Here is a 57,671-nt window from a genome sequence, read left to right on the forward strand (position 1 = left end):
ATTGGGGATTGACGCGCAAAGCGTTTCGCCAGTTGGGGTTGAGCATGCCGCTGTTGCTTCCGCGGGAGTCTTTTACCGTCGTGGAGGGGACGCTGCAAAAATATATGGAGAAATACGGTCTCTCCTGGAACGATGTGAAGAACCGCGAAGGCTTCCGCCAAAAACGCGAGGCATGGCTCGCCGCTCAGGATCGGCTTCAGGTCGATGCCCGGTTTGCGGAAATCAAAGCCGCTTTTGGGGAGTTGTATGAACCCCTGATCGGACAGCTGACGGAGATTCAAAGCGGATTGTCGAAGCTTGGGGCCGCCAATCGGGATAAAATCCTGGAGCAAATCGAATATTTGCGAGGCAAGGCCAGAGAGGCATTGGAGAAAAGCAACGAAACAGGGCTTCGCCACTTCGACCGGATCGAGCTGTCGCTATTCCCCTTGAACAAACCGCAGGAGAGGGTTTACAATATCTTTTATTATTTGAACCGGTTCGGCATGGACTGGATCGACGGTCTAATGGATATTCCTTACGCCATGACGGGACAACACCGAATTATTTATTTATAGGAGGATGTGTGACATGAGCTCAGAAGCGATTCAGAACAGCATCATCACCGACTTGAAGCTTGCGCCGGAGGGACATTTGAAAATCGATTGGGTGGAAGCTCATATGCCGGTATTGAACCGGGTGCGCAAGCAGTTTGAGGCCGAGCAGCCGTTCAAAGGGCTGAAGGTGACGATTTCGCTCCATCTGGAAGCGAAAACCGCTTACTTGGCCAAAGTCGTGCAAGCAGGGGGCGCCGAGGTGACGATTACCGGCAGCAATCCGCTGTCGACGCAGGATGATGTTTGCGCGGCGTTGGTGGAGGACGGCGTGACGGTATTTGCCAAGTACAATCCGGATCCGGAAGAATATAAAGCGCTGCTGATCAAGGCGCTGGAAACAAAACCCGACCTGATCATCGACGATGGCGGCGATCTGGTATCGATTTTGCATTCCGAACGGCCGGATTTGCTGGAAAACGTGCGTGGCGGCGCCGAAGAAACGACCACCGGGATTTTGCGCCTCAAAGCGATGGATAAAGAGGGGCAGCTCAAATTCCCGATGGTTGCGGTGAACGATGCGTATTGCAAATATTTGTTCGATAACCGTTATGGAACGGGCCAATCGGTTTGGGACGGCATCAACCGCACGACCAACCTGGTCGTTGCCGGCAAAACCGTGATCGTCATCGGTTACGGCTGGTGCGGCAAAGGCGTGGCGATGCGGGCGAAAGGCCTCGGCGCCAACGTCGTCGTGACCGAAGTAGATGCGATCAAAGCGGTCGAAGCTTACATGGATGGTTTCCAAGTGATGCCGATGCTGGAAGCGGCCAAAATCGGCGACTTCTTCGTCACGGTAACCGGGAACCGCGATGTTATTCGCGGCGAGCATTACGATGTCATGAAGGATGGGGCGATCCTGTCCAATGCCGGGCACTTCGACGTGGAAGTGAACAAGCCGGAGCTGAAGGAGCGCTCCGTTTCGGTGCGGACGGTGCGCCGCAATATCGAGGAATATCAGTTGAAGGACGGCCGCAAAGTGTATCTGCTCGCGGAAGGCCGCCTGGTGAACCTGGCTGCCGGCGACGGGCATCCGGCGGAGATCATGGACATGACGTTTGCGCTGCAGGCGATGTCGCTGAAATATGTCAATGACCGTTACAACGAGATCGGCAAAACGGTCGTGAACGTACCGTACGAGCTGGACGAGCAGGTTGCCCGGTTCAAGCTGGAGAGCCTGGGCCTGAGCATCGACGCGTTGTCCTCCGAGCAGCGGGCTTATCTTGATAGCTGGCAGGAGCATTAAGGTACGAAGTTACGTGGCGGTGAGCTCGAAATAAATAGATGAAGAAGGAAAGGTATCCGTAAGCGGCTTTGCTGCTTGGGTACCTTTTTTTAGTGGATGGGATTATAGAAGGTACGGGGTGGTTGCCCTGTTATTGCCGACCGAGTGCAAAATCGTCCTCCCCCGATTCAAAAAAAATTATGAACAATAGAAGGATTTTCACCCCCAATGCAGAATAGTTACATATCACAGTGGTGTAAAGTGGTGTAAAGTGGGGGAAAGAGGTAAGGAGTGAGTCACCAATGTTTATGGGGGAATTCCAACATAGCATTGACGATAAAGGCCGGATTATCATACCGGCTAAGTTTCGTGATCTCCTCGGCAGCTCTTTCGTAGTCACCCGCGGGCTGGACCAGTGTCTTTTCGTATATCCGATGCAGGAGTGGGAAGTGCTGGAACAAAAACTCAAAGCATTGCCGCTGATGAAGTCTGACGCGCGGGCGTTTACCCGCTTTTTTTTCTCCGGGGCGACGGAATGCGAGTGGGATAAACAGGGAAGGGTAAACCTGCCAGGCAATTTACGGCAGTATGCAAAGCTGGAGAAGGATTGCGTTGTTCTGGGCGTGTCGAACCGGGTGGAAATTTGGAGCCGGAATACGTGGGAGCAATACTTCCAGCAGTCGGAAGATACGTTTAACGAGATAGCCGAAAAGCTAGTAGACTTTAATTTCGACCTTTAGATTGAGCATGTATTGAAACGAAAGTCCCAAAGCAGGCTTTTGATCACGGCTAACAAATATGAATTCAGGTTTGGAGGCGTAAGTCTTGTTCCATCACATCACGGTACTCAAAGAAGAAGCGACAGAAGGGCTGCGCATCAAGCCGGACGGCATTTATGTGGATTGTACGCTGGGTGGCGGCGGGCACAGCTCGGTGATTTTGTCGAAGCTAGGTCCCGGAGGAAGGCTGATCGCTTTCGACCAGGACGACTGGGCGTTGGACAATGCCAAGGAGCGGCTCTCGTCTTATGCGGACAAATTAACGTTGGTAAAAAGCAATTTTCGCTACATCGAGCAAAAACTGCTGGAGATCGAGGGCATCCCGCAGCATAACGGGTTTCCCCAAGTCGACGGCGTGCTGTTCGATCTAGGCGTCTCCTCTCCCCAATTCGATGAGGGGGAACGGGGGTTCAGCTATAATGCAGACGCTCCGCTCGACATGCGGATGGATCAATCGGCACCGCTGACGGCGCGGGAGATCGTCAATGCGTGGCCCGAACGCGAAATTGCTCGGATTTTGTTCCAATACGGCGAGGAGAAATTCTCCAGGCGCATTGCCAGGGTCATCGCGGAACGTCGCGAGCAGGAGTCCATCGAGACGACGGGACAACTCGTGGAGCTGATCAAGGAAGGGATTCCGGCGGCCGCAAGGCGGACGGGCGGGCATCCGGCCAAACGCAGCTTCCAAGCGCTCCGCATCGCCGTCAATGACGAGCTGGGCGCGTTCGAGGAAGGACTGCACGCGGCGATACGTTGCTTGGCGCCGGAAGGCCGGGTTTCGGTGATCACTTTTCACTCGTTGGAAGACCGGATCTGCAAACAGATTTTTGCAAGCTATGTGGAGAAATGCACCTGTCCTCCGGATTTTCCGATGTGCGTATGCGGAGGCAAAGGATCGCTCAAATTGTTAAACCGGAAACCGCTGGTTCCGTCGGATCAGGAACTGGCCGAAAATCCCCGGGCTCGCTCGGCGAAATTGCGCGTGGCGGAGAAACTGGAATCTGTAGTGGAGGAATCGTAAATGGCTTATACGCGGGGGAATTTGGCAGTTAAAGAAAAGCAAGCGGAACGCAGCTATCCGTCACAGCGCTACCGGGAAACGACGAAGGTGGTTACCCGCCGTGCGCCGTTGCCGGTTCGCGAGAAGTTGCTGTACATGCTGACGGTTATGTTTTGCGTGGCGGTGATGAGCGGGCTTTTATGGCAAAATGTGTCACTTTACAACATCAAGCGGCAAATGTTTAATTTGAATACGGACATTCAAACGATCAATGCCGAGGTCAAGGAACTAAACATCCAGAAAGAAAAGCTGGAGGAAGAAGTTCCGAAGAAGGCGGCGGAGCTTGGTTATGTGCAGCCCGAGGTGGAAGGTTTCCACGTTCAAATGCCTGAGGGGTCCCAAACGGACGTCGGCGGGCTGGATGCAGGAAGCGGCACGGCAGATGCAGCGGATGGCGTAGCAACGGCCAAGAAATAATGATGCTAAAGAGGTTTTGCCATGATTAAGAGAATAAGACTTCGAACACTGCTGATAGGGGGATGCATTACCCTCTTTTTTGCTGTCTTGATGGGAAGAGTGTTTTGGCTGCAAGTGGTACAGGCGGACTTTTGGCAGGCGCATGCCGAAGAGTTATGGTCCACGAAAAAAACGCTGCCCGCTACCCGCGGCGTCATCACCGACCGGAACGGCGACGTACTGGCGGTAGACGCCCCGGCTTATACGGTGGCCGTCAATCCCGAAGTCATTAATAAAAACGGCCTTGAGGACGAAGTGGTCGAAGGGCTTGGCAAAGTGCTCGGCAAGAATGAAAACGAGCTCAGGGACATTGTGGGCGCAAAAAAGGAAGACGGTACGTATTATACGCAGCGCGAGGTGCGCAACGAAGGCTGGAAAATCGATCAGGATCTGCGGGATCAGGTGCAGTCGTTCATGAACGATTTGAAGGAAGAGCATGAGGACTTGCAAGACGTAGGCATCTACCTGATTAAGGACCAGAAGCGTTACTATCCGAAACACAGTCTGGCTGCCCATGTGCTTGGTTACACCGACCGCGAGGGAATAGCCAAATCGGGGCTTGAGGCTTATTATGACGAAGAGCTTAAAGGGGTAGACGGCTCCCTCGAATACAAACGCGACGGCCGCGGGATCGAAATCCCGAAAGCAAGCGAAATCTACACGCCGGTGAAAAACGGCAAAAACCTGCAGCTGACGATCGATGATACGATTCAGCGTTACATCGAAGTAGCGATGAAGGAAGCGTACGATCAGCTTCAGCCGATCAGCATGACGGTTATTGCGGCCGATCCGAATACGATGGAAATCCTCGGCATGGCCAATATGCCTACATATGACCCCAATGCGTATTGGGAGGACGTCGATCAGAAAAATTTCTACAATCATGCGACCAAGTCGGTTTACGAACCGGGTTCCACATTTAAAATCGTGACCTTGGCCGGTGCCGTTCAGGAAGGATTGTTTAACCCGAACGCCACGTACCAATCCGGCAACATTCAGGTGCCGGGACAAACGATCCACGATTTGAAAAAAGCCGGTTGGGGACAAATCAGTTATCTGGAAGGGGTTAAGCGGTCCAGTAACGTCGCCTTCGTCAAATTAGGCTATGAAATGCTGGGGCCGGAACGCCTCAAGTCGTACGTCGATAATTTCGGCTTTGGCCAAAAGACCGGCATCGAGCTGCCGGGCGAATCGAAAGGGATCGTGGATCCGGTGCAGCAGGCTGACTTCGCGGCGATGGCCTACGGACACGGCAAGCTGCTCGTCACCCCGCTGCAGCAAATCGTGGCGGTATCGGCGATCGCCAACGGCGGCAAGCTGATGGAGCCGCACATCGTCAAATCGATCACGGATCCGCAAACCGGGGAAACGGTCAAAACGGAACCCAAGGTGGTCCGGCAGGTCATCGCCCCCGAGAAGGCCAAGGAAGTCGGGAGCTATCTGGAACAGGTCGTCTCCGACCAGGAAATCGGCACCGGGCGCCACGCCTATATCGACGGCTACCGGATCGCCGGTAAAACGGGGACCGCGGTGAAGGTCGTGAACGGGGAATACGATTATACGAAACAAGTCGTTTCGTTTATCGGATACGCGCCGGTCGACGATCCGAAGATCGCGATTATCGTATTGATCGACGAACCGAAGGATTCCGAATTGGGCGGCGGCACCGCGGCAGCGCCGGTATTCAAAAAAATCATTAGCCAAACCCTGCAGTACATGGGCGTATCGAAGAAAATCGAAGGCGATGCGGCCAAAAGCGCAACCAAAACCGCCAGCACGGGGCCGAAAGTGCCTGAAGTCGGCGGCCTCCCCGTACAGCAAGCGAAGGACAAGCTGGCTGCCAGCGGGATTTCCTACGCTACCTTGGGCAAAGGGACGGAGATCCTTTCCCAGTTCCCGAAAGCCGGCAGCACGCTCAAAACCGGACAGTTCGTCTATCTCCTGACGGAAAGCGGCGCCGATATGAACGTGCCGAATCTGCAGGGAGAATCGCTGCGCGATGCCATGGAGCTATTGTCCGTCATGCAGATTCCGGTCACGGCGGAAGGCGAAGGATACGTCGTCTCGCAGAAGGTAGTAGAAGAGAACGGAGGGCGGCGGGTCGTATTAACGTTGGAGCCGATGGTCAATGACGACTCCGCATCCGGCGACGAGGTTCCCGAAGACGATGCGGCGGGCGGCAAAGAAAGCGATAGCGCCGGCAACAACGAGGGCGGCGAGTCGCCATAGCTTTGTTCTAACCCCTGGTTGTCCTGAATAATCATGAGATGAAAACAATCATGCGTCAGGATGGGTTAGGGGGGCGACCTGTGAAAATTTCTAAATTTACCGTCAGACGAAGACTGTTCTGGCTGTTGATGGTGTTGTGTTTGCTGTTTGCGGCTCTTGCCGTTCGTCTTGCCTACGTGCAAATCGGAAAAGGGGCCGAATTGTCCGCCAAAGCGGAGGATTCGTGGCGCCGAAACATCCCATATTCGGCAAAACGCGGCGAAATCAGCGACCGTAACGGCAATGTGCTCGCTTATAATGTTACGACGCCTACCGTCATGGCGATTCCGGTGCAGATCAAAGAACCGGAGCGGACAGCCAAGAGCTTGGCGCCATTGCTTGATATGAGCGAGGAAACCGTTTTGAAGTCGATTACCAAGAGACAATCCATAGTCAGGCTGCAACCCGGCGGACGCAAAATTACGATGGAAAAAGCGCAGCAAATTCGTGATTTGGCTCTTCCGGGTATTGTTGTCGCTGAGGATAATAAGCGGTATTATCCGTACGGCGGACTGGCCGCCCACATTTTGGGCTTCACCGGGGGATACAATCAAGGCCTCACCGGCGTGGAAAGCAAATATGACAGCCAGCTCAGCGGGATGAACGGCAGCGTTTCCTATTTATCGGATGCCGGCGGCCGGTTGATGCCGGGTTCTTCGGAGAAATACGCTCCTCCGAGGGACGGCTTGAATATGACGCTCACCATCGACAAGACGATCCAAAGCATCATCGAACGCGAACTGGACCAGGCTATGGACCGGCTGCAGGCCGATTCGGCGTTAACGATCGCCATGGACCCGAAGAGCGGCGAAATCCTGGGGATGGCCGGAAGGCCGGGATTCGAGCCGGGGGCTTACCAAGAGTACGATGCCGAGGTGTATAACCGCAATCTGCCGATTTGGATGACCTACGAGCCCGGCTCCACGTTCAAAATCATTACGCTGGCGGCGGCGTTGGAGGAGAAAAAGGTCGATTTGCTGAATGACCGTTTTTTTGATCCGGGTTACGTGAAGGTGGGCGGAGCGACGCTTCGCTGCTGGAAAAAAGGCGGCCACGGCAGCCAAACGTTCCTGCAGGTCGTGGAAAACTCTTGCAACCCCGGCTTCGTGGCGTTAGGCCAGCGGTTGGGGAAGGAAACGCTGTTCCAGTACATCAAAAACTTCGGCTTCGGCAGCAAAACGGGCATCGATTTAAGCGGGGAGGAGAACGGAATCCTGTTCAAACTGCCTCAGGTGGGACCCGTTGAATTGGCGACCACCTCGTTCGGCCAAGGCGTATCGGTTACGCCGATCCAGCAAATCACCGCGGTGTCGGCGGCGATCAACGGCGGCAAACTGTATAAGCCTTACGTCGCCAAGTCTTGGACCAATCCGGAGACCGGCGAGGTCGTGTCGGAAACGACGCCGCAGGTCGTGCGGCAGGTCATCTCGGAGGAAACCTCCAGGCAGGTGCGCTCGGCGCTGGAAAGCGTGGTGGCGAACGGCACCGGCGGCAACGCGTTCATCGACGGGTACCGGGTCGGCGGCAAAACCGGGACGGCGCAGAAGGTCGTTAACGGGCGATATTCGCCAAACGAGCACATCGTCTCCTTTATCGGCTTTGCCCCGGCGGACGACCCGCAAATCATCGTCTATACCGCCGTGGATAACCCGCAGGGCATCCAGTTCGGCGGCGTGGTGGCGGCTCCGATCGTTCGCAACATTTTGGAGGATGCGCTGGAATATATGAAGATTCCCCCCCGCCAAGAGCAGGTGGCGAAGAAATATAAATACGGCGAAACGCCGATCGTCACGGTCCCGGATCTGATCGGGCATACGGCGCAGGAAATTTACGAAGACCTGAACATGAACTTCAATCTGGCGAGATCCGGGGCGGGCAACGTGGTCATCAATCAGGCGCCCAAAGCCGGAGCGCGGGTAGAGAAAGGATCGACGATCCGGATTTATATGGGCAGTGAAGCCGATGCGGAACAATTGCACGATCATAATACGATCACAAGTGAATAATTTTCCTGAACTGAGCAATATTTGGTGATAATATAGAGTGAGTGTGTTGCTCTATATTTTTGCGACAAGTGGCAGCCGGGTGAAATGTTCTTACGATCGCTGTTGTTCCCGGATTTCTTTGATTTTCTTTATTCATACAAGGTAGAAATCCAGTCACAAAGGCGAACGCTCCGCTTCTTCAGAATCATTTCACCCTCTTGCCTTTCCCGCATTTCATTAGTCCAACTTATAGAGAACGTAGTTGAAAGACGGAGGGGTAACTTTATGCGGCTTAAGGAACTGGCAACTTATTTGATGGCTTCAAGGATTCAGGGCGACGGGGAAACGTCGTGCACCGGTTTAGCGATCGATTCGCGCAAGGTAGAGCCGGGCGATCTGTTTATCTGCCTGCCCGGGCATACGGTGGATGGACATGACTATGCCCGTCAAGCCGCGGAACAAGGAGCGTCCGCCCTCGTGGTGGAACGTTGGCTGGGCGGAATCGAATTGCCCCAGTTGAAGGTCAAGGACAGCCGTCTGGCCATGGCGGTGCTCGGCGGGGTGTTTTTCGATTCGCCGAGCTCCCGGCTGAAGGTCATCGGCGTAACCGGCACGAACGGCAAGACGACCACCACGTATTTGATCGAAAAGATCCTGCAGGATCAAGGCCGGGAAACCGGGCTCATCGGTACGATTCAACGCCGCTTCGCCGGGCAGACCTATCCGATGTCCGGGACCACTCCGGAATCGCTGGAGCTGCAGAATTACCTGCATGACATGGCTGAAGGCGGCGGGGAATACTGCGTGATGGAAGTGTCCTCCCATGCGCTGGATCAAGGCCGGGTCAAAGGAACCCGCTTCCGCACCGCGGTATTTACCAATCTTACGCAGGATCATCTGGATTATCACAAAACGATGGAGGACTATCGCGGAGCCAAAGCGCTGTTCTTCTCCCGGCTGGGCAATACGTACCCGGCGGCCGGCGATGAGCGCAGCTACGCCGTGCTGAATGCGGACGATCCGGCCAGCGCTTTCTTCGCCAAACAAACCGCGGCCGAAACGGTCACGTACGGCGTGGAGCATGAGGCCGATGTCCGGGCCTCCGGCATATCCGTAACCGCCAAAGGTACGTCCTTCCATGTGGACACGTTCCGGGGCAGCGCGGATATCTCTTTGCGCATGGTAGGCAAATTCAATGTATATAATGCGCTTGCGGCGATCACGGCGGCTTTGCTGGAGGGAATCCCGCTTGACCGGATCAAGGCGAGCCTCGAGTCGGTCAAAGGCGTTGAGGGCCGGGTGGAAGCGGTAGACGAAGGGCAGGCCTTTGCCGTTATCGTCGATTACGCCCATACCCCGGACGGATTGGAGAACGTGCTGCGTACCGTGAGTGAATTCGCTCAAGGCCGGGTCATTTGCGTGTTCGGCTGCGGCGGGGATCGGGACCGCACGAAGCGGCCGATCATGGGGCGGATCGCCGCGAAGTATTCGCAGCATGTGATCGTGACCTCCGATAATCCGCGAACGGAAAATCCCGAGGCGATCCTGCTCGACATTGAACGGGGGCTGATCGATGACGGGGTGCCGAAGGAGCGCTACGAGCTGGTCGTCGACCGCCGGGAAGCAATTCAAAAGGCTATTGAAATGGCAAGCCGTGAGGATGTAGTATTGATTGCGGGGAAAGGTCATGAAACCTATCAATTGATCGGCTCCCAGGTGCTCGATTTTGACGATCGGATCGTAGCAAAAGAAGCGATAAGGGGTTTGGCAAAGTGATTAGAAGAAATTTAGCGGAAATTGCTGCGATGTGCGGCGGACAAGTAAGGAAAACGGGGGATTCCGACATCGCGGTACAAGGCGTGGTTACCGATTCCCGGCAAATTACGCGGGACTGCCTGTTTGTTCCTTTGGCAGGCGAGCGGTTTGACGGCCATGATTTCGCCGGGGACTGCCTGAAGGCAGGAGCTGGCGCTACGTTATGGGAAAAGTCGAAAGGAACGCCGCCTGGTCCGGCCGTGCTCGTGGAGGATACGCTGGAGGCATTGCAGGCGCTGGCCAAGTCGTATCTGGCCGATACCGGCGCCAAAGTCGTCGGGATTACGGGCAGCAACGGCAAAACGACGACCAAGGACCTGGTATTCGCGCTTTTGTCCACGACCTATAAAGTGCATAAAACCAAAGGGAATTTCAATAATCATATCGGCCTTCCGTTGACGATCCTGGCGATGCCGGAGGATACGGAGATCGCCGTGCTCGAGATGGGCATGAGCGGCCGCTATGAAATCGAGTTGCTTTCGAAGTTGGCCGAGCCGGAAACGGCGATCGTGACCAATATCGGCGAGTCGCATTTGCTGCAACTCGGTTCCCGGGAAGAAATTGCCCGGGCCAAATTGGAGATCCTCGCGGGGATGAAGCCCGGGGGATTGTTCGTATACAATGGGGACGAACCGTTGATTTCCGGGGTTTTGGCGGAATCCGGGACAACCAAGCCGGAAGGATTGAACACGGCGACGTTTGGCCTTGGCCCCGGCAATGACGAATATCCGTCCGGCATCATGTTCCTGGACGATCGTACGCTGTTCACGCCGCATGCCGGCGGAAGCGAGCCGTTTACGCTGCCGCTGCTTGGAGAGCATAACGTCGTGAACGCGTTGGCCGCCATCACCGTCGCCCGCCATTACGGGGTCGGCGAAGCGGCGATCCGGGAAGGGTTCAGCCGGGTCGAGTTGACCGGCATGCGGATCGAGGTGGTTACCGGCCGCAGCGGGATTACGATTCTCAACGATGCGTACAACGCCAGCCCTACCTCCATGAAGGCGGCCATCGGCGTGCTCGGCAACATGAAGGGTTTCCGCCGCAAAATCGCCGTACTCGGCGATATGCTGGAGCTTGGAGCATCCGAGGAAGATTATCACCGCGGCATCGGAGCCTCCTTGGCGCCGGGCAACGTCGACGTGCTGTTCACCTACGGCACCTTGGCCCGGAGCATCGCCGAAGGCGCCAAAGAACATATGGACTCCGGGAACATTTATGCATATACTGATAAGTCTGAGTTGATCCGCAAGCTGGTTTCCCTGCTTCATCCGCAGGATGTCGTCCTGGTCAAGGCTTCCCGGGGCATGAGGCTCGAGGAAGTCGTCGAAGCGGTCAAAAATAGCGAGCTTGCACACTAATACCGGCGAAAGGGGGTGATCCCATGGATTTTGGACTTATCTTGCTAACGATCGGCGTATCCTTCATTTTGGCGGTAATCTCGGCCCCGCTCATTATCCCGCTCCTGAGAAGGCTCAAATTCGGACAGCAAATTCGCGGAGAAGGACCGCAAAGCCATCAGAAAAAAGCGGGCACGCCACAGATGGGCGGCATCATTATTATCCTGGCGTTTACGCTCTCGTTTTTCAAATTTTCGGTCGTGAACACCGATTTTTACGTGCTGCTGATCGCCACGCTGGGCTTTGGCTTGGTCGGTTTCCTCGATGATTACATCAAAATTATATTTAAACGGTCTTTGGGACTAACGCCCAGACAAAAGCTGGTCGGACAGCTGCTGTTCGCCGGCATCATGTGCGCGCTGCTCATTTCCGAAGGGCACAACACGGCCATCGGCATTCCGGGAACCCAGGTATCCTTCGATTGGGGACCGTGGTTTTATTATCCCTTTATCGTCATTATGATGCTGGCCGTGACCAACGCCGTCAACTTTACCGACGGTCTTGACGGACTGCTGTCCGGCGTCAGCGCGATTGCGTTTGGAGCTTACGCGGTCATTGCGATGCAGGTCACTTCGCTTCCGGCTGCGGTTTGCGCGTCGGCGATGATCGGGGCCGTGCTTGGTTTTCTCGTGTTTAACGCCCATCCGGCCAAAGTGTTCATGGGCGATACCGGCTCGCTGGGGATTGGCGGTGCCATCGGCGCCATCGCGATCATTACCAAAACCGAGCTGTTGTTTTTGGTCATCGGCGGCATTTTCGTCATCGAGATGTTATCCGTCGTGATCCAGGTCGTTTCTTTCAAGACCCGGGGCAAACGCATTTTCAAAATGAGCCCGATCCACCATCACTTCGAACTGTCAGGCTGGTCGGAATGGCGCGTCGTGGTTACGTTTTGGGCGGCCGGCCTTATTTTGGCGGTCATAGGACTTTACTTGAACAAGGGGTTGTAATGATGAATCATCCAGAAGAATACCGGGGGCGCCAGGTGGTCGTTCTCGGTCTAGCCAAAAGCGGCGTTCAGGTCGCCAAAACCTTGCACAAGCATGGAGCCGTCGTCACGGTTAACGATAAAAAGGAGAGAGAACAGTGTCCCGAAGCATCCGAATTGGAAGCTTTGGGAATTTCTGTTGTTTGCGGCGGACATCCGAACGATTTGATCCATGCCGGTACCGCGCTGGTCGTCAAAAACCCCGGCATCCCGTATACCGCTCCTCCCGTAGCCCAAGCGCTGGAACTGGGCATCGAGGTCGTGACCGAGGTGGAAGTCGCCTATCTGCTGAGCGAAGCGCCGATCATCGGCATTACCGGCTCCAACGGCAAAACGACGACGACGACCTGGATCGGCAAAATGCTGGAATCGGCAGGGCTTAATCCGATCGTGGCCGGCAACATCGGCACCCCGCTTTGCGAGGCGGCGGAGAAAGCGACGGCAGGCGACTGGCTCGTAGCCGAGCTCAGCAGCTTCCAATTGAAAGGAACGCAGCAATTTCGGCCTGCGGTTGCTTGCCTGCTGAATGTGGCGGAGACCCATCTGGATTACCACGGAACGATGGATGATTATGTTTCGTCCAAAGCTAAGCTGTTTGCCAATCAACAACCGTCCGACCGCGCCGTCGTCAATTGGGACGACCCTGTGTGCCGCGAACTGGTGCCCTATATCCGGGCAAAGCTGATTCCCTTCTCTATGAGCGAGGAATTGGCATCGGAAGGGGTATTTGTTCGACCCGCCTATGTGCCGGATTCGGAGGAAGATCTTCCCCGCAGCATCATGTACCGGGGGGAGGACGGAGGAGTACGCAAAATCGTCGATGTCCTGGAAATTACGCTGCCCGGACGCTTCAACGTGGAGAATGCGCTCGCGGCTATCGCGGTTTCGATCGCGGCGGGAGCGGCACCAGAGGCCCTAGTTGAGCCGCTGCGCTCCTTCCGGGGCGTTGAACATCGCTTGGAATATGTCGAGGAGAAGCAGGGAGTGACGTATTACAATAACTCCAAGGCGACCAATTCCAAGGCGACCGTCATGGCGCTTGGAGCGCTCGGCGCACCCATCGTGCTGATCGCGGGCGGACTCGACCGGGGTTCGGATTATATGGAGCTGCTGCCCGTTTTCAAAGAGAAGGTCAAGGCCGTGGTCGCGCTGGGACAAACGAAGGAAAAAATCGCCCGCGTCGCGGAACTGGCGGGTCTATCCGGCATCGTGGTGGTCGATACTGGTGACAGCGCCGCGGAAACGCTGCGTACCGCGCTGAAGGAAGCCTCCGCGTTGGCGGCGTCCGGGGATGTCGTATTGCTCTCCCCGGCATGCGCCAGCTGGGATATGTTCTCCTCCTATGAAGAGCGTGGACGCATTTTTAAAGAGGCGGTGCATACCCTTTAAGTAGGGGGGTGGAAAAGCCCCTACTTTCGGTTAAGAGGTGGCATCCACGATGGGCAAGAGCCGTACGTCGCCGGATTTTTGGCTTGTGGCCAGCATACTCGGACTGCTGGCCATCGGAATTGTCATGGTGTACAGCGCGGGTTCGGTACTCGCTTTTCATGATTACGGCGATTCTTTCTATTTTGTCAAACGTCAGCTTCTGTTTGCCGTTCTCGGCTTGATTGCGATGTTCTTGATGATGAATTTCGATTACCGACTGCTGCGGAAGCATGCCAAAATCGGGCTGCTCCTGTGCTTTGTTCTGCTGGTCGTCGTGCTTATTCCCGGCATCGGGGTCGTGCGCGGCGGGGCCAGAAGCTGGCTCGGGATCAGTTCCTTCGGCATACAGCCTTCCGAGTTTATGAAGCTGGGCATGATTTTGTTCCTATCCTATTGGTTAAGTAAAGAAGATTACAAGATTACGCATTTTACCAGAGGTTTGCTGCCTCCGCTGGGGGTTATCGGCTTGGCGTTCGGTCTGATCATGCTTCAGCCCGATTTGGGGACAGGCACGGTCATGCTGGGCGCCTCGCTGCTGATCGTCTTTACGGCGGGCGCCCGCATCCGGCATTTGGCCGGCCTGGCCGCCGTCGGAGCCCTTGGTTTCGCCTCGTTGATCATTGCGGCGCCTTACCGTTTGCAGCGGATCACCGCTTTCCTGGACCCTTGGTCCGACCCGCTTGGCGCGGGCTACCAGATCATCCAATCGCTGTACGCGATCGGACCCGGCGGACTGGCGGGCCTGGGGCTGGGGATGAGCCGGCAAAAATACAGCTACGTGCCGGAACCGCAAACCGACTTTATCTTCTCCATTTTGGCCGAGGAGCTTGGTTTTATCGGCGGTCTGCTCGTTCTGCTGCTGTTTTTGATTTTGGTGTGGCGAGGCATGCGGGTGGCGATGACGATCGACGATACGTTCGGCAGCTTGCTGGCCGTGGGGATTGTAGGCATGGTCGGCGTTCAAGTCGTCATCAACATCGGCGTCGTCATCGGGCTCATGCCCGTCACCGGCATTACCCTGCCGCTGATCAGCTATGGCGGTTCATCGCTTACGCTGATGTTGACCGCACTAGGCATTTTACTTAATTTATCACGTTATGCGAGGTGAGAATATGCGCGTCGTACTGAGCGGCGGCGGAACCGGGGGGCACATCTATCCGGCGCTGGCCGTCGCAAGCCAATGCGCCACGGAAATACCCGGCAGCGAATTTTTGTACATCGGCGGCCAACGCGGGCTGGAAAGCTCGCTGGTGCCGAAGCAGGATATTCCGTTTGAAGCGATCGACATTACCGGCTTCCGCAGGAAGCTGTCTTTGGATAACGTGAAAACGGTCATGCGTTTTCTCAAGGGGGTTCGGGCCTCCAAGAAGCTGCTTAAGGAGTTTAAGCCCGACGTCGTCATCGGCACGGGCGGATACGTGTGCGGCCCGGTCGTGTATGCGGCAGCCAAGCTGGGCATTCCCAGCATCATTCACGAACAGAACGCCATTCCCGGCCTGACCAACCGCTTTCTGAGCAAATACGTGTCGACCGTGGCCGTCAGCTTCGAGGGTTCCGGTTCCGCGTTCCCGGCGGCGCGAAACGTGGTGTATACGGGAAATCCGCGAGCGACCACCGTTTATGCGGCCGACAAGAACAAAGGCTTCGATACGCTGGGATTGCCGCGGAGCAGTTCCGTGGTGCTGGTTGTCGGCGGCAGCCGGGGAGCGAAGGCGATCAATGAAGCGATGGTCGAGATGGCTCCGCTGCTTCGGCAATCGGAGCATTTGCAGTTCGTTTACGTGACCGGGGACAGTTACTATGCCTCGACGGTCGAAGCGATTCGGGCGAAAACGGGAGAACTTCCCGGCAATTTGCAGGTGCTGCCTTATGTGCACAATATGCCGGAGGTGCTGGCCTGCACGTCCCTGATCGTGAACCGCGCCGGGGCTTCTTTTTTGGCGGAAATCACCGCATTGGGCATTCCGGCGATATTGATTCCTTCGCCCAACGTAACGAACAACCATCAGGAGAAAAACGCACGCACGCTGGAGCGGGCCGGAGCGGCTGAAGTGATTTTGGAGCCGGATTTATCCGGCCGCAGCTTGTACGCCTCCGTTGAGCGGATCATGAACGACCTTGCGCAGCAAACGTCCATGTCGTCGGTTTCGCGCGGGCTGGGTAAACCGGACTCCGCCCATTTGATCGTCGAAGAGCTGCGCCGACTGGCTCAAAGCGGCGGGCAGCGCGGTTGATTGCCGAAGGCGGGGGACGGTCCCGGGTCTGGGCGATTGTCACACTCTTCGTGAGGAGGGCATAAGATACCTTATAATTCGTGACAACCAAACGGAGCGGCAGGGCAACATCGATTGCTCCGATGGACCCGTGCAACCGGCACGCCCCTTAAGCTGCCGGCCTGCAGGTTTCCCGCCATACAAGTCAAGGAGGGTTTTACGATGCAGCAGTGGATATCGAATTTGACCAGGCTGGGCTTCGGCGAGGTTTTGCCGAACGAGCCGATGTCAAAATATACAACATGGAAAATCGGCGGCCCCGCTGACGCTATGATCGTACCGGAGAATACCCGGCAGTTGACCGAGCTGATCCGGCTGCTTCGTGAGGAGCAGGTTCCCTGGATGGTGGTCGGCAAAGGCTCCAATCTGCTAGTTTCCGACAAAGGGATACGGGGCTGCGTAATCCGGCTCGGTTCCGGGCTGGAGCAGATTGCCTTTGACGGCGCGGAGGTTGCCGCCGGTGGAGGCGCGTCCTTCGTCAGACTAAGCATTATGGCGGGCAAAGAGGGATTGACCGGCCTGGAATTTGCCGGAGGCATTCCCGGTTCGGTTGGCGGCGCCGTCTACATGAATGCCGGTGCTCATGGGTCCGATGTGTCACGTATATTCAAATCCGCTGACATTGTTCTGGAGACAGGTGAAATGGTAACGTACACGGCGGAGGATATGAAGTTTGCCTATCGGCATTCCGTCCTGCACGAGCGGCGCGGGATCGTGGCGAAGGCACGCTTTTTGCTTGCTGCCGGCGACAGACTGGAGGTAGCGGCCGCCATGGCGGCTTATAAAGACCGCCGCCGCAAGACGCAACCGCTGCAGCAACCGTGCGCGGGCAGCGTCTTCCGTAATCCGCCGGGAGATCATGCAGCAAGACTCATCGAAACGGCGGGGCTCAAAGGGATGAAGGTCGGAGGGGCCGAAGTATCCACGCTGCATGCCAATTTCATCGTCAATACCGGGCAAGCGACAGCAGAGGACGTTCTTGCACTCATGGAGCAAATCAAGGCCATCATTGCGGACAAATTCGGCGTAGCATTGGTGCCGGAGGTCTACTTCGTGGGTGAACGGTAAACTCGGAGGTGATACATTGGACAAATTGGTGATCGAAGGCGGGAGACCCCTATCAGGAACCATTCGTATCCATGGAGCGAAAAATGCCGCACTGCCGATTCTGGCGGCTAGTTTGCTGTCGGAAGGGAAAGTGCAACTTCGAAATGTCCCCCGCCTGCTCGATATTGATGTCATGTTGGGCATTCTCGGTCGTCTGGGTTGCAGAGCCGTCCATCTGGGAGATACGGTGACCGTCGATACGGGAAGTGCGGATTCAAGCCATGTACCGGAAGATTTGATGAGACAGATGCGGTCTTCCATATTTTTGATGGGGCCCTTATTGGCCAGGTTTGGGGAGGTATGCATTTACCAGCCGGGCGGCTGTGCGATCGGAGAACGCAAAATCGATCTGCATCTGAAAGGACTCGAAGCATTAGGCGCGAAGATCGAGGAGTACGACCAGCAGATTTGGTGCCGGGCCGGGAAATTGATCGGCAGCGATATTCATCTTGATTTCCCCAGCGTGGGCGCTACCGAGAATATCATGATGGCCGCGGCCCTGGCGGAAGGAACGACCGTGATCACCAATGCGGCGCGGGAACCGGAAATCCAGGACCTGCAAAACTTCTTGAATGCGATGGGCGCCAGCATTATGGGCGCGGGAACCGACACGATTACGATCCGGGGCGTTGAGCGGCTTTACCCTTGCGATTATGAGATTATCCCCGACCGGATCGTAGCCGGCACCGCCTTGATCGCCGTAGCCGCCACGCGTGGCAGCGTGACGCTGACTCACAGCAATCCGGCTCACCTGGTCTCGCTGCTGCATGTGCTCAGAAGGGCCGGTGTTCAAATCGGAGCCGCAGATGATATAATAACGATAAGCAGCGCGGGCCGTCCCAAAGCGGTAGAGCGGATCGTTACTTCGCCTTACCCTTCTTTTCCTACCGACTTGCAATCTCAGGTGATGGTGCTCTTATCGTTGGCCGATGGACTTAGCGTGATGAAAGAGACCGTGTTTGAGGGCAGATTCAAGCATGTAGACGAATTGGTCCGCATGGGTGCCGACATCTCGGTCGATCTGAACTCCGCGTTCATTCGCGGCGTGCCCCGGCTTTACGGCGCTACGGTGGAAGCTACCGACTTAAGGGCAGGAGCCGCGCTCGTCATTGCGGGCTTGGCGGCCCAGGGCAAAACGGTAGTCGAGCAGGTGCATCATATCGACCGCGGCTATGACCGGATCGAAAGCATGTTTCAGCGTTTGGGAGGCGCGGTGCATCGTGAAACTCCCGCCATGAAACAGCTGGATTTGGCTTGAGGTCGGGTTTCAGCGAATTGCTTCTTACCTTCATATGCTTTGGCCTTTAGATCGTCCCCTCCCCTGGAGGGGATAAAAGGCTTTGTAATACTTATTCAGAAAGTTGCGGAGAAATGACATGCCAAAAGCGAATGTTCCTGTATTAAAGGAGCCTACACCGAAAAAGAAAAGCGGCCGAAAAATCAAGGTGATCCTCATCCTGCTGTTCCTCTCTTTGCTGTGCGTGCTTTTTTTTCGTTCATCCTTAAGCAAAGTCTCCGTCATTACCTTTCAGGGCAATACGTATACGACGGACGACGAACTGCTGAACGTCACCGGCCTTAAGCCGGGGGCCCCGTTTTTCGCCATCAGCTCCGAGCATTTGGAGCGCAAGCTGGAGGAAATTCCGTCGGTGGAGCGGGCGACGGTGAACAAGACGTTCCCGGGAAACGTCGAGATCCGCCTGCAGGAATATCCTATCGCGGCCTATGAACTGACCGGCGACGGCAAGTTGCATGGATTACTGGCCAATGGAACGAGAATCGAGATGATGAACGACTCGATGCCGGTGGACAAGCCCATATTAACGGGATGGAGCGCAAACGACGAGAGCCTGGTCAAACTCTGCCGAACGCTGTCACAAATCCCGGGTGAGCTCACCGCAGACATATCCGAGATCGTGCCTTCGCCAACGCTGTCTTATCCTGACCGGATCAAAATGTACACAAGATCGAAATTCGAGGTCATCTCGGCGATTTCGTTGCTGGCCCAGAAGGCCGAATACTTGAACGAGATTTTGCAATCGCAGGACCCCGGAAGGCTGACCATGCTCGACGCCGATTTCTATGTGCCGTACGAATCGCCGGAGAACGAAGACGAAGGGCAAAATGATACTACTCACGAGTGAAAAACAATGTTAAAATACATTTTATGGGCTAGTTGCCTATCTCCCTCTTTTTTCTTCTGATTTTTGCGTGTGGCAAGAGGCTAGTTCCGCATGTTTCAGGTACCTAATGCCTAGTTCTATGTAAAAGTTGGAAGCCAAAAAATTTGTAGAAAAAAGAGGGAAAGATTAAAAGGCGTTGAATAAGTAGAGAGTGCATCTAACAGTGCGTGTTCAAAAAGCCGGCTTTTCAGCACCGTGAAGGTTGGATGAAGCTAGAGGCTGAGCAGCGGAGCGTAGGCGAAACCTACGTGCGCAACGGAAGTCTCGGCTGAATGCAAGATCGTGATCGAAAGATGACTTTTTGAACTACCTCTAAACATGGGAAGTATATTTTGATGGGGAAATAGGAGGTGCCAGGGGCTTGAGCAACAATGACATCATTGTTAGTTTGGACATCGGTACATCCAAAGTTCGTGCTATTATTGGGGAAATTAGTAATGGAACCTTTAATATTATTGGGGTTGGATCTGCCGACTCGGAAGGAATTCGAAAAGGCGCGATTGTAGATATTGACCTGACGGTCCAGTCGATCCGCAGCGCTGTGGATCATGCGGAACGGATGGTAGGTATTCAAATATCGGAAGTTTATGTCGGCATTTCGGGAAATCAAATCGGACTCCAAACGAGCCACGGGGTTGTAGCCGTACAGAATGAAGACCGCGAAATTGGCGAAGACGATATCGACCGTGTACTCAAGGCGGCCGAGGTGATCGCATTGCCGCCGGAGCGCGAGATTATTGATGTGGTGGCCAAGCAGTACGTAGTGGACGGGCTTGAAGGAATTTCGGATCCCCGGGGCATGATCGGGGTTCGCCTGGAGGTCGAAGCAACGATCGTTACGGGGGCGAAAACAGCGATCCACAACCTGCTTCGCTGCGTAGAGAAATCCGGGCTGAAAGTCCGGGAACTCGTTTTGCTCTCGCTTGCCTCAGGTCAGCTTGCTTTGTCCAAAGACGAGAAAACCATGGGTTCCGTGCTGGTGGATATCGGCGCAGGTTCCACAACGATCGCTGTGTTCGAAAGCGGCACGATCGTGGCGACATCCACGCTTCCGATTGGGGGAGAATTTATAACGAACGACATTGCTTACGGACTCCGGACGCTGACGGATCAAGCGGAGAAGGCCAAGCTTAAATATGGCTGCGCTTCGATTGAGGACGCGGCGGCGGACGTAACCTTCAAGGTGACGCGGATCGGCAGCAATGTAGACAAGGAATTTACGCAGGAGGATTTGGCGGCCATCGCGGAGCCTCGCGTGCAAGAGATTTTCCAGCTGATCCGCCAGGAAGTGAAACGCCTTGGGTATAGTGAACAACCGGGAGGCTACATCTTGACGGGGGGGACGGTTTCCATGCCGGGCCTGCTTAAGATTGCCCAAGACGAACTTTCCGCATCCGTGCGGATCGCCGTTCCGGATTACATCGGGGTTCGCGATCCCGCCTTTACCGGCGGCGTCGGCATTTTGTACAAGGTCATCAAAAATATCCGCGTACGCAACAACAGTTCCGGTCCTAAAAAGGCGGCGGGCCGGAGCAAATCCCCGGTGACCCAGGAAACCGCACGGAAGACAGGCCTGATGGAACGCCTGAAAAACTTATTCAGCGAATTTATATAGTTGGTTCTGGGATGATGAACGGGCCATCCATGCATATTGAGGGGGAGATGGAAGAGTATGTTGGAATTTGATTTCGAAATGGAGAGCTTGGCACAAATCAAGGTCATCGGTGTTGGCGGCGGCGGCAGCAATGCGGTAAACCGGATGATCGAAAACGGCGTTCAAGGCGTGGAATTCATTACGGTGAATACGGACGCCCAAGCGCTGCATTTGGCCAAATCAGAGCATAAATTGCAGATCGGGGACAAGCTTACCCGCGGTCTGGGAGCCGGCGCCAATCCGGAGGTCGGCAAGAAAGCGGCGGAAGAATCCCGTGATTTGATCGCCAATACGCTGAAAGGCGCGGATATGGTATTCGTTACCGCCGGCATGGGCGGCGGCACCGGTACCGGCGCGGCCCCGGTCATTGCCGAAATCGCCAGAGAATGCGGCGCGCTTACCGTTGGTGTCGTTACACGGCCTTTTACCTTTGAGGGACGCAAGCGTTCTTCGCAAGCCGAACTAGGCATTGAGGCTTTGAAGGAAAAAGTCGATACCTTGATCGTAATTCCTAACGATCGTCTCTTGGAAATCGTCGATAAGAAGACGCCGATGCTGGAGGCTTTCCGTGAGGCCGATAACGTCCTGCGTCAAGCCGTGCAAGGCATCTCCGATCTGATCGCGGTTCCGGGCCTGATCAACCTCGACTTTGCGGACGTCAAGACGATCATGACCGAACGCGGTTCGGCCCTGATGGGAATCGGCCTGGCGACCGGCGAGAACCGCGCGGCCGAAGCAGCCCGCAAAGCGATCATGAGCCCGCTGCTCGAGACTTCCATCGAAGGCGCTCGCGGCGTGATCATGAACATAACCGGCGGCGCGAACCTGTCCCTCTATGAAGTGAACGAAGCAGCTGAGATCGTCATTTCCGCTTCCGATCCGGAAGTCAATATGATCTTTGGTGCAATCATCGACGAGAACATGAAGGAAGAAATCAAGGTCACGGTCATCGCGACGGGTTTTGAACACAAAGGTTCGGTTCATTCGTCCCGCAAACCGACGGCTTCGGCTCCTGGCGTTCCAGGCGCGGTCGAAGCCCAGGATTCCCGTCAGGCTTCGACGCTGAGACCTTTCGGCAATCAGCCGAGCGGCGACCAGTTGGACATTCCGACATTCCTTCGCAACCGTTCCCGCAACAACAACGAATAGCGTTTAAGACGTCACGTCTTCCCCAAGACCTTGACCCTGCATGGGACAAGGTCTATTTCTTTTTTTCGCGAGAGTGCGCTCGGCTCCCAATTCTACCCAAGCAGTTTCGGGATTGCTCTACTAAGACTCTATTGCTTTCTTGGAACCGTCCGAAACTTCGTCGGCCGGTTTATTTATCTTTCCTTGGGCGGCAAGGGGTTTCCTTAGGTCGACAAAATTAGTGGGATTCTACTTTCAATTTTAGACAGACTTTATAGGCGGTTCTATTTATACTGATAACCATCTCCCCAGGCAGGTGAATGCCGTTGGTTGTCTATATCGATCTCATATTTGCGATGAACCTATTGATCGACGCAAGTTTGTTGCTGGTAACGGCATGGATGCGAAAGCAAAAAGTCATCATCTGGCGGGTGGCCGTCTCGGCGGCGGTTGGAGCTCTTTATGTCGTCATGATGTTTTTACCGGAATTGGGATTTATGTTTACGTTCCTGGTAAAGTTTCTTTTCTCTGTCGTCATGTTGTGGATCGCTTTCGGGTTTGGAAGCTTACAAAACTATTTGCGCAATATGGGAGCCTTTTATATTGTCAATTTTGCGGCGGCCGGCGGGATTCTGGGTATTCATTATTTGCTGCAGGACTCCGGAGAAATCTGGAGCGGAATTTGGTATTCGGCATCCGGCGGGTTAGGGTTTTCGCTGAAAATAGGGTCGTTGTTTATGCTAGTTTGCTTCTTCGCCGTTTTGCTGTGGTTTAAGCGGGTTGTTTCGGCGCGCCGGAGGCAAGAAAGGATCAGCTCTTTTTTTGCGGACGTCGAGGTTTGTATCGGAGATTCGTCCGTGAGCTGCACAGGGCTGATTGATACCGGCAATCAACTGACCGATCCGCTCAGCCGATTGCCGGTAATGGTGATGGAGGCCTCGCTGTGGGAAAAGATTCTTCCCGCGTCATCCCGGGGGAAATTGGCGAATGAGCGAGCGGACAACCTTATCCTGGAATGGACGGAGGCGGGGGACTTTCCCTGGCCGGAGCGTTTGCGGCTGGTGCCGTACCGGGGGATCAACAAAGGCACGCAGTTTATGCTGGCGTTGAAACCCGATGAAGTGATAATCAGGCTGGAGGGGCGGGAGCATCGTTCCGCGAAGGTGCTCGTCGGACTCGATGGGGGACGGCTATCGACGGAAGGGACCTATCGGGCTATCGTGCATCCCGTATTGGTAGAAGGGACGGAATCGGCGCCAACGCCGCCGGAAGGCTCTTCCGGCTTCCCTCCGATAAGGGAAGCGGGAGAAAGCACGGACTCCATCAGTAAAACGGGAACGTAATATGGGAGGATAGAAACCATGCGTGTAAAGTGGAAATTGAAGCTGCAACTGCAGTACTACCGGTTGCTGTTTATTTTTGGACTAAAAAGCGAAGAAATCTATTATATCGGCGGAAGCGAAGCGCTGCCGCCTCCATTGACGCGCGAAGAAGAAGAATATTTGCTGCAGCGGCTGCCCAGCGGGGACTCCGCGATCCGGGCTATGCTGATCGAGCGCAATTTGCGGCTCGTCGTCTACATCGCCCGAAAATTCGAGAACACCGGCATCAATATCGAAGACCTCGTATCCATCGGGGCGATCGGGCTCATCAAAGCGGTCAATACCTTCGATCCGGAGAAAAAGATCAAGCTGGCTACGTACGCCTCGCGCTGCATCGAGAATGAAATTCTGATGTATTTGCGCCGCAACAGCAAAATCCGCACCGAAGTCTCCTTCGACGAGCCGCTCAACATCGATTGGGACGGCAACGAGCTGCTGCTCTCCGATGTGCTTGGCACGGAGAACGACACGATTTACCGGAACATCGAAGAGCAGGTAGACCGGAAGCTGCTCCATAAAGCGCTCGACAAGTTGACCGAACGGGAACGGATGATCATGGAGCTGCGATTCGGCCTTGTGGACGGCGATGAGAAGACGCAAAAAGATGTCGCGGATTTGCTGGGAATTTCCCAATCGTACATCTCGCGGCTGGAAAAACGGATTATTAAGCGACTGCGGAAGGAATTCAACAAGATGGTTTAAGCGGAATAAAAATGCAGTCCGGGGAGATACTGTTCATTAGTTTCTCCTTGGGAGGTTAAGACACGATGACCCGAAACAAAGTCGAAATTTGCGGCGTCGATACCGCAAAATTGCCCGTTCTAACCAATGCGGAAATGCGTGAATTGTTCCACTCTTTGCAGCAGGACCACGTAAGATCAGCCAGAGAAAAGTTAGTGAATGGCAACCTGAGACTCGTGCTGAGCGTCATCCAGCGATTCAACAATCGAGGGGAGTATGTGGACGACCTGTTTCAGGTGGGCTGCATCGGACTCATGAAAGCCATCGATAATTTCGATTTATCGCAAAACGTTAAGTTTTCCACCTACGCCGTGCCGATGATCATTGGAGAAATCCGGCGCTACCTGCGGGATAACAATCCCATTCGCGTCTCCCGAAGCCTGCGCGATATCGCCTACAAAGCCTTGCAAATGCGCGACAGCCTGACCAACCAAAATTCGCGCGAGCCCACGATCTTTGAAATCTCGGAAGCGTTGGGCTTGCCGAAGGAAGACGTCGTGTTTGCCCTCGATGCCATCCAGGACCCGGTATCCCTGTTCGAGCCGATTTATCATGACGGCGGCGATCCGATTTACGTGATGGATCAAATCAGCGACGACAAGAACAAGGATGTGTCCTGGATCGAAGAAATCGCGCTCCGGGAAGCGATGCAGCGGCTGGGACGCCGTGAAAAAATGATTTTATCGATGCGTTTCTTCGAAGGAAAAACGCAGATGGAGGTCGCCGATGAAATCGGCATCTCCCAGGCCCAGGTGTCTAGGCTCGAGAAATCCGCCATTTTACAAATGCAAAAACATGTGAAGTCGTAGTATACGGTCCCTGAGGGGGCCTTTTTTTATGTGAATAACGCCATATCGTAACGATTCGGGGCCTTGTATCATTAAGATGTCAAAATGAGGTTCGGAACTCGTTAGCATGGTGGAGGGAGAACATGAAATATTGTATAGGCGAATTTTCTTCATTGCTGGGGATTTCCAGGGATACGCTGCGGTTGTATGAGAAGCACGACATTGTCAAGCCGGTGAAGGATCACCACAACAGCTACCGGTATTTTAACGATCTGGATGCGCGGGATTTGCTCATGAGCCGCTGGTACCGGAGCCTGCAGATTCCTCTGCAGGACGTCGCCGGACTGATCAAGGACTCCTCCCTGAACGTGATTTTGGAGAAAATGGAGGACAGCAGGCAGCAACTGGAGGCGGAAATCCGCAGAAGCACCATGCTGTTGCATAAGCTTGAGGAACTGAGCAGGGAGATCCAAGGCCTCGAGAGCAGCTTGAATCAATGCCAAATTAAGCGCAGACCCGGTTTGTACCGGCTAAAACAGACGAACAAAAACAGCCTGCTGAATACCAAGGGCCTCGAGGGCACGGTAAATGCCTTAATGGAGAGGCTGCCTTACACTTTTTATTGCTTCCGCATCGAGCAAGAGATCTTTGCAACGGATACGTCCAATTTGGAATACAGCTGGGGGCTGACGATTTCCGAAGAGGATGTGCAGCGGCTTGGACTTAAGCTGGACGAGCATTTGGAATACGTTCCACCGTCCCGATGCGTCTCGGCAATCCTGTTGTCGCCGAACGGCGAGCATTTCACCAAGGAATCGCTGCGGTTCATGCTGGATTATCTGGATGAACACAGCCTGAGCCTATCCGGCGACGCCACTGGCAGATTGCTGTTATCCGAAACCCGGGACGGCGTCAAGCGCTCTTATCTGGAAATGCATATCCCGTTTGAACGGGAAAAGGAAGAGTCCGCTTGAACCCAGCGGTCACTCTCTTGACCTTGGTGCCGCACCAAGGTTTAAACTTCTCCTTGAAGCCTATTCTTGTCGTCCTATATGTGAAAACAATCACATAAATTAGGCAGGCTTCAATAAGCAGTAGGGGGAGAAGAGTAAATGCGCAGCAAAAGATTCAACAAAATGCTCATGTTATCCATCTGCATCGTGCTGGTAGCTTCCATGTTCGGCTGGGGCGTTCAATCCGGCAAACAATTGGGGGCAGGGCCGTCGCTGGCATCGGCGGCATCCGCGTTCAAAGCGGGTACATACACGGGCGAAGCCGAAGGGAAAGATGGCACCGTCAAAGTGGAAGTGACGATGGAGAAGGCCAATCAAATCAAGGACATAAAAATCGTCAGCCAAAGTGAAACGGAAGGGTTAGGCGACTCCGCTCTGCAAAAAATCAAAGAGCAAATCCTGGCCAACCAAACGCTGGCCATTGATGCCGTAAGCGGCGCAAGTGTGTCGAGCGACGCCCTGTTGACTGCGGTGGAGAACGCCGTGAAAAAAGCGGGCGGCGATTTAACCGCCTTGAAAGCCGGCAGCGTCAAAAAAGCCGGAGAAGGCAAGACGGAAAAGCTGCAAGCTGACGTCGTCGTCGTCGGCGCAGGGGCCTCCGGCGTATCGGCGGCGGTTACTGCGGCGGACAAAGGCGCGAAGGTCATCATCATCGAAAAAACCGGCGTCATCGGCGGTGCCAGCAACCTGTCGTGGGCAGGCAAATTCTACAACTCCTCCGCCGCGGTCGCAAGCGGGTTAAAGGTGAATGTGGAGAAAGAAATCGCCGACTGGATCGTCAATAATCACTGGCGGGTGGATGCGGCGAGCGTACGCCAATACGTCACCAAATCCGGGGACACCTATGATTGGCTTAAAAGCAAAGGTTACGTTACGACCTTCATGAACTTCGGCGGGGAACAGCTTCATATTCTGCCGGCTTATGATACCCGCGAGCAAACGCTGCGCAAAATGCTGGCCGCTTCGGTTGAAAAGAACGGCGGAAAAGTGTTGACCGAAACGACTGCGAAAAAGCTGATGACCGGCTCAAACGGAGCCGTTACCGGCGTTGTAGCGGAAAAAGCGGACGGAACCACGCTGGAAATTTCCGCGAAAAGCGTCGTCATGGCGACGGGCGGATACGCAGGCAATAAAGAGATGGTGAAAGAAGCTTTCGGCTTTGAGGGCGTCAACGGCGGCCTTGGCCAAAACATCGGCGAAGGTTTGAAAATGTCCTGGGAAGCCGGCGCGAAGAAGCCCGACAACTTCGGCGGACAAATGTTGCACCAAACGCTCGCCAGAGCGACCGGCGATCTGAAGAAGGAATATTCGTCCTTTGAGGCCAGCTATCCTCTGATGCTGAGCTATCTGCCGACGCTGATGAACGTAGGACCGTCCGGCGCGAGATTCAGAGACGAAACGGCGACTTTGACAGCGGTAGCGGCGGCCAATACGAGCGCCTTCAACGGTCCTTATCACCTGGTCATCGTTTCGAAATCACAGTTGAAGTCTTTGGAGGCCAAAGGCATGAGCGGCATCAAGGCACCGAAGCTTCCGGGGCTTCCGCCGGAATTCTACGCGGATTTCACCGACAAGTTTAAGCTGGACACCCCGTGGAAAGACGTCGAAAAGGTGTTCGATTCGATGGTGAAAAACGGAGACGGATTCAAAGGCAACACGATCGAGGAATTAGCCAAAAATGCCGGCATGGACGCGGAAGTGTTCAAGGATGCTTTCAATAAGTATACTCAAGCTACCAAATCCGGCGTAGACACAGAGTTTGGCAAATCCAAGGATTATTTGCTGCCGATGGGCGACGGCCCGTATTATGCGATCATTGCCGAAATCAACAACCTGGGTTCGGTTGGCGGCCTGCTCGTAAATCCGAAGTTCCAAGTGCTTAACGATAAACGGGTGCCGGTCAAAGGCTTATACGCGGTAGGCCTGGAATCCGAGGGCGTATTATTCAACGACACATACGTCGGGAACGGCGTAGGCATCGGTTATTCATTCACCTCGGGACGCTTGGGCGGCGAAAACGCAGCTGCGGGCGCATTGGGGAAATAAAATAAACGACTGGTCAAAAGAGGCCGCTCTTATCGGATCGACGACGATCCGAGGAGCGGTCTCTTTGTCCATATTCTCTTTTCCCGTGACCCAGGCGCATGTGCGGAAAATCTCGATCATATAGTAAAAGGACGGTACAATCAGGCTGGACGGGGGCGGGATTATATGGACAATGTGGTGAGGGCGAGTATGAAAATTTCCGATTTCCAGACGAAGGACGTCATCAACGTGGTGGACGGCAAGCGGCTCGGGAATATCAGCGATCTAGAGCTGGATTTGCGGCAAGGCGTCATCGAAGCGATCGTCGTTCCCGTAGGCGCGAAATTCATGGGGTTGTTCGGCGGCGGCAGCGATCTGATCATTCCCTGGAAGAACATCGTGAAGATCGGTTCGGACGTCGTCCTGGTCAAAATGGAGGAACTTCGCGAATCGAGGGTCCAGCCAGCATACGAGACCCCGGTTTATATCGACCGAGACGGCCGGACGGAACGGCGGGGTTAGGCAGGGACAAGGATAAAATTTGTGGTAAACTGAATGAAGGTGAGAAAGAAATTAAAGAGTCGGTTTATCGGCACGAAGAGGATTTTGGCGAAATTTACGGTGCTTCATGAATTCGCTTCATGATCGAAAGCCGATTTTTTAATCACCGTATCAATAAAAATTAAAGAATCGGGTTATGAGCACCGAGAAGGTTGAATGAAGCTAGGGACTGAGTAGCGGAGCGTAGTCGAAGCTACGTGAGCAACGGAAGGCCCGGGTGAATTCAAGATTCGATGCTGAATAAACTTCATGAGTCGCTTCGTGATCGAAAGCCGATTTTTTAATCACCGTATCAATAAAAATTAAAAAATCGGGTTATGAGCACCGAGAAGGTTGAATGAAGCCAGGGACTGAGTAGCGGAGCGTAGTCGAAGCTACGTGAGCAACGGAAGGCCCGGGTGAATTCAAGATTCGACGTCGAATAAGCATCATGAATCCGCAACGTGGTCGAAAGCCGATTTTTTAATCACCATAGAAAGGGGATGGATGATGGAACCGTTTGTAAGGAATCCTAATGACCAACTGCCGGAACGCTTTGAACTGCAAGCCTGGGCCGGCTTGATGCCCGGGATACACGCCGGGTTCACAGGAAGGGGCGGAGGCGTTGGCGGGCCGCCGTACGAATGCTTGAATTTGGCGTATCATGTCGGAGACGATCCGGAGCTCGTGCTTGAGAACCGTAACCGCTTGGCCCAGTCGCTAGGTTTTGCTCCGGAAGCCTGGACCTGCGGGGAGCAGGTGCATGGGAAGAACATCGCCGTGGTACGCGCCGAGGACCGGGGGCGCGGGCATCTTGACCGCAGCAGCGCTTTTCCGGAAACGGACGGGTTGGTGACGAACGTTCCGGATGTGCTGCTGACTTCCTTTTATGCGGATTGCGTGCCGCTTTATTTCGCCGATCCCGAGAAGCGCGTCGTCGGTTTGGCCCATGCGGGCTGGAAAGGCACCGTTCAGTTGATTGCCGCGGCGATGGTCGAAGCGATGGAACGGGAATTCGGCAGCCGCCGCAGCGATATCCGGGGAGCGATCGGTCCAAGCATCGGCGAATGCTGTTATGAGGTAGATGAGGCGGTCATGGGGAAAGTGCGCGAGGCGTTTCCGGTTAACGTGGGGGACGCTGAGGGGGGGGCCTATTTTTCCGGGTCCGCCAACGAAGGGAAAACGATGCTGAACTTGAAAGAAATGAATCGAATCATTATGATTAAAGCAGGAATATTGCCGACTCATATCGAATGTACAACTTGGTGTACAAGCTGTCATCCGGAGACTTTTTTCTCCTACCGCAAGCAGAACGGCGTGACGGGAAGGATGGCAAGCTGGATTGGCATGAAAGAGAGGTGATCCTTTCTTTGTCGCTGAAGGAACGGATAGATCACGTAGAAGCACGAATTCAAGCGGCCTGCGAGCGCAGCGGACGAAAACGCGAGGACGTACATATCGTTGCCGTAACCAAATATGTCCGGGCGGATTCGACGCGCGCCGTCCTGGAAGAAGGGATCGGGCATATCGGAGAGAATCGCCCCCAGACCGCCGTTCCCAAATGGGAAGCGCTTGGCGGACAAGGAGTCTGGCATTTTATCGGCCATTTGCAGAGCAATAAGGTCAAAGACATCATCGGGAGATTTCAATATATTCATTCGCTGGATCGGCTTTCCTTAGCCAAGGAATTGGAGAAGCGGGCGGAGGCGCTGGATACGACGATCTCCGCGTTTGTACAAGTCAACGTCTCCGGCGAGGCCTCGAAGCAGGGCATTACGCCGGAAACGGCGGCGGAGTTCTTACGGGAGACGGCCGGATTATCCCGGGTTAAAATCATCGGACTAATGACGATGGCTCCCATCGAGGAAGATCCGGAGCGGACAAGACCGGTCTTCCGGCGGCTCCGCGAGCTGCGCGACGAGTTGAACGCGCTGGGCGTTGCGAGGGAACCGCTGACGGAATTGTCGATGGGCATGTCGGGAGATTTCGAAGTGGCGATTGAGGAAGGGGCGACATGGGTGCGCCTCGGCACGCTTTTAGTGGGGAAAGGGGAAGTGACGTAATGGGAGTAATGAACCGGTTCATGAACTTTCTGGGGCTGCAGGAAGAAGAAGAGATCGTGGAGCGCGAAAGATTTTCGGGTCAGGAAGATACGGAAATTGAAACCCCCAGCTTTGAATCCCGTAAAAATCAGAGAGGAAACAACGTGGTCAGCATTCACTCCCAGAAGAATGTGAAAGTAATCCTCTACGAACCGCGCTCCTATGACGAAGCGCAGGAAATCGCCGATCACCTGCGTTCCCACCGGTCGGTCGTCGTCAATTTGCAGCGGGTCCGCAACGATCAGGCGATGCGCATCATCGATTTCCTAAGCGGTACGATTTATGCGCTGAGCGGAAGCATATCCAAAGTGGGTAGCAATATTTTTCTGTGCACGCCGGATACGGTCGAAATCCAGGGATCCATTACGGAAATACTGACGGAGGATCCCGATTACAACAGAATGAGGTGAGGACAGCTTGGTAAGCACAATAGATTCCATCGTATGGCTGCTGTACAACATTTATTTTTACATGATCCTGGTGTATATTCTCATGTCTTGGGTGCCTAACGCCCGGGACAGTTTTATCGGCGAGCTTCTTGGAAAGCTGGTTGAGCCTTATTTGGCCCCGTTCCGCCGGTTTATCCCGCCCATCATGGGGATGATCGACATTTCCCCGATCGTGGCGCTGTTTGTCTTGCGTCTTGCTGCGGTGGGGCTCAGCAGCGTATTGATTTATATTTTCGGGTAGCGTGAAATTTAGGATGAGAGCGGATATTTATGAGCATTTCAAGCCGGAGGAGCGTCCTTTCGTGGACCGGGCTTGGGAATGGGTCGTTAATGCCGGGGAATACCATGAAGTCAAACGCAGCGACTTCCTGGATCCGCGGCAATGTTATATCCTGGAGTCTTTGGCCAACCGTCATCCGGATGTTGCGGTTCGGCTGGACGGCGGATACGAAGGGGCGGAACGAAAGCGGGCGCTGGTTGCACCGGATTACCGGGATCTGGGCCAGGAACCGATGGGGATGAAGGTGCTCGCCATTACTTCGGGGGACCAGAAATTTATTTCCCTTCAGCATGGCGATTATTTGGGGGCGATTTTGGGACTCGGGCTCAAACGCGATAAAATCGGCGATATTCATGTTCGCGAGGATGGGTGCCATGTCCTAATCGCCGAGGAGATCGCTTCGTTTCTTCAGCTCAACCTTCATCAGGTACACCGGATCGGCGTCATGACGGAGGTGTTGGAGCCGGAAGAGCTGAGGACGACGGAGAAAGAGCTGGAGCCGCTGGATTTGACGGTGGCTTCCTTGCGTTTGGACGGGATCGTCGGCGACGTATTTCGGATAAGCCGCAGCAAAGTGCTGGTTCCGATAAAAGCCGGCCGCTGCCGGGTGAACTGGCGGACGGAGGAGGATCCCTCCAAGCCGTTGAAGGCCGGCGATGTCGTGGCCCTGCAAGGGTTCGGGCGTTTTAAAGTGCTGGAAACGGACGGGCTGACCAAAAAAGGGAGGCATCGTGTCAAAATCGGTAAATTTGTGTGATGCCCTTTGCAGGAGATGGCGGATTCTTGTCGAATAAGATAGTTCGAACTGTTTCCTGAAGTGCTGTGAATATGTAACGACCACGTCTTCCCGCTTAAGTGCGAGTTCAATGATCAAAAGTTGATTTTCTGAACAACCTCTTTAAGGGAAGTTTCGAAATTTTAGGAGGTGGGGATCATGCCATTAACGCCGCTGGATATACATAACAAAGAGTTCTCCAGACGTATTCGCGGTTACGACGAAGACGAAGTCAACGAATTTCTCGACCAGGTGATCAAAGATTACGAGATTGTGATCCGGGAGAACAAGGAGCTGCACAACCAAATGCTGACCTTGCAGGAGAAACTGGATCATTTCGCCAATATTGAAGAGACCCTCAGCAAGACGATCATCGTCGCGCAGGAAGCGGCCGATGAAGTGAAGAACAACGCCAAGAAAGAAGCGCAACTGATCGTCAAGGAAGCGGAGAAAAACGCGGATCGGATCGTGAATGAATCGCTGTCCAAATCGCGAAAAATCGCCATGGAAGTGGAAGAACTCAAAAAACAGGCTTCCATCTACCGAGCGCGGTTCCGCACGCTTGTGGAAGCCCAGCTCGACCTGCTTAGTAGCGACGGGTGGGATACGCTGGAAACCCGCGAACGCGCCGCCGAGAAAAGCCACGAGGTGCAGGAGCTGTACTAACACACTCTTTGGCTTCAGACCAATAAATGCGAACGCCATTTGATCGATCCCGGATCGGGAGAATCAAGTGGCGTTTGGGTTTGCGAAGGATAGGGCAAGGCGTATGGCCCGATGTTGACATGGGGACGACAAATACGTTATAACTATTTACATACTGTAGTTGCATAACGAAATGATTTGATGATGGGAACCAGTACGCCGCGATTTTGTTCCTCAGAGAGTTGGCATCCTGCTGAAAGCCAATGTGCAAAGCGCGACCGAATATCATCCCGGAGAAGCAAAGCCGAAATTCTGCTATAATGAAAATTCAAAAATCGATTTTTCAGCACCGTGACCAAAGTCCGATTTTTGAATATTCTCTAGTAGGTTTTGCCGGTTGTCGGCCGTTATACCGACCCCATATGAAGCGTATGGGATCAAGGTGTCATGCCATGCTGCGGCGAAGCCGGCTTTAACGTGCATGAAACAAGGGTGGTAACGCGAGCTAGGTCTCGTCCCTTAGAGGGACGGGGCTTTTTTTGTTTTCCATGATTGAACCTTAAGAAAAGGAAAGGAAGAGACGCATGAAGAAAGTCGATGTCAAAGAAAATGCCCGCACGCGCGACCTGCGGATCCTGGACAAATGGAGCAAGGAAAATACGTTTAAGCGGAGTATCGAGAACCGGGAGGGCCGGCCGAATTACGTGTTCTACGAAGGGCCGCCGACCGCGAACGGGCTGCCGCACATCGGCCACGTCCTTGGGCGCGTCATTAAAGACTTCGTCGGCCGTTACCAAACGATGAAGGGATACCGCGTCGTCCGCAAAGCGGGCTGGGATACGCACGGCTTGCCGGTCGAGCTTGGCGTGGAGAAGGAGCTGGGGATTTCCGGCAAGCAGGAAATCGAGAAATACGGCATTGAGGAATTCGTCAAAAAATGCAAAGACAGCGTCTTCGGCTACGAAAAGCAGTGGCGCGAGTTTACCGAGGCGATCGCCTACTGGGTGGATCTCGACGATCCGTACATCACCCTGAACAACACTTACATTGAAAGCGTTTGGAACATTCTTGCGACGGTTCATGACAAAGGCCTGCTGTACCGCGGGCATCGCGTCAGCCCGTATTGCCCTTGCTGCCAAACGTCGCTGAGTTCCCACGAAGTGGCGCAGGGCTACGAGGATGTCAAGGACCTTAGCGCTACGGCCAAATTCAAATTGCACGATACCGGCGAATACGTCCTCGCCTGGACGACCACGCCTTGGACGTTGCCGGCCCATGTGGCGCTGGCGATGAATCCGGACATGGAATACGCCAAGGTGAAGCAGGAGGACGGCGTCTATATCGTCGCCAAGAACCTCGTTGAGAAAGTGATGAAGGGCGAATATACGATCCTGTCCACGCACAAAGGCTCCGAATTCGTTGGCAAAACCTATACGCCGCCGTTCAACTATATCAAAGCCGATAAAATCAACGTGATCGTAGGCGCTTCGTTCGTTACCGATGCCAGCGGTACGGGGATCGTGCACATGGCGCCGGCGCACGGCGAAGACGACTACCGGGTTTGCCGCGAGAACGGGATCAGCTTCGTCAGCGTCGTGAACGGCCAGGGACGTTATACGGACGAGGTAAGCGATTTTGCCGGCCGGTTCGTCAAAGATTGCGACCTGGATATCGTCAAGACGTTGTCGGAGCAAGGGTTGCTGTACAGCAAGGAAAAATACGAGCACAGCTATCCGTTCTGCTGGCGCTGCAAATCGCCGCTACTATACTATGCCATGGAGAGCTGGTTCATCGAAACAACGGCGGTCAAAGATCAGCTGATCGCCAATAACAACTCGGTCGAATGGTATCCGGGCCATGTGCGCGAGGGCCGCTTCGGGAAATTCCTCGAAGAGCTGGTCGACTGGAACATCAGCCGCAATCGTTATTGGGGCACGCCGCTGAACGTATGGGTTTGCCCGGATTGCGGCGGGCAGTTTGCGCCGCACAGCCTCGCGGAGCTTCGCGAGCACGCGGTCGATCATGTAAGTGAAGACCTGGAGCTGCATAAGCCTTACGTGGACGAAGTGAAGGTCCGCTGCCCGCATTGCGAAAGCGGGGTAATGGAGCGGACGAGCGAAGTGATCGACGTCTGGTTCGACAGCGGCTCGATGCCGTTTGCGCAGCATCATTATCCGTTCGAAAACAAGGATACGTTCGAAGAGCAGTTCCCGGCGGACATGATTTGCGAAGGAATCGACCAAACGCGAGGCTGGTTCTACAGCTTGCTGGCGGTATCCACGCTGTTCACGGGCAAGGCGCCGTATAAAGCCGTCATCGCTACCGGCCACGTGCTGGACGAGAACGGGCAAAAAATGTCCAAGTCGAAAGGCAATGTCATCGACCCTTGGGAAATCATCAAAGAATTCGGCACCGACGCGTTCCGTTGGGCGTTGTTGTCCGACAGCGCGCCGTGGAACAGCAAACGCTTCTCGAAGGGGATCGTCGGCGAAGCCAAATCCAAAGTAGTCGATACGCTGGTCAACACGCATGCGTTCCTGACCTTGTATGCCGGCATCGACGGCTATAAGCCGGAGGAGCATGCTTACCGTCCATCGGAGAACAAGCTGGACCGCTGGATCCTGTCTCGTCTTAACAGTTTGATTCCTGTCGTCGACAAGGGGCTGGCGGTCAACGATTTCGTGGGTGCCGCGCAGGCGATCGAAGGCTACATCGACGAGCTGAGCAACTGGTATATCCGCCGCTCGCGCGACCGCTTCTGGGGCAGCGGCCTCGGCGAAGACAAATTGTCCGCGTATCAGACGCTGACCCATGTGCTGCTGACCGTATCCAAGCTGATCGCGCCGTTTGCGCCTATGATCGCCGAAGATATTTTCACCAACCTGGGCGGCGGGGAGAGCGTTCATCTGGCCGATTATCCGCAAGCCGACGAATCGCTCGTCGATCCGGCTCTGGAGAAAGATATGGAAAGCGCGCGGCAAATCGTCGAGTTGGCCCGCAACGTCCGGAACGAGACCGGCATCAAAACGCGCCAACCGTTGTCCAGCCTGATCGTGTCCATGGACCGCGCCTTTGCGGTAGGCGAATATGAGGAAATCATCAAGGAAGAGATCAATGTCAAGGCGATCGAAATCGAAACGAACGACAGCGGATTCGTCGATTTCACGTTGAAGCTGAACCTGAAGGTGGCCGGAAAGAAATACGGCAAAAACGTCGGGTTCCTGCAGGGGTACATGAAGAACCTGGCCGCGGAAGAAACGCGCGCCATCGTCGATAACGGCAAGTTTACCGTGACCTCGCCGGAAGGCGAAGAGCTGACGGTAACGGCGGATGAATTGCTTATCGAAAAGCAGGCGAAGCCGGGATTTGCTTCCGCTTCGGGCTATGGTCTTACCGTAGCGCTCAATACGGACATCACGCCGGAGCTGGAGCAGGAGGGCTGGGTGCGCGAAGTGGTCCGAGCGGTACAGGATACCCGCAAAAAGCTCGATCTGCCGATCGAGAAACGGGTTCACCTCACGCTGGATGTCGACGATGAGCTGCAGGCGGCGATCCGGGCTTTTGAGCAAGTCCTGCGCGAGAACGTGTTGATCACGGACGTGGCCTTCGGCGTTGCGGGGGAACGGGCGGAGAAGGTGGATCTCGGCAGCAAAACGATCGAAATTTCGATCGACGCCTGAGCTATCTGCGAAAACGGCTGTATGGTCCCAATCCGGGAAGGCCATAATAGAAGTAATTGAAGTAAACGAGCCTCTGGGTCTCCTTGTCGTGCAGGAGCCGGGCTCGTTTGTGTTTTGCAAGAGATCACTTATGGCAAGGTAAAGGATGGGGTGTAGATGACTCGTCGCAAAACGGCTGCCGAAACGCCGGTGGAGGATTTTCCCGAAACGCCGGAGGAGCAGATGAAGGCCGTGTACCGCCTAACCCTCAACTGGACCAGGCAGCTGGAAAAATCGCGGATCGCCGAATATACCGAGCTGCTGAACCGTCCGTGGCGCCTGATATGGCTTAACATCCTCTCCGGTACCGCCCGGGGGGTCGGCGTGGCGATCGGCTTTACTTTTTTTGCGGCAACGATCATTTATGTGCTTCAAGTGCTTGGCGCGCTGAACCTGCCGATTATCGGCGATTACATCGCGGACATCGTGCGGATCGTGCAAAGGCAGCTGGAGCTTAATACTTATTAGATCCGGTTCCCAGCGAATCCTCGCTTTCCAGATGCTCGGTGGCACTCATATGTTTGCGGTATATGCCGTTTCGGTAAAAACAAACGTTCTTGCCATAGATGTCCGTGGCAACGAAGGTTTCGTAGGGCTCCACGAAGCCGTCGAGCTCCGAAGAGGCCTCGATCTCCATGTCGTTGTAGTCGTCGATTTCCGAATCTTCAGCCATGGCTGGCGAATTCGAGGTCCCGAAGCTTTCGACGATCTGCCAGGCATCCTCGCCGTCGAAGCCGTTTTGATCGTCCCTCTCGTCGAGGCTCGTTCGTCCGAACGGCGGGGATAAGAACAGCTCCTCCACCGGCCGTTTGGCAGAGACGAACGTCTGCGGGCTATGATCCACGCAATAGGCGGTTTCCGGGATGGCGCTGAGGCGGTCAAAGGCGATCGGCTTTCCGCAAGTCGCGCAGTACCCGTAGCTGCCGTCCTCGATCCGGTCAAGGGCATCCTCGACGCGGGCCAAATGCAGCTCATGGTGCTCGGCGAGGGCCAGATCTTTGCCCCGTTCATATACCTCCGAGCCCAGATCCCCGGGATGGTTATCAATCGGGCTGAGTTCGTTCGTATTGTCGCGCATCGATTCGTTCATTCCGTAGTGATCGTTTTCGGACAAACGCTCGCTTAGCGCGGCCTGCGCTTCCTTCAGTTTCGCGGTAAGCTGCTGAAGCTGATCCTTCGTCAAATGCGGCATAAAGGTTGCTCCTTTCCTTCCTGGTGCTTGGCGTTGTTTGAAACGGTCTCTCATAGCGGTATTTTGCGCAAAACCATGACGAAATACCTAAGGAAAATCCTCTCGCGCATGGACGGGCCAATTCCGGCTGTGCTACAATATACAAGGCTTAGAAGTGGATAATCCTGCCGGGATTTTAGCGGCAGGAAATGAAGAACGAGGTGACTTGCCACGTGGTATATTTTTTGATTGCATTGATTGTTTTTTTAATTGACCAAGGCACGAAATATTGGATTGCCGCCGGACTTGAGATCGGGGAACAGATCCCGGTCATCGGCAACTTTTTCTTGATAACATCCCACCGGAACCGCGGTGCGGCCTTTGGCATTTTGCAAGACCAGCGGTGGTTTTTTATCGTGGTGACGACCGTGGTCGTGGTCGGGATTATCTGGTATCTGCTTAAAGTGAGAAAGCAGCCGAACAAGCTGCTGCCTACGGCGCTTGCCCTGGTGCTCGGCGGGGCCATCGGCAATTTCCTGGACCGCGCCGTCAGCGGCGAAGTCGTCGATTTCCTGATGTTCAACTTCGGGACGTACACGTTCCCGATCTTTAACGTGGCCGATTCCTGCATCGTCATTGGGGTTGCTTTGATCATCCTCGATTCGCTGCTGGAGATCCGCAGGGAGAAGCAAGCCGCGCCGGCCAATCAGGAGCATGAGGAAAACGTATGAAACCGGATAAGCTTTATGAAGATGGCGAAGACGAGAAGCTCGAGTGGGTGGCCGATGCGGCCGACGCGAAAGAGCGCATCGATAAATATGCAAAGGCAAGGCTGGGGGAGGATATTTCCCGTAGTCAAATCCAGCTGTGGATCGAAGCCGGGAACCTGGTCGTTAACGGGGCAGCGGTCAAAGCAAATTACAAGCTGGCCGAAGGAGATACGGTTTCGTTGACGGTTCCGGAGGCGGAAGCGGCGGAAATCGTGCCGGAGGACCTTCCGCTGGATATTTACTATGAAGACGGCGACGTGATCGTCGTCAACAAGGCGCGCGGCATGGTCGTTCATCCGGCGCCGGGGCATGCCTCGGGGACGCTGGTGAATGCGCTGATGTTCCACTGCAAGGATCTGTCCGGCATCAACGGCGAACTGCGGCCCGGCGTCGTCCACCGGATCGACAAAGATACGTCGGGGCTGATTATGGCTGCCAAACACGACAAGGCCCACGCATCGCTGGCTGCACAGTTGAAGGCGCATACGGTAACGCGGAAATATTTCGCCTTGGTGCACGGCAACGTCAGCCACGATCAGGGCACCGTGGACGCTCCCATCGGCCGCGATCCGCATGACCGCAAAATGTATACGGTGATCGAACGGGGCAGCAAGCACGCCGTCACGCATTTTCAAGTGGCGGAACGGTTCGGCGACTACACATTATTGGAGTTGAAGCTGGAAACGGGACGCACGCATCAAATCCGCGTGCATATGAAGTTCATCGGCCATCCGTTGGTGGGAGACCCGATTTACGGGCGCAGCAAAGGGATCAAGATGGACGGGCAAGCGCTGCATGCCGCGGTTTTGGGCTTCGAGCACCCGACCGACGGACGTTATCTGGAGTTTAACGCCCCGATTCCGGCAGATATGGAGCATGTACTGCAGGCGTTGCGCAACCGTTAAACCAGACACGAGTTGTTCGCCTCCAGGAGACAGCTTGATCAAAAAGTACAAACGATCAGGTAATTAATCCATTCTCTATTGAAGGCTCTTCGATCATATTAAAAAGGTGAATTTCTTTTATGATTACGAAGGAGATGGATACCACTATGGGTACGGTGAATGAACAAGAAACTTACATTCAGCAACAGTTCGCGGAACGCATCGGCGGGGCCAACTACGGCAAAGATACCGCTATTTATAAATTTGAGAAGATCAAACGCGCCAAAGCGGCGGCGAAGAAGGATTTTCCCGACGTCGAGTTGATCGATATGGGCGTCGGCGAACCCGACGACATGGCGGATGCCGGCATTGTGGCCAAGCTGGCCGAAGAGGCGGCGAAACGCGAGAACCGCGGATATGCGGATAACGGGATCGCCGAGTTCAAGGAAGCGGCGGCAAAGTATTTGCATGACGTGTTTGGCGTAGAAGGGATTGACACGGCAACGGAGGTCGTTCACTCGATCGGCTCCAAGCCGGCGATTGCCATGCTGCCGTCCTGCTTTATCAATCCGGGCGATATCACGATCATGACCGTACCGGGTTACCCGATCATCGGGACGCACACGAAATATTTGGGCGGCGAAGTATACACGGTGCCGCTGACGGAAGAAAACCACTTCCTGCCGGATCTGGACGCCATTCCGGAGGACGTTGCCCGCAAGGCGAAGCTGATGTATTTGAACTATCCGAACAATCCGACCGGAGCTAGCGCGACGAAGGAGTTTTTTGCCAAAGTCGTGGACTGGGCGAAAAAATACCATGTCGTGATCGTGCACGATGCACCGTACGCGGCGTTGACTTATGACGGGCTGAAGCCGCTAAGCTTCCTGTCCGTGCCGGGCGCGAAGGATGTGGGCGTCGAGTTGCACTCCCTGTCCAAATCGTACAATATGACGGGGTGGAGAATCGGCTTCGTCGCCGGGAACCCGCTGGTCGTGAAAGCGTTCAGCGACGTGAAGGACAACAACGATTCCGGCCAGTTCATCGCGATTCAAAAAGCGGCGGCATACGGCCTGGCCCATCCGGAAATCACGGAGAAGATCGCCGCCAAATATTCACGCCGCCACGAGCTGCTGGTGAATGCGCTCAATGAACTCGGCTTTAAAGCGAAGAAACCGCAAGGTTCGTTTTTCCTCTACGTTCAGGCGCCGAAAGGCGTGGAAGGCGGCCCGGCGTTTGCGACGGCCGAGGATTTCTCGCAGTACCTGATCCGCGAGAAGCTGATTTCCACGGTGCCTTGGGATGACGCCGGGCATTATGTCCGCTTCTCCGTGACGTTTATCGCCGACGGCGAAGACGAGGAGCGTCGCGTCATTTCCGAGATCAAACGCCGTCTGGGCGATTTGAAGTTTGTTTTCTAAATCGATAAATCATGAAGAAGCTGTCCTGAGGCCTATATGGCGTTGGGACAGCTTTTTTATGTGTTTTGGGCCAGCCGCGGGGAGTAGGGGATTTATGCGCTAACGGACAATGCAAAAACGGCAATAAGGGCGCATTTTACTCGGGAGGCGAGTGGGGTTGGGTAGGGGATGTCAGACGTGACTTTTTATGCAAAGCTCATACAGGGTCCCCCCTGGTATTGTCTGCTGAGAAAGTGTTTTTATATAAGCAAAACCAAGGGATAAGCCGGCAAAAAACGAGGTTGAATAAATATAACATCAAATGTATAATTATTAGCAGCAAGGATCACAGCAGAATTCCGCAAGGGAGGTTGAACGAACCTCGGCTTCGGGAGCGCATGCTACCTGTGCAAGGTGTCTTGACAGGCTAACCTCATTCTGTCATAATTCATGTAAATCAATAGCACCTTTAATTCAGTCCCGTGAGGCTGGCAAGGTAACGTGAATGGGGATTCAGGGCAGACTATGCTTATTTCGGGCAAGTCTGTCCAGGACCCACGTGACAGTCATGGTTTAAACTGTGACTAGAGACTCCTTGCCTGGATCTGGCAAGGAGTTTTTTTATGCGCCCATCACGGACCGAATACGGGGTGACCATCAATCGTCCTTAAGGAGGCCATAGCTGTGAGCACCGAAAATCATGTCATTATGGATGAAACGGCGATTCGGAGGGCACTAACGAGAATTGCGCACGAGATTTTGGAAAGAAACAAAGGGATAGAAGGCTGCGTCCTGGCCGGCATCAAGACGAGAGGCGTGTACCTTGCCCAACGGTTGGCGGAGCGCCTGGAGAGCATTGAAGGCAAGGCGATCCCATGGGGAGAGTTGGACGTCACGTCCTACCGGGACGATAACGAGGATTCGGTACGCGGAGCGCACAAAGCGACATTCCCCGTATCGATCCAGGGCAAGAAGATTATCCTGTTCGACGATGTGCTTTACACCGGACGCACGATTCGGGCCGCGATGGACGCGATCATGGATTGCGGCCGTCCGGAATCGATTCAACTGGCGGTCCTGGCCGACCGGGGACATCGAGAACTGCCGATCCGGGCCGATTACATCGGCAAAAACGTGCCGACTTCGCGTTCGGAAGAAATCGAGGTATTGCTTCAAGAGCATGACGGCACCGATCTGGTTCGCATCCTGCACGCACGGGAGGGGAACTAAGATGGCGATGACGACAACGGCAGTCAAGGAACGCAGTCTCCTCGGGTTGAAGGATCTGAGCGCAGCGGAGATCGCCTCGATCCTCGATCGGGCGGCCTACTGGGACGCCAGAGAAGAGAAGATGATTCCGGTTTTGCAGGACCGGTTCGTAGCCAATATGTTTTTTGAAAACAGTACGCGCACCCGGTTTTCGTTTGAAATGGCCGAGAAGCGGCTGGGCGCCCAAGTGCTCAATTTCGCGGCGGCAGCCTCCAGCGTGGAGAAGGGCGAGTCGATTTACGACACGGTCCGCACGCTGGAATCGATGGGCATCGACGCCGGCGTGATTCGCCTGAAGCCGATCGGCATGCTGGAGGAGCTGGCGCAGAAAGTATCGGTGCCGCTCGTCAATGCCGGGGACGGCAACAACGAGCATCCGACGCAAGCGCTGCTGGACCTGTACACGATGAAACAGCATTTCGGCGAACTCGGCGGATTGAAGGTGTCGATCATCGGGGACATCAAGCATAGCCGGGTCGCCCGCTCCAACCTGTGGGCGCTGCAACAATTCGGGGCCGACGTGAAGCTATGCGCCCCGGAGAACATGCAAGCACCGGAGCTGGCCGCCTATGCGCCATATATTTCGATGGAAGAAGCGCTGTGCGCCGACGTGGTGATGATGCTCCGGGTTCAATTGGAACGCCATGCCGGAGGCATCCTGAAATCGGCGGAGGAATACCGCTTGCAGTACGGCCTGACTGAAGAGAGAGCCGCGAAGCTGGCGCCGCATGTCTTGATCATGCATCCCGCTCCGGTCAACCGGGGCGTAGAAATCGACGATGCGGTCGTCGAGCATCCGCAGTCCCGGATTTTTAAACAGATGCAGAACGGGGTGCCCATCCGCATGGCCGTCATGGAACGGGCCTTGCGGTAAGCGATGAAAGCCCCGCGTCAACGATAACGGACTCATTTTCCATATCACGTACTTAATCAAGCGGAGGGTGAACATGCTATGCGGCTGGTCGTAATCAATGCGAATATTTTGAACGAACAAGGGGAACAGGAGCTATCCCAAATCACGATACAAGACGGTTTGATTGCCCGAATCAAGAAGGCGGAAAGCGCCGAACGGGTGAAGCCGGACGCCGAAACCCAGGTGGTGGATGCCGGAGGCAAGCTGGTTACGCCGGGATTCATCGATATGCACGTGCATCTGCGCGAACCGGGCTTCGAGCATAAGGAGACGATCGAAACCGGCTCGCGTTCGGCGGCGAAGGGGGGATTCACCACGATCGCCTGCATGCCGAACACGCGGCCGGTAACCGATAACCCGGACACGGTCCGATTCGTGAAGCAAAAAGCGGAGGAAGCCGGCCTGGTGAACGTGCTGCCTTACGCGGCCATCACCAAAAGCGAGCTGGGCCGCGAGCTGACGGACTTCGCCGCGTTGAAAGAAGCCGGAGCCATCGGATTTACCGACGACGGCGTAGGCGTACAAAACGCGCAGATGATGAAGGATGCCATGAAGCTGGCGGCCGGGCTGCATATGCCGGTGATCGCCCACTGCGAAGACAACTCGCTGGTGGAAGGAGCACCGGTGGCCGAAGGGGAATTCGCCCGGAAGCACGGCTTGAAAGGGATCCCGAACGAGTCGGAGGCGATCCACGTCGGACGGGATATTTTGCTGGCGGAAGCGACCGGGGTTCATTACCATGTGTGCCACGTCAGCACGGAACAGTCGATCCGGCTGATCCGCCAGGCGAAACAAATCGGCATCAACGTGACCGCGGAGGTATGCCCGCACCATCTGATTTTGGCGGAGGAGGACATTCCGGGGCTGGACGCCAACTGGAAAATGAACCCGCCGCTGCGTTCCCGCCGGGACGTGGAGGCTTGCATCGCGGCGCTGGAGGACGGCACGATCGACATCGTGGTAACCGACCATGCTCCGCATAGCGAGGAAGAGAAAGCCAAAGGCATGCAGTTGGCGCCGTTCGGCATCGTCGGTTTTGAAACGGCCTTCCCGCTGCTGTACACCAAGTTCGTGGCGGAAGGCCGCTGGAGCCTAGCCATGCTGGTGCAGCGAATGACCGCGGATCCGGCTCGCGTCTTCGGCCTGGAGGCCGGGCGCCTGACCCCGGGAGCACCAGCGGACCTGACGATCGTTGATTTGGACGCGGAGCGTACGGTCGATCCGGCCGGATTCGCCTCGAAAGGGCGCAACACACCGTTCGCCGGCTGGAAGCTCAAGGGTTGGCCGGCAGCCACGATCGTCAAGGGAAAATTGATTTGGTCCGATGCGTTGGAACTAGCCCAATAATGGGCGCTTGTGAATATAGTATTTGAGCTATTCGAACTACCGCTTTCAATAAAGGTTCAAAAAGTCAGGTTTGGAGCACCGAGAAGGTTGGATGAAACTAGGGACGGAAGTAGCGGAGCGTAGACAGATCTACGTGAGCAACGGAAGGCCCGGTTGAATTCAAGATTCGACGTCGAATCTTCATCCTTGAGTCCGCTTCGTGATAGAAAGATGATTTTTTGAACTACAGCTAATGCGTAAAGGAGTGCTGCAGGATGCAGGCAAGATTATTGTTGGAGGACGGCACGCTGTTTACCGGAACCTCGTTTGGAGCAGAAGGGGAAAAGACCGGTGAAGTCGTTTTTAATACGGGAATTACGGGATATCAGGAGGTTTTGTCCGATCCGTCCTACTGCGGGCAAATCGTCACGATGACCTACCCGCTGATCGGGAACTACGGCATTTCACGCGACGACTTCGAATCCATCGCCCCATCGATCCACGGCTTTGTCGTTCGCCGTTACGAACCGACCCCGAGCAATTGGCGGGCGCAATACAATTTGGGCGATTTGCTCAAGGAATACGGCATTTCCGGGATTACCGACATCGATACGCGCATGCTGACGCGCTTGATTCGCCATCAGGGGACGATGAGAGGGATATTGACGACTTCGGCGAAACCGCTCGAGGAGTTGCAGGAAATGATGTTGGCCACCAGCATCGAAGAGCTTCGCAACCAGGTAGCGCAAACCTCGACGAATCACGTATATAGCAGTCCGGGTTCGAAGGAACGGATCGTGCTGGTCGACTTTGGAGCAAAAAGCGGCATTTTGCGCGAGCTGAACAAACGGGATTGCGATGTCGTGATCGTGCCTCATGATACGACCGCGGAGGAAATCCGCCGCTTGCATCCCGACGGAATTCAGCTGTCCAACGGCCCTGGGGATCCGAAAGACGTGCCTTATGCGGCCAAGATGATCGCGGAGCTGCTCGGCGAGTATCCGATTTTCGGCATCTGCCTGGGTCATCAGCTGTTTGCCCTGGCCTGCGGCGCCGATACGGAGAAGCTGAAATTCGGTCATCGCGGCGGCAACCATCCCGTGAAGGAGCTGGAATCCGGCCGCTGCTACATTACCTCGCAGAACCACGGCTATACCGTAAACGAAGCTTCCATTGCCGGAACGGAATTGGAAGTCACGCACATCAACAATAACGACAAGACCATCGAAGGTCTGAAGCATAAGAAGTACCCGGCTTTTTCGGTGCAATACCATCCCGAGGCGGCGCCGGGCCCGTACGACAACAGCTACCTGTTCGACCGGTTCGTCGAAATGATCCGCGAGCATAAACGGCTGCATCCGCAAAAGCCTCGTCAGGCCGAACTGATGGCCGCTGCGAAAGGAGAACTGTAAATCCATGCCGATCAAAAAAGACCTAAAGAAAATACTCGTCATCGGCTCCGGACCGATCGTCATCGGCCAGGCTGCCGAATTCGACTACGCCGGAACGCAGGCCTGCCAAGCGCTGAAGGAAGAAGGCGTGGAGGTGGTGCTGATCAACAGCAACCCGGCGACGATCATGACCGATACGAATATGGCCGACAAGGTGTACATCGAGCCGATCACGCTCGAATTCGTTACGCAAATCATCCGCCAGGAGCGGCCGGACGGATTGCTGCCGACGCTCGGCGGCCAAACCGGCCTGAACATGGCGGTGGAACTGGCCCGCGCGGGCGTGCTGGAGCGCGAAAACGTGAAGTTGCTCGGCACGCAGCTGACTTCGATAGAAAAAGCGGAAGACCGCGACCTGTTCCGGGAACTGATGCGCGAGCTGGAGCAGCCGGTGCCGGAAAGCACGATCATCACTTCGTTGGATGAAGCGCTGCAGTTCGCCGCAGAGATCGGTTATCCGCTGATCGTGCGCCCGGCCTACACGCTGGGCGGCACCGGCGGCGGGATTTGCGCCACGGAAGAGGAACTGCGGGAGACGGTGGCTTCGGGGATCCGCTACAGCCCGATCGGCCAATGCCTGGTCGAGAAGTCGATCGCCGGCATGAAGGAAGTCGAATACGAAGTCATGCGCGACGCCAACGATAATTGCATCGTGGTCTGCAATATGGAGAACTTCGATCCGGTGGGCGTACATACCGGCGACAGCATCGTCGTGGCCCCAAGCCAAACGCTCTCCGATCGCGAGTACCAGATGCTGCGCTCGGCTTCGCTCAAAATCATCCGCGCCCTGAACATCGAGGGCGGGTGCAACGTGCAGTTCGCGCTGGATCCGCAAAGCTTCCAGTACTACGTCATCGAAGTGAACCCGCGGGTCAGCCGTTCGTCGGCGCTCGCCTCCAAGGCAACGGGGTACCCGATCGCCAAAATGGCAGCCAAAATCGCGCTCGGCTATACACTGGACGAGATCGTCAACCCGGTTACGGGGCAGACGTACGCTTGCTTCGAACCGACGCTTGATTACATCGTCAGCAAAATCCCGCGCTGGCCGTTCGATAAATTCGTCCATGCGAACCGCAAGCTGGGGACGCAGATGAAAGCGACCGGCGAAGTGATGGCTATCGGCCGGACGTTCGAGGAGTCGATCCACAAAGCGGTCCGCTCGCTGGAGATCGGCACGCATCGCCTGCATCTCAAAGGCGCCGATAAGCTCGATGACGAAACGCTGAATACGCGGTTGATCAAAGCCGACGACGAGCGGCTGTTCCTGATCGCCGAAGCGTTCCGCCGCGGCTACAAGCTGCAGGAAATCCACGACCTGACCGGGATCGATTGGTGGTTCCTGGACAAAATCGAACGTCTGGTCGAATTCGAGAAGCGGATCGCGGGCGAAGAGCTCTTTTCCTACGAAACGCTGTATGAAGCGAAGCGCCTGGGTTTCACCGACCGCTCGATCGCCGAGATCCGCGCGGCGGGCCAGCCGATGGGCACGCACCTGACCGAAGCCGATGTTCGAAGCTTCCGTAAGGAGCATCACCTGCGTCCGGTCTACAAGATGGTCGATACCTGCGCGGCGGAGTTCGAAGCATCCACGCCGTACTACTACTCGACGTACGAGACGGAAAACGAAGTGATCCAATCCGGCAAAGAGAAGATCGTGGTCCTGGGCTCCGGTCCGATCCGCATCGGGCAGGGAATCGAATTCGACTACTCAACGGTTCACGCGGTCTGGGCGATCCAAAAAGCGGGCTACGAAGCGGTGATTATCAACAACAATCCGGAGACGGTATCCACCGACTTCAATACGTCGGACCGCCTCTACTTCGAACCGCTGTTCTTCGAAGACGTCATGAACGTCATCGAGGAGGAGAAGCCGGTCGGCGTCATCGTCCAGTTCGGCGGGCAAACGGCGATCAACCTCGCGGCGCCGCTGCAAGCGGCGGGTGTACGGATCCTGGGCACTTCGCTGGAGAGCATCGACGAAGCCGAAGACCGCAAGAAGTTCGAAGCGCTGTTGTCGAAGCTGGGCATCGCCCAACCGAAGGGCCGCACGGTCACCTCGGTCGAAGAGGCGGTGGGTACGGCGCAATCGCTCGGCTACCCCGTGCTGGTCAGACCTTCGTACGTACTCGGCGGTCGGGCGATGGAGATCGTCTACTCCGACCGCGAGCTGCTGAGATATATGGAAGAAGCGGTGAACATCAATCCGGAGCATCCGGTACTGATCGACCGCTACATGCTGGGCAAAGAGGTTGAAGTCGACGCGATCTGCGACGGGGAAACGGTACTCATCCCGGGGATCATGGAGCATATCGAACGCGCGGGGGTTCACTCCGGCGACTCGATCGCGGTTTATCCGCCGCAGCATCTGTCCGCCGAACTCAAAGAGAAAATCGTCGAGATCACGATCAAAATCGCCCTCGAGCTGAAAACGGTCGGCCTCGTCAATATCCAATTCGTCATTTATAAAAACGAAGTATACGTTATCGAAGTCAACCCGCGGTCATCGCGGACCGTGCCGTTCCTGAGCAAGGTAACGAACATCCCGATGGCGAACGTGGCTACGCAGTGCATTCTCGGTACGAAGCTGAGCGATCTCGGCTACCGGGACGGCCTGTGGCCGGAAAGCAACCAGGTGGCGGTCAAAGTGCCGGTGTTCTCCTTCGCCAAGCTGCGCCGCGTCGAGCCGACGCTCGGCCCGGAAATGAAATCGACCGGCGAAGTCATGGGCCGCGATCCGCAATATGCCAAAGCGCTGTACAAAGGGCTGATCGGCGCTGGCATGAAGATTCCTTCCACCGGCGCGATCATCGCAACGGTAGCCGACAAGGATAAGCAGGAAGCGGTGGAGCTGCTGCGCGGCTTCTATCGCCTCGGCTACAAGATCATCGCCACGGACGGCACGGCCTCCGCGCTGATCGAAGCGGGCATTCACGTGACGACCGTTTACAAGCTGTCGGAAGGCGTGCCGAACATTCTGGACTTGATCCGGAACGGGGAAGCGCACTTCGTGATCAATACGCTCACGAAAGGCAAAGAGCCGGAACGCGACGGCTTCCGCATCCGCCGGGAAGCCGTGGAGAACGGCGTCGTCTGCATGACCTCGCTCGATACGGTCCGCGCGCTGCTGGAGATGCTGGAGACCATCAACTTCTCCTCCCAAGCCATGCCATCCCTGTAGCGGAAGTTCAAAAATCGGCTTGCGAAGATACAGGAAAGAGTGGATGTCTAGGTATCAGCCTCCTTGTATCGCCAGAAAAGCAAGCTAACGGACACCAGCAACGCTATTGACCCGCTTTTGGGCAGTTTCCGATTCTAACGGTCCGAGGAGCCTTTATTTCGGACAAAATCAGCCAAATGGCCGCCATGAGAGCCCAATAAGGTCTCTGGAGTCCGTTACAGCGGGAAATCGTCGGGAAATGGGTGAATAAGGTCTTTACGGTCCGTTAGGTTAAGCCACGCGGTACCAGGCGTCCCTAGCTCATCCAACCTTCTCGGTGCTGAAGACTCGATTTTTGAACCTTATTATAACTAACTACCATTAAGACATAACTACACTTAAGCGGCGGCTCGGAAGCAAACATGCTTCGGAGCCGCAAACATGACTGGAGGAGAGCGGATTTGCGTTCATTTGAAGAGGCGGCCGGACGGCTGATCGTCGGGCTGGACTTCCCGGATGCGGAACAAGCGAGAAAGCTGCTGAAGGAGCTCGAGGGAATTCCTTGCTATATGAAGGTGGGGCTGCAGCTTTTTTACGCGGCCGGGCCGGAGTTTATCCGCGAGTTGAAGCAGCAGGGATACTCCGTTTTTCTCGACGTGAAAATGCATGACATCCCCAACACGGTCAAGGGCGGGGCGAACAGCGTAACGAAGCTTGGGGTGGATATGTTTAACGTGCATGCGGCGGGCGGGTTGGACATGATGAAATCGGCCAAGGAGGGGGCGCTTGCGGCTTTGGAAAGCGACCCTTCCCTGCGCTTGCCGAAGCTGATTGCGGTGACGCAACTGACGAGCACGAACCAACAGACGCTAAACCGGGAAATCGGCATTCCGGGAACGGTCGAAGCCTCCGTCGTCCATTACGCGGAGCTTGCCCGGGAAGCCGGCTTGGACGGGGTCGTCGCTTCGCCTTTGGAAGTGACGGCGGTCAAGGAGCGGTGCGGACAAGCCTTCATGACCGTAACCCCGGGGATTCGCCCGGCAAACAGCGCCTTGGGCGACCAGTCGCGCACGTTGACCCCGGGCGAAGCGATGGCGCAAGGAACGGACTATATCGTCGTCGCCAGACCGATCATCGCCGCCCCGAACCCCCGCGAAGCGGCGGAACAAATCATTAAGGAGATGATGTAAGCCATGCCGAATACCCAATCCGTTGAATTTAAAATCGCCGGCAGTCTGCTGGAGATCGGAGCGGTAGCGCTCCGTCCGCATCAGCCGTTCACCTGGACCTCGGGCATCAAATCGCCGATTTATTGCGATAACCGTCTGACCATGTCGTACCCCGCCATCCGCGACCAAATCGCAGAATCGTTCGCGTCCTTGATCCGCGAAGCGTATCCGGACGCCGAGGTCATCGCAGGAACGGCGACAGCCGGCATTCCGCACGCCGCATTTGCGGCGCAGAAGCTGGGACTGCCGATGGCGTACATCCGCGACAAAGCCAAAGGGCACGGCAAGGAAAATCAAATCGAAGGCTTGATCAAACCGGGACAAAAGGTGGTCGTGATCGAGGATTTGATTTCCACGGGCGGCAGCTCGCTGAAAGCGGCCCTGGCGGTGCGCGATGCGGGCGCGGAGCCGCTGGCCGTGCTGGCGATCTTCAGCTATCAGCTGGACAAAGCGGTACAGGCGTTTGCCGAGGCCGACGTTCCGCTGCAAACCTTGTCCAACTATACGGCGCTGATCGACGTCGCGATCGAACGCGGCGAGATCAAGCCGGAAGATCTGGCGCTGCTGCAATCATGGCGGCAGGATCCGGCATCGTTCGGGAACGTGTAATTTTATATCCGGTTAGCAGAAAAGCAGCCTTTTCATAACGAATAGGGCTGCTTTTTTGTATTCGAAGGTACCAGTAAGTGGAAAACTTCCAAACTATTTATGAGTTTTTGATCATACCAATTTGGGCATCGATATTCGCAGACCCAGGTATGCTTGTATTTACGAGACTCCCTATTAGCGAGCAGGGTAAGTATGTAGACGAAACTAAATATGGAAGCCAGATTCCGTCAGGATCTAGAATCGCGGGCAATTACCGTTACGACTCTAGTGATGAACTCTGGCATTTCAATTCTTGTACGACAGGATATTTTGGTGTTAATCAGAGTGGTGATGATGTATTAGTCACTTCTGGTCATTGCAAAGCGCTTGGGACATCACCTAGTGCTTGGTATCAACCTAACTTCAATACAGAAACGATTGGGGATTTTACTTTTAGAACTTCTTCATCGGGAGATGGATCTGATGCAGCATCAGACGCCGGATATATCACGTTGAACTCAAAATATAGCCCGCGTGCAAGAGTACCATATCCCTCACCAACGAATATGGCAATGATTACTGGTGTATACGTAAGTGATACACCAGGCGATACTATTTATGTAAGAGGTTCGTCAACCGGGGAACTTCTATCTGGTACAATTAAGTATTCAAATGTGGATATTTATTGGGGATCGGATGGATATGGCTATAATAGCAATGAGGTTTTAGCCCAAGGTTATACTTCTGGATGATTTTCCAGTTTCCATTGCCGATTTAATGTGTGCTGCGGTTCCGGGAAAGCGCTCTACAGGAAATTCGATTATAACTGCCTTTATAGCTTGCTCAGCAGAACGTATAGTGCCTTCCCGCATATATCCATCATAACTGACCATGCCTCCGAGTGAATCGCCCACAAAGCGTAAGGGAACGAATACTCTCCCGTTTTTTACGATGGTTTTTTCAGTTAAGTAAACCCTCTTGTCGTTAACGGTAGCAAAGTCCATTCCGACGGTCAACTTGATGATAGTGTCACCACGAACAGCTTCGATGTCCTTGCCGTTTACGGTCAACGACGCTTGAAGTGCCTCAAATATCCCGCGAAGCGGTACCAATACGCTATCGTTAACAATTAGTGGTGGTTGATCTGTATTTTTCCGTCTATGATTACAGTGATTGGTCCAGTTGTAGACGCGGCGGCTTGACTTACCGATACTAAAAACGATATCGCTAGTAGAAGTAATACAAACTTCCTCATGCTACACCTCCAGTGTCTTGATCCGGGAACTTATGTAACCCAGATTTCCCCCTCTATTTTTTAACGTTAAACAAAATGGATTTGTTGCATTTTTTTCTAATTTTTGCTTACCCTTGCCTACCAGTCCATTTTCATGATCTAAAAACGAAAAAAGACCACTCGTAATGTTAGCCAAATCTTTACTTTACGAATGGTCTTTATGTTACTCGTCGCGCAGAGCCGAAATCCATTAATTAAATTTATACTCCGCATATTTCTCCGCATTCTTCAAGCTTGTCCAGACGTCCGTCGACTCGCCGCCGATATGCCAGTAAGCGTAACCCGCGATGGCCCGCTCCGAGCCCAGCCGGAACTTTGCCGACAGGGAGCGGGCGTCCTCCAGCCAAATCCGGTGCTTCGTGCCGGATTTCCAATATTCCATCGTGTATTGAGCGGCTTCCGCGTTCCATTTCGGAACGGCCCCGTACGCGCCGATCCGTTTGTTTTGTTCCGGAAGGGAGATATCCTCCGACGACAGCGTCGACCCCTGGCCGTTCAGGCTCCAGTCCCGCGTATACAGCGGCATGCCCAGGATCAACCGGTCTGCCGGCACTTTGGCGAGCAGCTTGTCGAGGTGCTTTTGCACCCAGCCGAGCGAGGCCACCGACCCGGCCTTATAGCCGCTCCAATGTTCATCATAGGCCATGATGACCAGGTAGTCGGCGCTTTTGGCCAACTCAGCGTAGTTGTAAGCATCCGACCAGTCGCTGCCGAGATCCGGCGGCAGATCGACGGATAGGACCGCCGAGACGGAATGCAGCTCCTTTGCAAGCTTGGCGATGAAGCCGGTGTACAAATCGCGGTCGGAGGCTAGCACATTCTCGAAATCGACGTTAATCCCATGCAGCCCGTATTTTTGTACGAAAGACTTCAGGCTCTGTATCGCATCCGACGAGAGGGTGCTGGAAGCTAACATTTTGTGCGTCGTTTCCTGATCGAATCGATTCCCGACCATGGCCCAAACCTGTTTGCCGTTATTTTTGGCCCACGTGACCAGGGAGGGGACGGTGGAATCGGAAATTGTACCGGTGCTTTCAAGAAAATACCATCTCGGCGCCAGCACGTTCACGTTCGATTTCAGCACGGATTGCTGATAGGCCTCGGTCAACTGCCCGTATTGCCAGCCGATCTGGATGAGCGGGCTCGCGCTTGCCGCAATCGCGCCGGTCCAACGCACGTCCTGCAGCAGACGGTCGAGGATGACGGCGGTCTCCTGACGGGTGATCGATTGCGTCGGGTGGAACTTGCCGTCGCTGCCTTGCATCAGTCCGAGCTCCGTCACGGAGCCTATGTAAGGCTTGGCCCAAGCGGCGGCTATTGCATCATCCTTGTAGCCGTAAGGCTCCACAGGCGCCGTGGCCGTTTGCTTCAGCGCCCGCACGATCCAAGCGGCCGCCTCCTGCCGGGTCAACGGCTGATTGGGGTTAAAGATCCCGCCTCCCAGGCCTTCGGTCAAGCCGAGCTCGGTAGCCGCTTGAACGGTCCCGTAATACCAATCGGTTTTCCGAACGTCCGTGTACGCAGGCACGGCGGATGCAACGGGCTCCACCTTGAATAACCGCATTAACGTCGTCATGAATTCCGCGCGCGAAATCGCCCGGTTCGGCGAAAACAGCGATGCGGAAGTTCCTTTCATCACGTCGATGTCATTTAGCCGGATAATAGCGTTTCTAGCATAACTGTCCGATATATCATCATAGGGGAGCTGATCGGCAGCGGCCGGTTCTTGCCGGTAGAGGAAGTTGGTAGCTACCAGAGCGGCCATGAGCAGGATCGGTATCATTTTTTTCATGAAGTAGTTCTCCTTGCCGGATTTAGTAGAATTCCCCTTAATTCTAACAGGCTTGTAACCTTCGATCAGCGCTTAAAATATGGAAATAAAAATATCAATTTCGTTAAGCCCATTGTAACTTTTTGGCATAGCATTTCGTTTATAATGCAAGACGTAAATGAATTGCTAGACAAGGCCTAGAGGAAGAAAACACAAATTAAGGAAATGGGAGACCGATACACGATGATGCGATGGCTGCGCAAAAAGGAAAAAGTCGTAGTTAAGTCCGGAGAAGGATCTCCACACCCGGCGGCGGAGCCCGAGGCTTCAGCCGCAGCTTCTTTGGAAGAGGTAGCCGCAGGGGAAGCCGAACCCGAGGCCATTGCAACCCGCGAGGAACCGCACGAAGAGGAGCAGGAGAAGGATACCGGGCCGATTTTGTTGGTAAAAGAAGTTCGCCGATCTTTTCCGGTGGGCGGAGGAGAAATCCAGGTATTGAAAGGGATCGACATGGAGGTGCTTCCCGGCCAACTGGTAATGCTCAAAGGGCGTTCCGGTTCGGGGAAAACGACGCTGCTGAACATGCTCGGCGGATTGGATCAGCCTACGTCCGGCGAGATTCTGTTTCGCGGCCAGCCCCTTCATCAGTTGAACGACGACAAACGGACGCTGCTGAGACGCGATCAGATCGGGTTTATTTTTCAGGCCTATGCGTTGTTACCGTTGTTGTCCGCCTGGGAGAACGTGGAGTTGTCGCTCAGGATGGCAGGGGTTCCGCCCCAGGAATGGAAACGTCGCGTAACGCATTGCCTCGAACTCGTCGGACTGGGGAAACGCATGTTTCACCGCCCGTTCGAGCTGTCCGGGGGCGAGCAGCAAAGGGTGGCCATCGCCAAAGCGATTGCCCACCGTCCGAAGCTGCTGCTGGCGGATGAGCCAACGGCCAATCTCGATTCGCAAATGGGAGCACAAGTCATGGCAGTATTCAAGAACATCATACAAACCGAACGCGTGACGATTTGTATGACGACACACGATCCTACAATCCTGGAGGTAGCGGACCATGTTTACGAAATGGTGGATGGAAAATTTATCGGGTAAGAGCGGGAGGCTTGTCCGGACTCTTGGGGTGTTATCTATATGCTTGACTCTGGTAGCCTCGACCGGCTGCTCGTTGCTCCCGAACGAAGGCGAAGAGGAGGATCTGCCGGTCATTACGCCGCCGACGATTTCGAAGAAGCCGGAATACGAAGTGCGCACGGAAACGATCGAACTCAGCGTCAGCGCGGTGGGCAAAATTATGAGCCAACGTGAGGAGCCTTTGTTTTTTACGGAGGATAACCTCCACGTGAAGAACGTGCTCGTCAAAGCCGGGGACAAGGTAAAGCAGGGCGATGTTCTGGTTCAATTGGACGTCGAGGACCTGGAGAAGGACCTGCGCAAGAAGAAGCTCGAATTCCGCAAGCAGGAGATCGCCATGAAGGAGACGCTGCGGACGAAGGACGAAAAGGACCCGATCGAGTTCGAAGAAGCTTCCATCGTGTTTGAGGAGCAGCGCCAAGAGCTTGTGGATTTGCAAAAAACGATCGCCGACGGCACGCTGAAGGCGCCGTTCTCCGGCACGGTCGTATCCGTCTCGGCCGAGAAGGGAAGCGCCATTAAGGCTTACGATACGGTAGCGGTATTATCCGATACGTCTGCGCTGGTGGTGGCGGCCTCTTTTGCCAAGGAGGATTTGGAGAAGGTAGCCGTGGGCATGAAAGCCAAGGTGGACATCAATGCGGTCGGCGTATTCGACGGGAAAGTGAAGGTCATGCCGGTCGACACCGGATCCGGTGACAATAACGGCAATGGTAACGGCAACGGAACCAATGGGCCGGAGAAGGACTCGATCGAGAAGTACTTAATCGTTCAGCTTGATAAATGGCCGGATGGGGTAGAGCGCGGCAGACCGCTTAGCGTATCCATCATTACCGAACGCAAGGCAAACGCCGTGCTGATTCCGATTTCCGCCTTGCGTACGATCGGCTCGCGGACCTATGTACAGGTCGTTGAAGCGGACGGATCGAAACGCGAAGCCGATGTCGAGGTGGGCCTGCAAACTTCAACCGACGTGGAAATCGTTAAGGGACTCACGCCGGGACAGAAAGTAGTGGGTCGTTAATGGGTGTACCTTTATTACGATTGCTGTTCCGCAAGATGTGGAACACGAAATGGCTGACGCTTAGCACGTTACTGGGTCTCATCGTCGCCGTCTCGTTTACGGTCAGCATTCCGATGTATTCCGACGGTTCGTTGAAACGGGTCGTCGCGACGACGTTGAAAAGCGAAAGCGAAGGGCTTCCGGCAGGCTCCCTGATCATGAGTTACCAGGCACCGGGAGGAACGAAGACGGATCTCGGCGCGCTGGAGGCCGTAAACCAATATATCATTGATGAAGTTCCGAAGGAAATCGGATTTCCGAACGATGCTTACGTGAATTTGCGGGCGATCCGCAGTACGGAAGTGTATCCGGAGGATCCGACCAAGGTGGACGCCAGCCGCACGCGGACGATGTCGATCGTGTCGATGAGCGGGCTGCAGGACCATATTTCGCTCACCGGAGGCCAGCTGTATTCGGAGCAGACCGATGGAGATACGATAGAAGCCCTGATGCTGGAGGAGGCGATGTACCGCCAGGATTTGCACGTTGGCGATGTGATGGAGTATCCGGTGCTCAGCGGCGTGGACGTCACGCTTAAAGTAAAGATCGTGGGCACATTCCAGGCTGCGGACGAAAACGATCCTTATTGGTATCAAGGATTTGAAGGGATGATGAACAGTTTCTACATCCCGGAACAAGTGTTTAACGACAATTTGCTGAAGAACTTATCGATTCCGCTGCATAACTCCAGCTGGTATTACGCTTTTGATCTCAGCGAGATTCAAACGAGCCAGTTGTCGCCGCTATCGGATACGCTGGACCGCTTGAACGTGGATTTATATCAGAAGCTGAAGGATACCAAAGTGGATGTTTCTTTCGGCAGCCTGTTGAACGATTTCCGCAAACAAAGCCTGCAGATGCAGACGATGCTGTTTACCCTGGCGGCACCGATGATAGCCATGGTGTTCTATTATATTGTGATGAATGCCCGCCAGGCATTGGATAAGCAGCAAAGCGACATTGCGGTTCTGCGGAGCCGGGGGGCATCGACGAAACAGATTATCTTCATCTACCTCTTGGAAAGCATGATTCTCGGCGTTGCCGCATTGGTCGTGGGACCCTTGCTGGGTTGGTTCATGTCCAAAAGCATTGGGTCCGCGGACGGCTTCCTTACGTTCGTCAACCGCAAATCGATCCCGGTGGGATTTAATTTCGACGCGCTGGCGTTAGGCGGGGCGGCCGTCATCATCGCGATCCTGGCCACGTTGCTGCCGGCGGTGTCGTATGCCCGCTCCTCGATCGTCAAGGCCAAGCAGAAGCAGGCGCGCTCCGATCGGAAGCCGTTTTGGCAGCGATGGTTTTTGGATATCGTGCTGATGGGAATTGCCGGTTACGGCTACTATTTGTTTAATGAACGGCAGATGCTGACGTTTCAAACCGGCATGACGACGGATGAACTGCAAATCCAACCGTTCCTGTTCTTCGTGCCGGCGCTGGCGATCTTTTC

Annotated in this window: 49 protein-coding genes and 1 other annotated feature (2 of these 50 cut by a window edge); of the genes, 46 read left to right on the top strand and 3 right to left on the bottom strand. The window is 55.0% G+C overall.

Going from position 1 to position 57,671, the window contains the following annotated elements:
* From bshC to ACQ4N8_RS03845, 32 genes are all read left to right on the top strand, one after another.
* Positions 1–557, top strand: the 3' end of a protein-coding gene (gene bshC, locus ACQ4N8_RS03690; RefSeq protein ID WP_430702973.1) for a bacillithiol biosynthesis cysteine-adding enzyme BshC. 1,081 nt of this gene lie to the left of the window's left edge; only the last 557 of its 1,638 coding nucleotides appear in the window; its start codon lies off the left edge, out of view; its stop codon occupies positions 555–557.
* A 13-nt stretch (positions 558–570) separates the two neighbouring features.
* A complete protein-coding gene (locus ACQ4N8_RS03695; RefSeq protein WP_430702974.1) occupies positions 571–1,839 on the top strand; it encodes an adenosylhomocysteinase in 1,269 nt (422 codons plus the stop codon).
* Positions 1,840–2,120: 281 nt separating this feature from the next.
* Positions 2,121–2,558 carry a division/cell wall cluster transcriptional repressor MraZ gene (gene mraZ, locus ACQ4N8_RS03700; RefSeq protein ID WP_430702975.1) on the top strand — a complete coding sequence of 146 codons (438 nt, stop codon included), beginning with the start codon at positions 2,121–2,123 and terminating at the stop codon, positions 2,556–2,558.
* 85 nt (positions 2,559–2,643) lie between these two features.
* Positions 2,644–3,618 (top strand): 16S rRNA (cytosine(1402)-N(4))-methyltransferase RsmH, encoded by a 975-nt coding sequence (gene rsmH / locus ACQ4N8_RS03705; protein WP_430702976.1) that lies wholly within the window; start codon positions 2,644–2,646, stop codon positions 3,616–3,618.
* Positions 3,619–4,074, top strand: a complete 456-nt coding sequence (locus tag ACQ4N8_RS03710) for a hypothetical protein (RefSeq protein ID WP_430702977.1) — start codon at positions 3,619–3,621, stop codon at positions 4,072–4,074.
* Positions 4,075–4,095: 21 nt separating this feature from the next.
* Complete coding sequence (locus ACQ4N8_RS03715) at positions 4,096–6,342, top strand: penicillin-binding transpeptidase domain-containing protein (protein WP_430702978.1); 2,247 nt, start codon at positions 4,096–4,098, stop codon at positions 6,340–6,342.
* Between the two features lie 80 nt (positions 6,343–6,422).
* On the top strand, positions 6,423–8,387 hold the full coding sequence (locus ACQ4N8_RS03720; protein WP_430702979.1) for a stage V sporulation protein D: 1,965 nt from the start codon (positions 6,423–6,425) through the stop codon (positions 8,385–8,387).
* 264 nt (positions 8,388–8,651) lie between these two features.
* Positions 8,652–10,142, top strand: a complete 1,491-nt coding sequence (locus ACQ4N8_RS03725) for a UDP-N-acetylmuramoyl-L-alanyl-D-glutamate--2,6-diaminopimelate ligase (protein ID WP_430702980.1) — start codon at positions 8,652–8,654, stop codon at positions 10,140–10,142.
* Positions 10,142–11,539, top strand: a complete 1,398-nt coding sequence (locus tag ACQ4N8_RS03730; RefSeq protein ID WP_430703176.1) for a UDP-N-acetylmuramoyl-tripeptide--D-alanyl-D-alanine ligase — start codon at positions 10,142–10,144, stop codon at positions 11,537–11,539. Before ACQ4N8_RS03725 ends, ACQ4N8_RS03730 begins: the two co-directional genes overlap by 1 nt.
* 23 nt (positions 11,540–11,562) lie before the next feature.
* The gene (gene mraY / locus ACQ4N8_RS03735; protein ID WP_430702981.1) at positions 11,563–12,528 is read left to right on the top strand and encodes a phospho-N-acetylmuramoyl-pentapeptide-transferase; all 966 of its coding nucleotides are present in this window, start codon (positions 11,563–11,565) and stop codon (positions 12,526–12,528) included.
* Positions 12,529–12,530: 2 nt separating this feature from the next.
* On the top strand, positions 12,531–13,955 hold the full coding sequence (gene murD, locus ACQ4N8_RS03740) for a UDP-N-acetylmuramoyl-L-alanine--D-glutamate ligase (RefSeq protein ID WP_430702982.1): 1,425 nt from the start codon (positions 12,531–12,533) through the stop codon (positions 13,953–13,955).
* Between the two features lie 49 nt (positions 13,956–14,004).
* Positions 14,005–15,102, top strand: a complete 1,098-nt coding sequence (gene spoVE / locus ACQ4N8_RS03745) for a stage V sporulation protein E (protein ID WP_430702983.1) — start codon at positions 14,005–14,007, stop codon at positions 15,100–15,102.
* 4 nt (positions 15,103–15,106) lie between these two features.
* Complete coding sequence (murG, locus tag ACQ4N8_RS03750; RefSeq protein ID WP_430702984.1) at positions 15,107–16,228, top strand: undecaprenyldiphospho-muramoylpentapeptide beta-N-acetylglucosaminyltransferase; 1,122 nt, start codon at positions 15,107–15,109, stop codon at positions 16,226–16,228.
* Positions 16,229–16,429: 201 nt separating this feature from the next.
* On the top strand, positions 16,430–17,335 hold the full coding sequence (gene murB, locus ACQ4N8_RS03755) for a UDP-N-acetylmuramate dehydrogenase (protein WP_430702985.1): 906 nt from the start codon (positions 16,430–16,432) through the stop codon (positions 17,333–17,335).
* Positions 17,336–17,351: 16 nt separating this feature from the next.
* Positions 17,352–18,632, top strand: coding sequence for a UDP-N-acetylglucosamine 1-carboxyvinyltransferase (murA, locus tag ACQ4N8_RS03760; RefSeq protein ID WP_430702986.1), 1,281 nt, complete (start codon positions 17,352–17,354; stop codon positions 18,630–18,632).
* Between the two features lie 118 nt (positions 18,633–18,750).
* A complete protein-coding gene (locus ACQ4N8_RS03765) occupies positions 18,751–19,518 on the top strand; it encodes a cell division protein FtsQ/DivIB (protein WP_430702987.1) in 768 nt (255 codons plus the stop codon).
* A gap of 400 nt (positions 19,519–19,918) precedes the next feature.
* Entirely contained in the window at positions 19,919–21,172 is a 1,254-nt protein-coding gene (gene ftsA, locus ACQ4N8_RS03770; RefSeq protein WP_430702989.1) for a cell division protein FtsA, read from the top strand.
* A gap of 57 nt (positions 21,173–21,229) precedes the next feature.
* Positions 21,230–22,360, top strand: a complete 1,131-nt coding sequence (gene ftsZ / locus ACQ4N8_RS03775) for a cell division protein FtsZ (RefSeq protein WP_430702990.1) — start codon at positions 21,230–21,232, stop codon at positions 22,358–22,360.
* A 299-nt stretch (positions 22,361–22,659) separates the two neighbouring features.
* Positions 22,660–23,682: a sigma-E processing peptidase SpoIIGA gene (spoIIGA, locus tag ACQ4N8_RS03780; RefSeq protein WP_430702991.1), complete on the top strand. Its 1,023-nt coding sequence runs from the start codon at positions 22,660–22,662 to the stop codon at positions 23,680–23,682.
* A gap of 18 nt (positions 23,683–23,700) precedes the next feature.
* Positions 23,701–24,423, top strand: coding sequence for an RNA polymerase sporulation sigma factor SigE (gene sigE, locus ACQ4N8_RS03785; protein WP_430702993.1), 723 nt, complete (start codon positions 23,701–23,703; stop codon positions 24,421–24,423).
* 65 nt (positions 24,424–24,488) lie between these two features.
* Complete coding sequence (sigG, locus tag ACQ4N8_RS03790) at positions 24,489–25,271, top strand: RNA polymerase sporulation sigma factor SigG (protein WP_044479270.1); 783 nt, start codon at positions 24,489–24,491, stop codon at positions 25,269–25,271.
* 122 nt (positions 25,272–25,393) lie between these two features.
* Positions 25,394–26,224: a MerR family transcriptional regulator gene (locus tag ACQ4N8_RS03795; protein ID WP_430702994.1), complete on the top strand. Its 831-nt coding sequence runs from the start codon at positions 25,394–25,396 to the stop codon at positions 26,222–26,224.
* A 138-nt stretch (positions 26,225–26,362) separates the two neighbouring features.
* The gene (locus tag ACQ4N8_RS03800; protein WP_430702995.1) at positions 26,363–28,309 is read left to right on the top strand and encodes an FAD-dependent oxidoreductase; all 1,947 of its coding nucleotides are present in this window, start codon (positions 26,363–26,365) and stop codon (positions 28,307–28,309) included.
* Positions 28,310–28,498: 189 nt separating this feature from the next.
* Positions 28,499–28,810 carry a YlmC/YmxH family sporulation protein gene (locus ACQ4N8_RS03805; RefSeq protein WP_430702996.1) on the top strand — a complete coding sequence of 104 codons (312 nt, stop codon included), beginning with the start codon at positions 28,499–28,501 and terminating at the stop codon, positions 28,808–28,810.
* A 528-nt stretch (positions 28,811–29,338) separates the two neighbouring features.
* Positions 29,339–30,190, top strand: a complete 852-nt coding sequence (pgeF, locus tag ACQ4N8_RS03810; RefSeq protein WP_430702997.1) for a peptidoglycan editing factor PgeF — start codon at positions 29,339–29,341, stop codon at positions 30,188–30,190.
* A gap of 8 nt (positions 30,191–30,198) precedes the next feature.
* Positions 30,199–30,891, top strand: a complete 693-nt coding sequence (locus tag ACQ4N8_RS03815; RefSeq protein ID WP_430702998.1) for a YggS family pyridoxal phosphate-dependent enzyme — start codon at positions 30,199–30,201, stop codon at positions 30,889–30,891.
* Positions 30,891–31,340 carry a cell division protein SepF gene (locus tag ACQ4N8_RS03820; protein ID WP_430702999.1) on the top strand — a complete coding sequence of 150 codons (450 nt, stop codon included), beginning with the start codon at positions 30,891–30,893 and terminating at the stop codon, positions 31,338–31,340. The genes ACQ4N8_RS03815 and ACQ4N8_RS03820 overlap by 1 nt, the downstream gene beginning before the upstream one ends.
* 7 nt (positions 31,341–31,347) lie before the next feature.
* Positions 31,348–31,620 (top strand): YggT family protein, encoded by a 273-nt coding sequence (locus tag ACQ4N8_RS03825; RefSeq protein ID WP_430703000.1) that lies wholly within the window; start codon positions 31,348–31,350, stop codon positions 31,618–31,620.
* A 13-nt stretch (positions 31,621–31,633) separates the two neighbouring features.
* Complete coding sequence (locus ACQ4N8_RS03830; protein WP_430703001.1) at positions 31,634–32,416, top strand: RNA-binding protein; 783 nt, start codon at positions 31,634–31,636, stop codon at positions 32,414–32,416.
* 177 nt (positions 32,417–32,593) lie between these two features.
* A complete protein-coding gene (locus tag ACQ4N8_RS03835) occupies positions 32,594–33,100 on the top strand; it encodes a DivIVA domain-containing protein (RefSeq protein ID WP_430703002.1) in 507 nt (168 codons plus the stop codon).
* Positions 33,101–33,271: 171 nt separating this feature from the next.
* Positions 33,272–33,602: a binding site (T-box leader), on the top strand.
* Positions 33,603–33,663: 61 nt separating this feature from the next.
* Entirely contained in the window at positions 33,664–36,759 is a 3,096-nt protein-coding gene (ileS, locus tag ACQ4N8_RS03840; RefSeq protein ID WP_430703003.1) for an isoleucine--tRNA ligase, read from the top strand.
* A gap of 156 nt (positions 36,760–36,915) precedes the next feature.
* Positions 36,916–37,266 carry a DUF5665 domain-containing protein gene (locus ACQ4N8_RS03845; protein ID WP_430703004.1) on the top strand — a complete coding sequence of 117 codons (351 nt, stop codon included), beginning with the start codon at positions 36,916–36,918 and terminating at the stop codon, positions 37,264–37,266.
* Here ACQ4N8_RS03845 and ACQ4N8_RS03850 read toward each other — a convergent pair.
* On the bottom strand, positions 37,253–37,990 hold the full coding sequence (locus ACQ4N8_RS03850; RefSeq protein WP_430703005.1) for a TraR/DksA C4-type zinc finger protein: 738 nt from the start codon (positions 37,988–37,990) through the stop codon (positions 37,253–37,255). The genes ACQ4N8_RS03845 and ACQ4N8_RS03850 overlap by 14 nt on opposite strands.
* 212 nt (positions 37,991–38,202) lie before the next feature.
* Here ACQ4N8_RS03850 and lspA point away from each other — a divergent pair, with 212 nt between their 5' ends.
* The 11 genes from lspA (at position 38,203) to ACQ4N8_RS03905 (ending at position 51,708) form a co-directional block, all read left to right on the top strand.
* Entirely contained in the window at positions 38,203–38,700 is a 498-nt protein-coding gene (gene lspA, locus ACQ4N8_RS03855) for a signal peptidase II (protein WP_430703006.1), read from the top strand.
* Entirely contained in the window at positions 38,697–39,644 is a 948-nt protein-coding gene (locus ACQ4N8_RS03860) for an RluA family pseudouridine synthase (protein ID WP_430703007.1), read from the top strand. The genes lspA and ACQ4N8_RS03860 overlap by 4 nt, the downstream gene beginning before the upstream one ends.
* A gap of 146 nt (positions 39,645–39,790) precedes the next feature.
* On the top strand, positions 39,791–41,044 hold the full coding sequence (locus ACQ4N8_RS03865; RefSeq protein ID WP_430703177.1) for an LL-diaminopimelate aminotransferase: 1,254 nt from the start codon (positions 39,791–39,793) through the stop codon (positions 41,042–41,044).
* Between the two features lie 663 nt (positions 41,045–41,707).
* Positions 41,708–42,253 (top strand): bifunctional pyr operon transcriptional regulator/uracil phosphoribosyltransferase PyrR, encoded by a 546-nt coding sequence (gene pyrR, locus ACQ4N8_RS03870; protein ID WP_430703008.1) that lies wholly within the window; start codon positions 41,708–41,710, stop codon positions 42,251–42,253.
* A gap of 1 nt (position 42,254) precedes the next feature.
* Positions 42,255–43,166 (top strand): aspartate carbamoyltransferase catalytic subunit, encoded by a 912-nt coding sequence (locus ACQ4N8_RS03875; protein ID WP_430703009.1) that lies wholly within the window; start codon positions 42,255–42,257, stop codon positions 43,164–43,166.
* Positions 43,167–43,244: 78 nt separating this feature from the next.
* On the top strand, positions 43,245–44,552 hold the full coding sequence (locus tag ACQ4N8_RS03880) for a dihydroorotase (RefSeq protein ID WP_430703010.1): 1,308 nt from the start codon (positions 43,245–43,247) through the stop codon (positions 44,550–44,552).
* 254 nt (positions 44,553–44,806) lie between these two features.
* Entirely contained in the window at positions 44,807–45,943 is a 1,137-nt protein-coding gene (gene carA, locus ACQ4N8_RS03885; RefSeq protein WP_430703011.1) for a glutamine-hydrolyzing carbamoyl-phosphate synthase small subunit, read from the top strand.
* 4 nt (positions 45,944–45,947) lie between these two features.
* On the top strand, positions 45,948–49,160 hold the full coding sequence (gene carB, locus ACQ4N8_RS03890; protein ID WP_430703012.1) for a carbamoyl-phosphate synthase large subunit: 3,213 nt from the start codon (positions 45,948–45,950) through the stop codon (positions 49,158–49,160).
* A 401-nt stretch (positions 49,161–49,561) separates the two neighbouring features.
* Positions 49,562–50,329: an orotidine-5'-phosphate decarboxylase gene (pyrF, locus tag ACQ4N8_RS03895; protein ID WP_430703013.1), complete on the top strand. Its 768-nt coding sequence runs from the start codon at positions 49,562–49,564 to the stop codon at positions 50,327–50,329.
* Positions 50,330–50,332: 3 nt separating this feature from the next.
* Positions 50,333–50,977 carry an orotate phosphoribosyltransferase gene (gene pyrE / locus ACQ4N8_RS03900; RefSeq protein ID WP_430703014.1) on the top strand — a complete coding sequence of 215 codons (645 nt, stop codon included), beginning with the start codon at positions 50,333–50,335 and terminating at the stop codon, positions 50,975–50,977.
* Positions 50,978–51,054: 77 nt separating this feature from the next.
* A complete protein-coding gene (locus ACQ4N8_RS03905) occupies positions 51,055–51,708 on the top strand; it encodes a hypothetical protein (RefSeq protein WP_430703015.1) in 654 nt (217 codons plus the stop codon).
* On the opposite strand, the gene ACQ4N8_RS03910 is transcribed toward ACQ4N8_RS03905, so the two are convergent.
* Complete coding sequence (locus ACQ4N8_RS03910; protein WP_430703178.1) at positions 51,682–52,197, bottom strand: copper amine oxidase N-terminal domain-containing protein; 516 nt, start codon at positions 52,195–52,197, stop codon at positions 51,682–51,684. The two genes, ACQ4N8_RS03905 and ACQ4N8_RS03910, sit on opposite strands and share 27 nt — an antisense overlap.
* Positions 52,198–52,440: 243 nt before the next feature.
* Entirely contained in the window at positions 52,441–54,042 is a 1,602-nt protein-coding gene (locus ACQ4N8_RS03915) for an S-layer homology domain-containing protein (RefSeq protein ID WP_430703016.1), read from the bottom strand.
* A gap of 222 nt (positions 54,043–54,264) precedes the next feature.
* Here ACQ4N8_RS03915 and ACQ4N8_RS03920 point away from each other — a divergent pair, with 222 nt between their 5' ends.
* The 3 genes in view from ACQ4N8_RS03920 to ACQ4N8_RS03930 are tightly spaced (each overlapping or abutting the next) and all read left to right on the top strand, a layout consistent with a single transcriptional unit that may run on beyond the window.
* Positions 54,265–55,122: an ABC transporter ATP-binding protein gene (locus ACQ4N8_RS03920; RefSeq protein WP_430703017.1), complete on the top strand. Its 858-nt coding sequence runs from the start codon at positions 54,265–54,267 to the stop codon at positions 55,120–55,122.
* Entirely contained in the window at positions 55,085–56,185 is a 1,101-nt protein-coding gene (locus ACQ4N8_RS03925) for an efflux RND transporter periplasmic adaptor subunit (protein ID WP_430703018.1), read from the top strand. The genes ACQ4N8_RS03920 and ACQ4N8_RS03925 overlap by 38 nt, the downstream gene beginning before the upstream one ends.
* Positions 56,185–57,671: the 5' portion of an ABC transporter permease gene (locus ACQ4N8_RS03930; protein WP_430703020.1), read on the top strand. It continues 1,423 nt past the right edge of the window; 1,487 of the gene's 2,910 nt are visible here — the first part of the coding sequence; it begins with the start codon at positions 56,185–56,187; its stop codon lies off the right edge, out of view. The genes ACQ4N8_RS03925 and ACQ4N8_RS03930 overlap by 1 nt, the downstream gene beginning before the upstream one ends.

The organism is Paenibacillus macerans (genome assembly GCF_050565405.1).
Lineage (GTDB): Bacteria > Bacillota > Bacilli > Paenibacillales > Paenibacillaceae > Fontibacillus > Fontibacillus macerans_B.

Excerpts from the sequence above, each read along its gene's own strand:
- spoVE (WP_430702983.1), top strand. The coding sequence starts at position 14,005 with ATGGGCAAGAGCCGTACGTCGCCGGATTTTTGGCTTGTGGCCAGCATA.
- ACQ4N8_RS03835 (WP_430703002.1), top strand. The coding sequence starts at position 32,594 with ATGCCATTAACGCCGCTGGATATACATAACAAAGAGTTCTCCAGACGT.
- ACQ4N8_RS03920 (WP_430703017.1), top strand. The coding sequence starts at position 54,265 with ATGATGCGATGGCTGCGCAAAAAGGAAAAAGTCGTAGTTAAGTCCGGA.
- spoIIGA (WP_430702991.1), top strand. The coding sequence starts at position 22,660 with ATGCCGTTGGTTGTCTATATCGATCTCATATTTGCGATGAACCTATTG.
- sigE (WP_430702993.1), top strand. The coding sequence starts at position 23,701 with ATGCGTGTAAAGTGGAAATTGAAGCTGCAACTGCAGTACTACCGGTTG.
- ACQ4N8_RS03820 (WP_430702999.1), top strand. The coding sequence starts at position 30,891 with ATGGGAGTAATGAACCGGTTCATGAACTTTCTGGGGCTGCAGGAAGAA.
- mraZ (WP_430702975.1), top strand. The coding sequence starts at position 2,121 with ATGTTTATGGGGGAATTCCAACATAGCATTGACGATAAAGGCCGGATT.
- ACQ4N8_RS03765 (WP_430702987.1), top strand. The coding sequence starts at position 18,751 with ATGCCAAAAGCGAATGTTCCTGTATTAAAGGAGCCTACACCGAAAAAG.
- ACQ4N8_RS03880 (WP_430703010.1), top strand. The coding sequence starts at position 43,245 with ATGCGGCTGGTCGTAATCAATGCGAATATTTTGAACGAACAAGGGGAA.
- murG (WP_430702984.1), top strand. The coding sequence starts at position 15,107 with ATGCGCGTCGTACTGAGCGGCGGCGGAACCGGGGGGCACATCTATCCG.
- ACQ4N8_RS03850 (WP_430703005.1), bottom strand. The coding sequence starts at position 37,990 with ATGCCGCATTTGACGAAGGATCAGCTTCAGCAGCTTACCGCGAAACTG.
- ACQ4N8_RS03805 (WP_430702996.1), top strand. The coding sequence starts at position 28,499 with ATGAAAATTTCCGATTTCCAGACGAAGGACGTCATCAACGTGGTGGAC.
- ACQ4N8_RS03695 (WP_430702974.1), top strand. The coding sequence starts at position 571 with ATGAGCTCAGAAGCGATTCAGAACAGCATCATCACCGACTTGAAGCTT.
- pyrE (WP_430703014.1), top strand. The coding sequence starts at position 50,333 with ATGCCGAATACCCAATCCGTTGAATTTAAAATCGCCGGCAGTCTGCTG.
- carB (WP_430703012.1), top strand. The coding sequence starts at position 45,948 with ATGCCGATCAAAAAAGACCTAAAGAAAATACTCGTCATCGGCTCCGGA.
- sigG (WP_044479270.1), top strand. The coding sequence starts at position 24,489 with ATGACCCGAAACAAAGTCGAAATTTGCGGCGTCGATACCGCAAAATTG.
- ACQ4N8_RS03800 (WP_430702995.1), top strand. The coding sequence starts at position 26,363 with ATGCGCAGCAAAAGATTCAACAAAATGCTCATGTTATCCATCTGCATC.
- ACQ4N8_RS03710 (WP_430702977.1), top strand. The coding sequence starts at position 3,619 with ATGGCTTATACGCGGGGGAATTTGGCAGTTAAAGAAAAGCAAGCGGAA.
- carA (WP_430703011.1), top strand. The coding sequence starts at position 44,807 with ATGCAGGCAAGATTATTGTTGGAGGACGGCACGCTGTTTACCGGAACC.
- ACQ4N8_RS03925 (WP_430703018.1), top strand. The coding sequence starts at position 55,085 with ATGTTTACGAAATGGTGGATGGAAAATTTATCGGGTAAGAGCGGGAGG.
- mraY (WP_430702981.1), top strand. The coding sequence starts at position 11,563 with ATGGATTTTGGACTTATCTTGCTAACGATCGGCGTATCCTTCATTTTG.
- ACQ4N8_RS03830 (WP_430703001.1), top strand. The coding sequence starts at position 31,634 with ATGAGAGCGGATATTTATGAGCATTTCAAGCCGGAGGAGCGTCCTTTC.
- ACQ4N8_RS03725 (WP_430702980.1), top strand. The coding sequence starts at position 8,652 with ATGCGGCTTAAGGAACTGGCAACTTATTTGATGGCTTCAAGGATTCAG.
- ACQ4N8_RS03715 (WP_430702978.1), top strand. The coding sequence starts at position 4,096 with ATGATTAAGAGAATAAGACTTCGAACACTGCTGATAGGGGGATGCATT.
- murB (WP_430702985.1), top strand. The coding sequence starts at position 16,430 with ATGCAGCAGTGGATATCGAATTTGACCAGGCTGGGCTTCGGCGAGGTT.
- ACQ4N8_RS03860 (WP_430703007.1), top strand. The coding sequence starts at position 38,697 with ATGAAACCGGATAAGCTTTATGAAGATGGCGAAGACGAGAAGCTCGAG.
- pgeF (WP_430702997.1), top strand. The coding sequence starts at position 29,339 with ATGGAACCGTTTGTAAGGAATCCTAATGACCAACTGCCGGAACGCTTT.
- ACQ4N8_RS03865 (WP_430703177.1), top strand. The coding sequence starts at position 39,791 with ATGGGTACGGTGAATGAACAAGAAACTTACATTCAGCAACAGTTCGCG.
- ACQ4N8_RS03915 (WP_430703016.1), bottom strand. The coding sequence starts at position 54,042 with ATGAAAAAAATGATACCGATCCTGCTCATGGCCGCTCTGGTAGCTACC.
- ACQ4N8_RS03795 (WP_430702994.1), top strand. The coding sequence starts at position 25,394 with ATGAAATATTGTATAGGCGAATTTTCTTCATTGCTGGGGATTTCCAGG.
- ileS (WP_430703003.1), top strand. The coding sequence starts at position 33,664 with ATGAAGAAAGTCGATGTCAAAGAAAATGCCCGCACGCGCGACCTGCGG.
- murD (WP_430702982.1), top strand. The coding sequence starts at position 12,531 with ATGAATCATCCAGAAGAATACCGGGGGCGCCAGGTGGTCGTTCTCGGT.
- ACQ4N8_RS03875 (WP_430703009.1), top strand. The coding sequence starts at position 42,255 with ATGGCGATGACGACAACGGCAGTCAAGGAACGCAGTCTCCTCGGGTTG.
- pyrF (WP_430703013.1), top strand. The coding sequence starts at position 49,562 with ATGCTTCGGAGCCGCAAACATGACTGGAGGAGAGCGGATTTGCGTTCA.
- ACQ4N8_RS03845 (WP_430703004.1), top strand. The coding sequence starts at position 36,916 with ATGACTCGTCGCAAAACGGCTGCCGAAACGCCGGTGGAGGATTTTCCC.
- ftsZ (WP_430702990.1), top strand. The coding sequence starts at position 21,230 with ATGTTGGAATTTGATTTCGAAATGGAGAGCTTGGCACAAATCAAGGTC.